Below are 56,203 nucleotides of genomic sequence, written 5' to 3'. Positions count from 1 at the left end.
CTGGCCAGGCCGGTGCGTTGCTGCATGCCGCCGGACAACTGGTGTGGGTACGACTTCTCGAAGCCGGTGAGCCCGACCAGGGTGATCAGCTCCCGGGCCCGGTCGAGGGCTTCCTTCTTGCCCGTCCCCCGTACGCGCAGCGCGTAGGCGACGTTCGACTCGACCGTCTTCCAGGGGAAGAGGCCGAAGTGCTGGAAGACCATGGCCACGCCGTCCGGCGTGCCGTTCACCGCGTGGCCGTCGATACGGACCGCGCCCTCGGCCGGTGGGATGAGGCCGGCCACCGCGCGGAGCAGGGTGGTCTTGCCGCAGCCGGACGGGCCGACGATGGAGAGCACCTCGCCGGCGCCGATGGTCAGGTTGATGTCCTTGGAGACCGTGCGCTCACCGAATCGCATGGTCAGCCCGTCCAGCAGCACCGTGGCGCCGGTGCCGGCACCGGTGCCGACGGCGGCCCGGGTGTCGTCTCCGTCGCCGGTCGGTACGGCTCGGGCTACCGATTTGATCGTGGTCATAGACGGGATTCTGGGTCTAAGATGCCTGACACGCAATAGCTATACTTCAGAAACTGGAAAATGCATCATCCTGGTATGAGGTGCCTATGACCACGAGGGAGACCCCTCTCCTCCTGCTGCACACCTGGGGCGGCTCCGCCGCGACCTGGGCGCCCGCACTGGGGCATCTCGGCGCGGGCGTGCGGCACTTGACGGCGCCCGACCTGCCGGGCCACGGGGCCCGCGCGGCGGAGCCGTTCACCGTGGACGGGGCGGTGAGCGCGGCCCTGTCCGCGTACGGCACGGAAGCCGCCGGCCCCTACGACGTCGCCGGGCCCGTCGATGTCGCCGGGACCGTCGACGGCGTAGCGCCCGTCGACGTCGTAGGGGCCGGGCTCGGCGCGCTCGTCGCGCTCGCCCTGGCCGAACGGCACCGGGACCGGGTGCGTTCGCTGACCCTGGTCGGATTCCCCCCGGCCGACGGCGCCGAGGCGGCCCGCCGGCCCGCGGACACCCGGGCGGCGCTGGAGCGTGACGGCACGGCCGTCTTCGCCCGGAACTACGTCGACAGCACCCTGCTCTCCGCCGACCCCGGCCACCGTGACCTGCTGCGCCACGCGATGGCGGGCACCCGGTCCGAGGTCCTGCTCGACTCCCTGCGCGCCACGCTCGGCTGGCGCACCCACACGTCGGCGACCGCGCTCGGGCTGCCCTGCCGGGTGCTGCGCGGCGCGCGGGACCACCGGGTGGCCGCGAGCGCGGCCGACGCGCTCGCCCACCGGCTCGGCGGCACCGCCGCCGTGGTGCCGGGCGCCGGTCATGTCGCCTATCTGGACGAGCCGGCGGCCTTCGCCGCCGCGCTCACCGCCTTCCACGACGGGCTCCGCGCGGCACCCGCCGACTGACGTCCGCCGTCCTCAATTCCCCGCACCACACTGGGCCGTTCCGTTCGATGGGACACTCGTCAGGCCCGCCGCCCGCACCCCGTCGCCCGCACCCCGCCCACTCCCCCACCGCTCGCCGAGCGCCACGACAGAAGGACCACGACATGCCGCCGCAGTCCCGACAGACCAAGACCGCCACGACGGACGGCGTCGTACCCGAGCGTGCCGCGAAGTCCGTGCCGAAACCGGCGAAGGCGCCTGCCAGGACGCCCGCGAGGACGACCGCCAAGGCGGCGTCGAAGACGGCCGGGAAGGCGCCGACCAAACGGGACCGCATCGCGACCGAGCTGCGGCGGATGATCAGCGAGGGCGAGCTGCCCCGGGGCAGCCGTATCCAACAGGACGTGCTCGCGGCGATGTTCGACACCAGCATCACCCCGGTCCGCGAGGCGCTGCGGCTGCTGGAGGCCGAGGGTGTGCTGGTCGGCGAGCCGCACAAGGGCGTACGGGTCGCGGACGCCGACTACGAGCAGGTCAAGACCGTCTACCTGCTGCGCCGTCTCGTGGAGCCGTACGCGATGCAGCGGGCCGCCCGGCGGCTCTCCCCGCTCGACATCGACCTCGCCGAGCGGCTGGTCACCGACATGGAGCAGGCGGCCGAGGAGGGGGACCGGGCGCGGCTGAACGCGTCCAACTACCAGTTCCACTTCCTCTTCTACGCCAAGTGCGGCAACGACGGTCTGGCGGCGGAGATCGACCAGCTCTGGCAGAAGTTCCCGTGGGACGTGCTCCAGGTGCTGCACGACCGGGCCGACGAGACCTCCAACGAGCACCGCTCCATGCTGGCCGCCGCCCGGCTCGGCGACGGGGACGCGCTGGCGAAGGCGACGGAGTGGCATCTCTCGCGCAGTTTCCTGGCGTTGGGCAAGCACTTGACGGGCCGGCCGGTGGCCGACCCGTTCGACGTCGACAACGACTGAGCGACGACAACGACCGACCGGCGACAACGACCGACCGGCACAACGACCGATCGGCGACAACGGCTGAGCGGTGAGCGGCGCCCGGCCGTCCGTCGGAGGGGCGATGCTCACCGCCCCTCCGACGACCACGTGCGTGTCCGGGCCCTAACCCGCCGGTTCCCGCTCCGCCATGTCCGCCTCGGTCAGGCCGAGTTCGGCCAGCACCTCCGCCGTGTGCTCCCCCAGCGCCGGCACCCGCCGGCCGCCAGGCGGCTCCGGTGTGCGGTGCAGCGGCGAGGTGACCACCCGGACCGCCCGCCCGTCCGGCAGCGTCGCCTCCGACCAGCGTCCGGCGGCCTCGGCCTGTGGATGGGCCAGCACGTCGCCGATCTGGTTCAGCCGGGCGTGCGGCACGTCGGCCGCCTCCAGCCGGGCGGTGACCTCGGCGGTGGACAGGGTGATCAGCCGCGCCTGCACGGCCCGTTCGGTACGCTCACGGTGCCGTACGCGCGCGCTGTTGGAGGCGAAGTCGGGGTCGGCCAGCAGCGCCGGGTCGGCCAGCACGGTGCGGCAGAGCCGCTGCCACTGCCCCTCGTTCTGCACGGCGATCAGCACGTCCTGGCCGTCGGCCGTCGTGTACGGGCCGTACGGCGCGATGCTGGCGTGCCGCAGACCGGCCGGCGGGGGCGCCGACCCCGAGTGCAGTTCGGCGAGGAGCAGCGGACTCATCCACTCCAGCAGCACGTCGAACAGGGCGATGTCGATCCGCTGTCCCAGTCCGGTCCGTGTCCGCGCGTACAGGGCGGAGGTGACGGCGCTCAGCGCGTACGACCCGCCCGCCAGGTCCGCGAGGGAGACACCGGGCTTGGCCGGGGTCTCGGGCGTCCCGGTGGCGGAGATCGTGCCGACCTCCCCCTGCACCAGCGCGTCGTACGCCTTGCGGTCGGCGTACGGGCCGGCCGGTCCGTAGCCGGAGAGATAGCAGCGCACCAGGCGCGGGTTCAGCTCCGCCAGCGCCTCGTCGGTGATGATCCGGCCCAGCGCGCCGGGCGCGAGATTGCAGACCAGTACGTCGGCCCCGGCCAGCAGTTGGCGCAGCGCCCGCCGCCCGGGGTCGGTCTTCAGGTCCAGTACGACGCTGCGCTTGCCCCGGTTGAGCCAGACGAAGTGGCTCGCCAGACCGTGCACGCTCTCGTCGTAGCCGCGCGCGAAGTCACCGCCGCCGGGGCGTTCGATCTTGACGACCTCGGCGCCGAGGTCGGCCAGATGGCGGGTGCACAGGGGCGCCGCCACGGCCTGTTCGACCGCGATCACCCGGATGCCCCGCAGGTCGCCGGTCATCAGCGGCCGAAGCGCAGCACGGTGCCGACCGCGGGCTGCACGTAGTTGGCGGACATGTCGGTGGACAGCCGGGTGTGGGTGCGCAGTCCGGAACAGTGCATCGGCATGACGGTGGCGACCTCCAGCTCGGCGAACGCGGCGGCGGTCAGGTCGACGTTCTCCGCCGGGGTGGTGGGAAAGCCCAGGTGGAAGCCGCCCATCACGGCGCGGACGGGCTTGGGCCCGCAGACCGCGCGCGCCTGCCGGATCGTGTTGACGACCCCGGCGTGCGCGCAGCCGGTGAGGACGACGAGGCCCTCGCCGCGTACGTCGATGACGAGGCCCATCTCGTCCATCACCTCGTCGCGGCGGAGCTTTCCCTCGGGCGAGACCTGGTAGAGACCGGGGTCACCGGGCTTGAACGCCGGTGCGGCGCCCGCCTCGAAGGCGACCGTGCGGGGGATCACGCCGGTGGTGTGCACACCGCAGCCGAGGTCGAGTGGGTCCTGGGTCAGTACGGGTACGCCGCCGGACCTCTCGACCTCGCCGAACCGGAACGCGGCGTTGTAGACGGAGGAGGTGCGGCCGTCGCCCATGACGGCGTAGCGCGGCAGTTCCGCGTCGGCGTGGGTGGCGACCGGGATACGGCGCCCGGCGAGGTCGAGAAAGCGGTGGATTCCGCCGAAATGGTCGGGGTGGCCATGGCTGATGACGACATGGTCCACCGAGGCGGGGTCGACGCCGAGCACCCGCATGTTGTGTTCGAGGACGGTGCCGGTGAGGCCGACGTCGAACAGGACGCGGACGCTGTGCCGGCCCCGTACGGCCTCGACGAGGAAGCTGATGCCGTTCTCGGCCTGGGGCGGTACGCGCTTGGGATCGAAATGCTCGATCAGGCCGTACCGGGAGACGCAGTGGTCGTCCACGGCCCCGTCCGCACCGCCGGTGGGGCTGGCCTGGTCGGGCAGCAGCATGTCCACCTGGTTCTCGACCAGCACGGTAATCGTCACGCTGTCGGCTTCGAACACGCCGCGGTCCTCCCGTGGTTACGAGCCCGGGTCACGGGTCGGGGCACCTCGCCCACTTCCGTACGCGGCACCGGACTTGAAGTATGGTGAGTCGCAAGCTACATCATCGTCATGGAAAATGCATCATCTGATTCATGATGCGTAAGGAGTCTCCATGTCCGGCCGGCCGCCCCGCTCCCATCTCTATGTACCCGCCGACCAGCCCCGCTTCCTGCGTGCCGCGCCGCGCTCCGGGGCGGACGCCCTGATCCTCGATCTGGAGGACGCGGTGGCGCCGTCACGGAAGGACGAGGCACGCGCGGCGGCCGTCGCCTTCGCCGAGTCACGCACCGCCGAGGGACCACGGCCGCCCGAGCTGTGGGTACGGATCAACGAGGGCGCCAGGGGCGGGGACGACGCCCGCGCGCTGCTGGCCACGGGCCGCGTCGACGGGCTGTGGGTGCCGAAGGCGACCGCCGGGGACGACCTGGACGCGCTCGTCGGACTGCTCGCCGACGGAGCCGTGGCGCTCGGGCTGCTGATCGAGAGCGCCACCGGGCTGCTCTCCCTCGGCGACACGGCGGGCCGCCCCGGCGTACGGCACCTTCAGCTCGGCGAGGTCGACCTGCGGGCGGATCTGCGGATGACACCGGATACCGGCCCCGGGGACGACCTGCTCGACTGGGCCCGGGGACTGACGGTCGCGCACACGGCCGCGCGCGGCCTCGTCTCGGCGGTGGCGCCCGTGTCGGTGCACACCTCGGACCCGGAGGCGTTCCGCGCGTCGAGCCTGCGGCTGCGTGGGCTGGGCTTCCAGGGGCGCGCCTGCATCCACCCGGCGCAGGTCGCCGTCGCCAACGAGGTGTTCGGTGTCGACCCCGGTGAACTGGCCGACGCGCACGCCCTGTTGGACCTCTTCGAGCGGCGGGTCGGTGCGGGCAGCGGGGTGTTCCGTGACAGCGGCGGCGCGATGGTCGACGCGGCGACGGTCCGCCGCGCCCGCGAACTCACCGGCCGCGACGGGGACGACCACCGGGCCGCGTCCCGCAGGCCCTAGGGGGTGTCCGCAAAGTGGCGTCGTCCGCCCGTAGGGCGGGGCTCACGGCGTCTGGTGCGTGCGATCGCAAGGCGGAGGATCGTCCTCATACTGGACGTACGTGGATGACTCCGACAACGCGGCGAGCGTGCGTGCCAGGCGTCGAGAGCCAGACGCGACTTTGCGGACACGCCCTAGGGGGTGTCCGTCTCGGCCGCGAGCCAGGCGAGGTACGGCGCGTTGCCGCGTACCACCTCGAACGCCAGGATCTCCGGTGTGTCGTAGTCGTGCGCGGCCGTCAGATGCGCCTCAAGTGCCTCGTAACAGGCGGCGGTCGTCTTGAGGAGCACCTGCCACTCCTCCGCCGTCTCGATCGCGCCCTGCCAGTGGTAGACGGAGGTGACCGGCGCCGAGATCTGCGCGCACGCGGCGAGCCGCGCCTCCACCGCGCCCCGGGCCAGGTCCCGCGCCTTCGCGGCGCTGTCGGTCGTGGTCAGTACGGTCAGAAACTCGGGCCCGGTCATAAGAGCGACTCCTCAGAGATGGGTTCCTCGGTCGGGTCCATGCTCGGACCTCGGCCGGCAACCTCGGCCGGAAACCTCGGTCGGTTCCCCGGATCAGGCCACCGCCGCGAATTGCGAGGCGTACAGACGGGCGTACGCGCCCCCGGACGCCAGCAGTTCGTCATGGGTGCCCTGTTCCACGATATGGCCCGCCTCCATCACCAGGATCACGTCCGCGTCCCTGATCGTGGACAGCCGGTGCGCGATCACGAAGCTCGTGCGGCCCTCGCGCAGCGACGACATCGCCCGCTGGATGAGGACCTCGGTGCGGGTGTCGACGGAGCTGGTCGCCTCGTCGAGCACCAGGATCGACGGCTCGACGAGGAACGCCCGCGCGATGGTGAGCAGTTGCTTCTCGCCCGCGCTGAGCCCGCCGCCCTCCTCGTCCACGACCGTGTCGTAGCCGTCGGGGAGCGTACGGATGAAGCGGTCGGCGTGCGTGGCCATCGCCGCCTCCACGACGCGTTCGCGCGAGACGTCGCCGGACACGCCGTACGCGATGTTGTCGGCGATCGTCCCGCCGAACAGCCAGGTGTCCTGGAGGACCATGCCGATCCCGGAGCGCAGTTCCTGCCGCGACATCGTGGAGATGTCGACGCCGTCGAGGGTGATCCGGCCGCCGGTCACCTCGTAGAAGCGCATCAGCAGATTGACGAGGGTGGTCTTGCCCGCGCCGGTGGGGCCGACGATCGCGACGGTCTGGCCCGGTTCCACGGTCAGGGAGAGGTCCTTGATGAGGGGTTTCGCGACCTCGTAACTGAAGGCGACCTTCTCGAACGAGACCCGGCCGGCGGACTCGTCGGGCCGCTCCGGCTCCGTGACGGGCTCCGCCGACTCCTCGTCCGCGTCCAGCAGATCGAAGACACGCTCCGCCGAAGCGACCCCCGACTGGAGGAGGTTCGCCATGGAGGCGATCTGGGTGACCGGTCCGTTGAACTCGTAGGAGTACTGCACGAATGCCTGCACGTCGCCGATGGACAGCGTCCCGGACGCGACGCGCAGCCCGCCGACGACCGCGATGAGGACGTAGTTGAGATTGCCGACGAAGGTCATGGCCGGCTGGATGAAGCCGGAGATGAACTGGGCCCGGAAACTCGACGCGTACAGCGCCTCGTTGTGCTCCTCGAAGGTGCGTACGGCGTCGTCCTTGCGGCCGAAGACCACCACCTCCGCGTGGCCCGTGTACATCTCCTCGACATGCCCGTTGAGCTTGCCGGTGACGTCCCACTGCCGGACGAACTGCGGCTGTGCGCGCTTGCCGATCAGTACGGCGCCGAGCACCGAGACCGGCACGGTCGCCAGCACCACCAGGGCCAGCAGGGGCGAGATCCAGACCATCATCGCCAGTACGCCGACCAGCGTGAGCAGCGCCCGCATGATCTGGGCGAAGGCCTGTTGCAGGGTCTGGGTGATGTTGTCGATGTCGTTGGTCGTACGGGAGAGGATCTCACCGCGTGGCTGCTTGTCGAAGTACGCCAGGGGCAGCCGGGCGAGTTTGCGCTGCGCCCGCTCGCGCAGCCGGTGGCCGGCCCGCTGGACGAGTTCGGCGGTGAGCCGCATCTGGACCCAGGTGAGCCCGGCGGACACGGTGATCAGGGCGAGTACGAGGAGAAGGCTCTCGCCCACCTCGCGGAAGTCGACGCCGCCGGGCCGCGTCGCGCCGGAGACGACGAGATCGGTGGCGTGGCCGAGGATCTTCGGGAGGACGACGGACAGGCCCACCGCTCCCGTACCGGCGGCGAGGACCGCGAGGAGCAGGGCGCGTTCGGTGGCTCCCGGGGTGACCATCCGCAGCAGCCGGACGCCGGAGCGACGGAAGTCCAGGGAGCGTTCGAGGGAGGGGGTCGCGACCGTGCCGGGACCGCGCTGGGGCGCGGGGCCCCGGCGTGCTGGAGCGCTCATGCGGCTTCCTCCTCGCTGAGTTGGGAGAGGACGATCTCCCGGTAGGTGTGGTTGTCCCGCATGAGCTGTTCGTGGCTGCCCGCGCCGGCGACCCGCCCCTCGTCGAGGACGACAATCCGGTCCGCGCCGCGGATGGTGGACACCCGCTGGGCGACGATCACCACGGTCGCGCCGGTGGCCGCGGTCTCCTCGGCCAGTGCCACGCGCAGTGCCGCGTCGGTCGTGTAGTCGAGCGCCGAGAACGAGTCGTCGAACAGATACAGCGCCGGCCTGGTCACCAACACCCGTGCGATGGCGAGGCGTTGGCGCTGGCCGCCGGAGAGGTTGCCGCCGCCCTGGGAGACCGGGGCGTCGAGCCCTTCGGGCAGCGCGGAGACGAACTCCCCTGCCTGCGCGGTCCTCAGCGCCCGCCACAGCTCGTCGTCGGTCGCGTCCGGTTTCCCGTAGCGGAGGTTGGAGGCGACGGTGCCGGAGAACAGGTACGGCTTCTGCGGGACGAGGCCGACGGTGCGGGCGAGCAGTGCCGGGTCCATGTCCCGTACGTCGACTCCCCCGATCCGTACCTCGCCCGCCGTGGCGTCGAACAGTCTCGGCACCAGATTGAGCAGCGTCGTCTTGCCGCTGCCCGTGGAACCGACGACGGCGGTGGTACGGCCGGGGGCGGCCGTCAGGTCGATGCCGGTCAGCACCGGTTCCTCGGCGCCGGGGTAGCTGAAGCCGGCGCCGCGGATCTCCAGCCGGCCGGGCTCACCGCGAGGGCCGCGCGGCTCGGTCACGGACGCGGAGGGGGACGGCGGCACGACGCTGGACTCGGTGTCCAGGACCTCCCGGATGCGTTCCGCGCTCACGGCGGCGCGCGGCACCTGCATCAGCAGGAACAGCGTCATCATCACGGCCATCAGGATCTGCATCAGATAGCTCAGGAAGGCGATCAGCGAACCGGCTTGCAGATCACCGGAGTTGATCCGGTGCCCGCCGAACCAGATGATCGTGACGGTCGCCAGCTCCCAGACGAGGATGACGGACGGCATCATCAGCGCCATGAGCCTGCCGACGCGCAGGGCGACGGTCATCAGCTCGCGGTTCGCCCCTCCGTACCGCGCCTGCTCGTGCTCGTCCCGCACGAAGGCCCTGATCACGCGGATGCCGGTGATCTGCTCGCGCATCATCCGGTTGACGTTGTCGACGCGCTCCTGCATACCGCGGTAGAGCGTCGGCATGCGCAGCAGGATCAGCCCGACCACCGCGGCGAGGAGGGGGATGAAGATCAGCAGGAGCAGTGCGAGCGGGGGATCCTGGTTGACGGCCATCACGATGCCGCCCACCCAGGTCAGCGGCGCGGCGACGAGCACGGTCAGGGCGAGGACCGTGAGCGTCTGCACCTGCTGCACGTCGTTGGTGGTGCGGGTGATCAGCGAGGCGGTGCCGAAGTGGCTCATCTCCCGTACGGAGAAGTCCTGTACGCGGGAGAAGACGGCGGACCGCAGATCACGGCCGACGCCCATGGCGACTCGGGCGCCCACGTAGACGGCGGCGCCGGCGGCGCCGATCTGGAGCAGGGTGACGGCCACCATCACCGCGCCCGCCGACAGGATGTGGTCCGTCTCGCCGCGCAGGACGCCGTTGTCGATGATGTCGGCGTTGACGGTGGGCAGATAGAGCGTGGCCAGGGTCTGGACGAGCTGAAGGAGCACGGCGAGGGCGATCAGCCTTCGGTACGGGCGCAGTTGGGCGGCAAGCAGTCGGACCAGCATGTCGCGCCCCCGTCAACCGGCGTACGGACGGGCGGACTTGGCGTCGCGCAGGGCCAGGCCCCACCAGGCGAGCTGGTCGAGCATCGTGGTGGCGGCGGCGTGCGGGCGGTCCGGGTCCAGATGCCGGCCCTCGTCGTCGAACAGGGCGCCGGCGTTGTGGAAGGAGACGGTGTCGCGGACGGCGACGGCGTGCAGCTCGCCGAAGACCTGGCGCAGATGCTCGACGGCGCGCAGGCCGCCGGAGATCCCGCCGTAGGAGACGAAGCCGACGGGCTTGGCCTGCCACTCGCCGAAGTGCCAGTCGATCAGCGTCTTGAGCGAGGCGGGGTAGGAGTGGTTGTACTCGGGGGTGACGACCACGAAGGCGTCGGCCTCGGCCAGCCGGTGGGTGATCCTGGCGAGCTGGTCGCGGACCGGGGCCGCCGGGTTGAACGAGAGCGCGGTCGGCAGGTCGGTGTCGGCGAGGTCGATGATCTCGACGCTGAAGTCGCTGCGCCCGGCGGCGCGGGAGACGAACCAGTCGCAGACGACGGGGCCGAACCGGCCCTCGCGGTTGCTGCCCATGATGACGGCGAGCTTCAGGGGCGCGGCGGGAGCCCGCGTGGCGGCCTCGGGAGAAACCCGCGTGGCGGCCCCGGCGGGGGCCCCGGGGGAATTCGGGATCGCTTCGGTCGCGGAATCAATCGTCGTGATGTCCATGGCACGAGCGTCGTACTTAAACCATGGTTCAGGTCAAGCTACTCTTGCCCGTATGACCCAACTCGCCTGGAACGCCAAGGAAGCCACGGTCGGTGAACTGGCCGAACGCAGTGGCGTCGCCGCCTCCGCCCTGCGCTTCTACGAACGCGAGGGCCTGATCACCAGCAGCCGCACCTCCGGCAACCAGCGGCGCTACAGCCGCGACACCCTCCGGCGTGTCGCCTTCATCCGCACCTCGCAGCGCCTCGGCATCCCGCTCGCCACGATCCGCGAGGTGCTGGCACTGCTGCCGGAGGACCGTACGCCCACCGAGGAGGACTGGGCCCGGATCTCCGAGTGCTGGCGCGCGGACCTGGAGATCAGGATCAGAACCCTCCAGCGGCTGCGCGACAATCTCGCCGACTGCATCGGCTGCGGCTGCCTCTCGCTGGACCGCTGCGTGCTGTCCAACCCCGGCGACGAACTGGCGTCGCACGGTCCCGGCCCCCGCAGACTGATCGAGGACTGACGGGTTCTACCGTTGGTCCATGGCGCCCAGCGAAGTTGCCCCCAGCGAAGTTGTCGAAGTGGTCGAGGTCAACGGCGAGCCCGCGACGGAGGCCGCGCTGCGGGTCCCCGCGCTCAGCGGCTACGGGCACTTCACCGCGATGCAGGTCCGGGACGGCCGGGTACGCGGCCGGGATCTCCATCTCGCCCGGCTCGACTCCGCCACCCGGGAGCTGTTCGGCGCGGGCCTGGACGGGGAGCGGGTACGGGAGCTGGTGCGGCACGCGCTCGGTGACGTCCCGGACGCCTCGGTCCGGGTGTATGTGCACTGGCCGGACGGCGAGAAGGACGCGCGGGTGATGGTGACCGTCCGCCCGCCGCAGACGAAGCCCGTCCGGCCGCACGGCCTGATGTCGGTGCCGTACGTCCGCCCGGTCCCGCACATCAAACACCTGGGCGGCTTCGGCCAGACGCACTTTCTGCGGGCGGCGGAGCGCGCGGGCTTCGACGAGGCGCTGCTGACCGCGCCCGGCGGGCTGGTGGTGGAGGGCGCCATCACCAACATCGCCTTCTGGGACGGCACGTCCGTGGTCTGGCCCGAGGCGCCGTCGCTGCTGGGGATCACCATGGCGCTGCTGGAGCCGCGGCTGCCGTCCGTGCGGCGCGCGGTGACGCTGGCCGACCTGCCCTCGTACACGTCGGCGTTCCTCACGAACTCCCAGGGCTTCGCGCCCGTCGACCGGATCGACGAGGTGCGGTTCACGGTCGACACGGAGCTGATGGGGACGGTGGCGGCGGCGTTCGAAGCGGTGGAGTGGGACGTGATCTGAGCCGCCGCCGGCTACCGCCCACCGTGGCCTCACCCATTCGGCACGACCGGTCACCCGGCGTGTCCCGCGCCTGATCCTACAGCTCCGACCTGCGGAAACATCTACTGGCAAGCGGGACACGCCGTACCGAACCGGGCAATCTGATCCTCCATCAGCAGGCGTGCGCGCCGCGCTGCGCCTTATCTCGGAAGAGACGAGATCCGCGCCGCCACGGAGGACACCATGCGCACCACCGCCCGCCTGCTGACCGGTACCGCGCTGGCGGCCAACACGCTCGGAGTCTCCCTCCTGGTCTCCGGCCCCGCCGTCGCCGGCGACTGGGACCGCGACCGGGACCGGGGCCGGCTGGACCTGTACCCGTCGACGTCCGCGCCCGGCGCGACCGTCACGGTCAACACCACCGCCTGCGGCAAGGACGGCCACGGCAAGGGCGACGCCAGTTCCCTGGGCGCGGGCGAGTTCCATCTGCGGCCGGGCGACTACAAGGACATCGTCGTCGGCCAGTTCCGGGTGCCCGAGAACACCCGGGCGGGGAACTACCGCGTCTTCGTACGCTGCGAGAACGGCCGGGAGGCCCGCGGTGAGCTGACCGTCGAGCACCACCGCGAGCAGCAGCCGTCCGGCCATGTGCGGACGGGGGTCGGCGGCAGCGTCGGACCCGACACCACCCAGATCGCGGCGGGGGCGGCCATCCTGGCCGCAGCCGCCGTCGGCGGGACCTTGCTCCTGCGCCGCCGGGCGAGCGGCGCGCAGGGCTGACGGGACCGCGGCCTCCACCGCCTCTCCCCGTCCCGCCGTGGTCCCCGCCTCCGTCATGCTCATCGCTGCCGGGGGCGGGGGAACACATCTTCCGGAGGATCGGACCCATGACCCCACAGGTCGGACCATGAGCGTCAAGGGCAAAGCCTGGCTGGTCGCCGGCGCCGCGTGTGTCGGCGTGTGGCTCGTCCAGAACGGCTCGCAGGACATCACCCCGCCGATCCCGTCGGCCGCCCAGGCGTTCGCCGCCGGGCCCGGCTTCCACACGGACGCCGCCGCCGACCCGATGCCGGTCTCCTCCCCCGTACGGCTGCGGATACCCGAGATCGGTGTCGACGCGCCCGTCACCCGGCTGGGGCTGACGAAGGACGGCGGCCTGGACGTGCCGCCGGCCGAGGACGGCGAGGTCGCGGGCTGGTACGAGCGCGGCGCGACCCCGGGCGCCAAGGGCACGGCGATCGTCGCGGGCCATGTGGACAACGCACGCGGCCCGGCCGTCTTCTACAGCCTGGGCACCCTGAAGAAGGGCCGGCGCATCGAGGTCACCCGCGAGGACGGGCGGACCGGTGTCTTCACTGTCGACGCGGTCGAGGTGTACGACAACGAGGACTTCCCCGACCGGAAGGTCTACGGGAAGAGCGACCGGGCGGAGCTGCGGGTGATCACCTGCGGGGGCGGCTTCTCCGCCAGGACCGGTTACCGGGGCAACGTGGTGACGTACGCGCATCTCATCGGCGTCCGGCAGCCCCGCTGAGGGGGTGGATCACGCCGTCCACTGGTCGAAGGCGAGCTTCGCCACCAGCGAGAACACCACGACGAGCAGCACGCCCCGTACGAACTCGCTGCCCTTCCTGAGCGCCGTCCGCGCGCCGAACATGCCGCCCGCCAGGTTGAACACCGCCATCAGCGCGGCCAGTTGCCACAGCACGGTGCCCTGGTAGGCGAACATCGCGAGGGCCCCGCCGTTGGTGCAGACGTTGACGATCTTGGCGGTGGCCGACGCCGTGACGAGATCGAGGTGCAGGACGGCGGTCAGCGCCAGTACGAGGAAGGTGCCCGTGCCGGGGCCGAACAGCCCGTCGTAGAAGCCGATCCCACCGCCGACGAGGACGACGGCGGTGATGTGCCGGCCGCGGGTGGCGGGAGCGCCCGCCCGCGCGCTGCCGAACGAGGGCCGCAGCATCACGAAGGCGGCGACACCGAGAAGCACCACCATGATCACGGGGCGCAGCACGTCGCTGCTGATCCCGGCCGCGAAGAACGCCCCCGTCATCGATCCGGCGAGCGCCATCAGCCCGATCCGTACGGCGCTCCTCACATCGACCGGCGCCTTGCGCGCGTAGGTGACGGCGGCGCCGGTGGTGCCGACGATGGCCACGGCCTTGTTGGTGCCGAGGATGTGCGCGGCGGGGACGTTCGGCAGACCGAGCAGCATGGCGGGCAGGAGCAGCAGCCCGCCCCCGCCGACCACCGCGTCGATCCAGCCCGCCGCCGCTGCCGCGAGGCAGAGGACAACGAGCATGGTCAGTGATATGTCCGGCATGATCATGACTCTATGGGACGCGGTGGATGTCCCTTACATCAGCCTCGATCCGCCTCACACCCGGCGCCGGACCGCGCTGAGGGCAGCGTTCCGAGCGGGAAACAGCGGTGGTGCCGCCGGGTAACACCGGCCGCGCAGTCTGCGGTCATGGCAGCCGGCGGTGGTGGGACGAGAGAGATCGTGGTGATCGGCGGGGGCACGGCCGGGGTACGGCTGGCCCAGCGCCTCATGGCCAGTGCCCCGGCCGGCACGGTGAACGTCACCCTGCTCGGCGAGGAGCCGCACGCCCCGTACAACCGTGTCCTGCTCGCCGAGGTGCTGGCCGGGCGGTACGGCCCCGAGGTCGTCGCCCTCCCGCCGGTCCTCGGCGGGGAGCGACGCGGCGTTCGGGTGGTGGGGATCGACCGCGCCGAACGGCTGGTGCGGTGCGATGACGGCGCAGCCGTCCCGTACGACCGGCTGGTCCTCGCGACCGGCTCCAACCCGGTCCTGCCGCCGCTGCGCGGACTGCGCCGGCCGGACCACGACGGTCTGCCGGCGGGTGTGCACGCCTTCCGGACCATGGACGACTGTCTGTCGCTGTCGGCGGCGGTACGGCCGGGAAGCCGCGCCGTCGTCATCGGCGGCGGGCTCCTCGGGGTGTCGGCCGCCCGCGCGCTCGCGGAACGGGGCGCCCAGGTCGTGCTCGCCCAGCAGGGCGAGTATCTGATGGAGCGCCAACTGGACCGGACGGGCGCGCGGTTGCTGAGGCGGCGACTGGAGTCGTGGGGCGTGGAGGTCCATACCGAGTGCCGGGTACGCGGTCTCGTCCGCACGGACGACGACACCCGGGTGGCGGCCGTCGAACTCGCCGACGGCTTCCGCCTCGACGCCGAACTCACCGTCCTGGCCTGTGGTGTACGCCCCCGCACCGGCCTCGCCCGCGCCGCCGGGATCGCTGTGCGGCGCGGCGTCGTCGTGGACGACGAGCTGCGGACGTCGGACCCGCGCGTCCACGCGATCGGCGACTGCGCGGAGCACGGCGGCCGGCTCTACGGTCTCGCCGGTGCCGCGCTCGAACAGGCCGACGCGCTGGCCCGGTTGCTCACGGTGGACCCCTCGGCCCGCTACACCGGCACCCGCTCCCTCACCCGGCTCACCCTGACCGCCCCAGCCCCATCCCCAGCCCCCTCCCCCGAGAGCTCGCCCGAAGTCCCCCTCGAATTCGCGGCGTTCGGCGTGACGACCCCCCTTCCCGGCGACGACACCGTCCAGTTGACCGACGCCACCCGGGGCGCCTACCGCAAGGTCGTCGTCCGGGGCGACCGGCTCGTCGGCGGTGTGCTCATCGGCGACCTCACCACCGTCGGCGCGCTCGCCCGCACCTGGGAGGACGACCTGCCCCTGCCGCCCACCACCCCGCCGCTCCATCTGCTCACTCCCGACGGAGGCTCCTGAGATGCCCGACACAACGTCCCGCCCCACCATCGTGGTCGTCGGCCACGGCATGGTCGGCCAGCGGTTCCTCGAAGCACTCGCCGAGCGCGGCACGACCGGCCGGGCACGGGTGGTGGTGCTCTGCGAGGAGCCGCGCCCCGCCTATGACCGGGTCCGGCTCACCTCGTACTTCTCCGGCCGCACCCCGGACGAACTCTCCCTGGTCGAGCTCGACTTCATGGACCGGCACGGGATCGAGCTGTATCTGGACGACCCGGCCGTGACGGTCGACCGTGCCGCGCGCACGGTCGCCTCGCGCACCGGGCGGACCTTCACGTACGACACGCTGGTGCTGGCCACCGGCTCGTACCCGTATCTGCCGCCCGTGCCGGGCAGGGACGCCACCGGCTGTTTCGTCTACCGCACGATCGAGGACCTGCTGGCGATCGAGGAGTACGCGAAGACCGCCCGCACCGGCGCCGTGGTGGGTGGCGGGCTGCTCGGCCTGGAGGCGGCGGGCGCGTTGCGGGGACTCGAACTCGACACGCACATCGTGGAGTTCGCCCCCCGGCTGATGCCCGTCCAGGTGGACGAGGGCGGCGGAGCCGCGCTGCTGCGCACCGTCGAGGGCCTGGGCCTGACCGTCCACACGGGCGTCGGCACCCAGGAGGTGACGACGGACGGGGCAGGCGCGGTCAACGGCATGACACTGTCGGACGGTTCGGTCCTGGCGACGGATCTTGTCGTCTTCTCGGCGGGGGTACGGCCCCGGGACCGGCTCGCGCGGGAGGCGGGGCTGCGGGTGGGCGAGCGCGGCGGCATCGCGGTCGACGAGCGGTGCCGTACGTCGGATCCCCGGATCTTCGCGATCGGCGAGTGCGCGCTCACGGCCGACGGGCGGGTGTACGGGCTGGTGGCGCCCGGCTACGAGATGGCGCGGACGGCGGCGGACGCGATCTCCGAAGTCGGCGCGGGCGCGGCCGAGTTCACCGGCGCCGACCTGTCCACGAAGCTCAAGCTGCTCGGCGTGGACGTGGCGTCGTTCGGGGACGCGCACGGCGCCGCCCCCGGCTGTCTCGACGTCGTGTACGCGGACTCCCGCTCCGGCGTCTACAAGAAGGTCGTCGTCGGCGCGGACGGCGCGCTGCTCGGCGGTGTCCTGGTCGGTGACGCCGACGCGTACGGGATGCTGCGCCCGCTGACCGGTTCCGTACCGCCCGTACCGCCGGAACAGCTGGTCCTGCCGCCGGGGGCCGGGACACCGGCCGCGCTCGGCCCGGCGTCGCTGCCGGACGGCGCCGTGATCTGTAGCTGCCACCATGTGACGAAGGGCGCGATCACCGCCTGCGCGACGCTGCCCGAGGTGAAGAGGTGCACCAAGGCCGGTACGGGCTGCGGCAGTTGCCTGAAGGTGATCGGACAGCTCCTGCCCACGGCGGGCGACGGCGGCCTGTGCGGCTGTTTCCCGCACACGCGGGGCGAGTTGTACGAGATCGTCCGGACCCTGGGTGTGACGTCGTACGCCGCGCTGCTCGACTCGCACGGCCGCGAGGGGGCGCGGGGCGGTGACGGGTGCGAGATCTGCAAACCGGCCGTCGGCTCGATCATCGCCTCGCTCGCGCCGACGCTGGGGCTGAGCGGCCATGTCCTGGACGGCGAACAGGCCGCGCTCCAGGACACCAACGACCACTTCCTCGCCAACTTGCAGCGCAACGGCTCGTACTCGATCGTCCCCCGTATCCCCGGCGGTGAGATCACCCCCGAGAAGCTGATCGTGATCGGCGAGGTGGCCCGGGACTTCGGGCTCTACACGAAGATCACGGGCGGCCAGCGCATCGACCTCTTCGGTGCGCGGGTCGATCAACTGCCCCGGATCTGGGCCCGGTTGGTGGCGGCGGGCTTCGAGTCGGGGCACGCGTACGGAAAGGCGCTGCGCACGGTGAAGTCGTGTGTCGGACAGACCTGGTGCCGGTACGGCGTACAGGACTCGGTGAGGATGGCCATCGATCTGGAGCTGCGCTACCGGGGGCTGCGCGCCCCGCACAAGCTCAAGTCGGCGGTCTCGGGCTGCGCGCGGGAGTGCGCGGAGGCGCGGGGCAAGGACTTCGGGATCATCGCGACGGCGGAGGGCTGGAATCTGTACGTCGGCGGCAACGGCGGCGCCGAGCCGCGCCACGCGGATCTGCTGGCGCGGGATCTGGACGACGAGTCGCTGGTGCGGCTGATCGACCGCTTTCTGATGTTCTACATCCGCACCGCCGAGCGTCTGGAGCGTACGTCGGCGTGGCTGGGACGGATCGAGGGCGGCCTGGACCATGTGCGGGACGTGGTGGTGCACGATTCGCTGGGCCTGTGCGGGGAGTTGGAGAAGCTGATGGCCGACCATGTGGCTGGCTACCGCGACGAGTGGGCCCAGACGCTGGACGACCCGGAGCGGCTGCGCCGTTTCGTCTCGTTCGTCAACGCGCCGGACGCGCCGGATCCGACGGTGCGGTTCGTGCCGGAGCGCGACCAGATGAAGCCGGATCTGACGTTCCTGACGCTGGAAGGGGTGTCGGCCCGATGAGCCCGACGAGCCCAATGAGCCCGACGAGCCCGACGACCGGCCTGGTGGCGGCGGCCTTCCAACTTCGCCTGGAAGAAGGCTGGTTGACGGTCTGCGACCGGTCCGCGCTCATTCCGGGCCGGGGGGTGGCCGCGCTGCTGCCGGACGGCCGGCAGGCCGCGCTGTTCATGGACCGGGCGGGCCGTACGTACGCGATCGACAACCGTGACCCGTACTCCGGCGCCCAGGTGCTGTCGCGCGGGCTGACCGGCACCCAGGACGGCCGCGCCTTCGTGGCCTCGCCGCTGCTGAAGCAGCGCTTCGATCTGGAGACGGGCCGCTGTCTGGACGACGAGTCGGTGGCGGTGGCGGTCTACGCCTCCCGTATTAAATCTTGACCGATCGTTCCACATAAGCTTAGAGTCGGGTCCGTGGCCAGGACCAAGGAATTCGATCCGGACGCCGCGCTCCAGTCGGCCCTTGAGCTGTTCTGGCGCCGCGGCTACGAGGCGACGTCCATGGCGGACCTCGTCGAGCACCTCGGCATCGGCCGCGCCAGCGTCTACGCGACGTTCGGCAACAAGCACGAGCTGTATCTCAAGGCGCTGGACCGGTACGGCGAGACGCATGACCCGCCACTGCTCGACGCCCTGTCGAGGCCGGGGCCGGCGCTGCCCGCGGTACGGGCGGTGGTGCGGATGTTCGCCACCGAGGCGACCACCGAATCACGCCGCGAGAAGGGCTGCTTCATCACCAACACGGCGGCCGAGCTGGGGCCGCACGACCGTGAGGCGGCCCGCCGGGTCGAGCTGAGCTGGCAGCACATCGAGACGCTGACGCACGCGGCGCTCGTCCGGGCCCAGGGCCAGGGCGAGTTGCCGGCCGACCGCGATCCGCGCGCGCTGGCGCGCATGCTGCTCGTGCTGATGCAGGGCCTGCGGGTGGTCGGCAAGACCTCGCGGGACCCGGCGCGGGTACGCGACGCGGCCGAGCAGGCGCTGACCCTGCTGGACTGACGGGACCGGCACGGGACCGGCACACCTCACCACCCGGGCGGGCCGGGTTCCCGCTGCCCTCATAACGGAACGATCGGTCAAGAAAAACGGGGAACGGCATGCCCGCGAGCACGTCCACCGTACCCGGCCTCGGCACGCCCGTCCGGCCGGGGGCCGCGTTCGCCCTCGACCGGCCCCGGCTGATCCTGCTCAGCGCCGCGTTGGGACTCACCTTCGCCGGGTTGCCGCTCCTCGGCGGCGACGCGCTCCCGCCCGCCGTGACGGCGGGCGTGTTCGTCGCGCTCGCGTGCGTCATGGCGGCGCGCGGAGCGGGTCAGGACCCGCGCCGACCACCCCGGCCCACACCGCCGACCATCCTCACCATCGCTCACCACCTTTATCCGACAAGGGAGTTACCCATGCCCGCTCGCTTCACCGACCGGACCGTCCTCGTCACCGGCGCCGGCTCCGGGATCGGCCGTGCCGTCGCCGTGGCGTTCGCCGCCGAAGGCGCGTCCGTCGTCCTCGCCGGCCGGGGCGCCGCGCCGCTGGAGGAGACCCGCGCGCTGATCACGGCGGCGGGCGGCGACGCACTCGTCGTCACCACCGACGTATCCCGCGCGGACGACGTGCGGGCCCTGGTGCGCACGGCCGTCGACCACTTCGGCCGGCTCGACGTCGCCGTCAACAACGCGGGGATCTTCCGGGCCGGCACGCCCCTCGCCGATCTCCCCGTCACGGACTGGCAGGCCATGCTCGACATCAACGTCACCGGCGTCCTGCACTGCCTCCAGGCGGAGATCGCGCAGATGCGCCGCGACGGCGGCGGCGCCATCGTCAACGTCTCCTCCAACCTCGGCGCGCATCTGCGCATCCCGAACGTGGCCGGCTATCTCACCACCAAGGCCGCCGTCTCCACCCTGACCCGCGCCGCCGCCCTCGACCACATCGGGGACGGGGTCCGGATCAACGCCGTCAGCCCCGGCGCCTCGGACACCACGATGTCGCTGCGACCGGGCGAGAGCGCCGCCGAGCGGGTCGTGCGGATGAAGGAGGAGTCACCGCTCGGCCGGGTGTCGTCGACGGAGGAGGTCGCGGCGGCCGTGCTCTATCTGGCCTCGGCGGACGCGGCGTCCGTCGTGGGGACCGACCTCGTCATAGACGGCGGCTCGGCCGCGTGACCCGGCGGCAGGGCCGGGGCCACGGGGCGCGGCGCCGCGGCTGTTCGCGCCGATGACCGGCCACGCCGCCGCGAAGTTCAGCCGGTGGCCATCCGATCGCCCTACGCTGTTGCGCGCACGCGACCTCACGCCCACCCCACCCCCATGGAGCGGCCCAGTGGAACGTCGCAATTTTCTGCGTGGAGCGGTCATCACCGGCTCCGCCGCCGCGCTCGGCGGCACTCTCTGGCGCGGCGCGGCCCACGCCGACCCCGCGCAGCCCGGCGCGGGACCGTACGGCGCCCTCGGCTCCGCCGACGCCAACAACATCCGACTGCCCGCCGGATTCACCAGCAGGGTCGTCGCACGGTCCGGGCAGACCGTGCCCGGCACGTCGTACACCTGGCACAACGCCCCTGACGGCGGCGCCTGTTACGCCGACGGCAGTGGCTGGATCTATGTCTCCAACTCGGAGATCAACCCGTCCGGCGGCGCGGGCGCGGTCCGCTTCTCCGCGACGGGCGCGATCACCGGCGCGTACCGCGTCCTGTCCGGCACCCGGCAGAACTGCGCGGGTGGCAGCACCCCGTGGAACACCTGGCTCTCCTGCGAGGAGGTGACCCGCGGGTATGTGTACGAGACCGACCCGTGGGGGGTGAAGCCGGCGGTACGGCGCGACGCGATGGGCCTGTTCAAGCACGAGGCCGCGGCGGCCGACCCGGTGCGCAAGGTGATCTATCTGACCGAGGACGAGACGAACGGGTGCTTCTACCGGTTCACGCCCACCACCTGGGGCGACCTGTCCGCCGGCACCCTCCAGGTGCTGCGCGCGGGCACCGCGACCTCCGGCGCGTTCACCTGGGCGACGGTGCCGGACCCGGACGGCTCGCCGACCCAGACCCGTGACCAGGTCTCGGGCGCCAAGCGGTTCAACGGCGGCGAGGGCTGCTACTACGCCGACGGCTCGGTGTGGTTCACCACCAAGGGCGACAACCGGGTCTGGCGGGTCGATCCGGCCGCCGGAACCTACGAGTTGACGTACGACGACTCGCTCGTCAGCGGCGGCGGCGCGCCGCTGACGGGGGTCGACAACGTCACCGGCTCCTCGTCCGGCGATCTGTTCGTCGCGGAGGACGGCGGGAATCTGGAGATCTGTGTGATCACTCCCGATGACGTCGTCGCGCCGTTCCTGCGCGTCGGCGGCCAGTCGGGCTCGGAGATCACCGGACCGGCGTTCTCGCCCGACGGATCGCGGCTGTACTTCTCCAGCCAGCGCGGTACGAGCGGGAGTTCGTCGGGCGGCATCACCTACGAGGTGACGGGGCCGTTCCGTACGTAGGAGGAACTCCCGTCCGCCGTACCGGACATGCCCTGTCCCGACGCCCCCGTACCGGACATCCCCTGGGCGCCGCCGCCGTGCAGCAGGGCGGCGCCCAGCGGGGTGAGCGTGTGCAGGACGGCGTTGCCGTGGCGCAGGGTCACCACCAGGCCCGCCTCGCGCAGGACGCACGCGTGCTGGCTGGCCGAGGCGAGTGACACCCCTGCCCTGCGGGCCAGTTCGCTGGTGGTCGTGCCGTGCGCTATCGCGCTCAGGACGGCCGAGCGCGTACGGCCGACCAGCCGGCCGAGGGAGGGTCCCGCGCCCCGGCCGCCGTGCCCCACGGCGACCGGGGCGTGCGCGTAGGTGACGGGGTAGACGAGCACCGGGGGCAGCGCCGGATCGCGGTAGACGACCGGTGTCGCCCGGCAGAAGAACGACGGCTGGAGCAGCAATCCCCGCCCGTCCAGGGTCAGTTCGCGCTCCACCGGGTAGTCGGCCTCCAGGACCGGTGCCCGCCAGCGGATCATCGGCGGGAGCGTGGCGAGCAGTTCGTCGGTGCCGCCGTCGAGCAGCGCCCGGCCCCTGACGACCCGGTCCGCCTCGGCGCGTGCCCGGATGTGCGGCCAGTAGGGCTCCACGGCGGCCCGGTGGTACGCGTGCAGCGCCCCGGCGAGCCGGCCCAGCTCCACCGGGTCGTCGTCGCGGAGCGCGGCGGCCTTGGCGGGGAGCGTCGGCGGCCCGGCGGCGAGCAGCGCCAGTTCGGTACGGACCCGCTCCGCGGAGGTCGCGCGCAGCGCCTCCAGTCCCTGCGCGAGGCCGACGCGGCTCTCGGCGGGGGTGAGGAAGTCCGGGAAATAGCCGCGCTTCGGTATCAGCGCCCCGAGCAGACGTGTTTCACTTTTCAACCTCACCCGTGTTTCCGTGCGCCATTCCCCGAAGACGAGTGCGCCCCGCCGGTCGCGCAATCGGTGAAAGCTGAGAATCGTTTCCCACAACGGGTCGGGACCGGCGGCCATCCGCACCGCGCCGAGGTCTCTTCCCGTGAAATGAATTCGCAGCACCCATCCCCCACTCGTTATCTCTGTTGCATCCGCAATCGACGCCAGCGTTGAGTATGCACGCCATCACAGGCCGTCACCACGGAGTTTCAGCCACAGTTGAAACGCTTCGCGCGGATCGGGTGCGAAACGGAAGTCTGTAGCAGGTCAGGCGCGAAACCCGAGCCACCGGAAAGGCGCAGCGAAGGCCGTGGGGGGCTTTGCTGGCCCGGCGGCGGTCGGTGAGGGTTGCGGCTCCGTGCCCGGCCGAAAAAAGGGGGTGCGGTCGATGGATGGGGATCCACCGACCGCACCCCGATTTGTTTGCTCCCCGGCCTTTTCCATTCGGGGACGGGAGAAAGGCAATGAGTCAGCGCGAGTCGCCGCTGCCGTCCGACTGCGCCGCCGCCCGCCCGGCCTCCAGGCGCGCCACGGGGATCCGGAACGGCGAGCAGGACACGTAGTCCAGGCCCACCTGATGGAAGAAGTGCACCGACTCGGGGTCGCCGCCGTGCTCGCCGCAGATGCCCAGCTTCAGATCGGGCCGAGTCTTACGGCCGGCCTCGCACGCGTTGCGTACGAGCGCGCCGACGCCGTCCATGTCGATCGTCTCGAACGGGGACACCCCGAAGATGCCCTTCTCCAGGTACGCGGTGAAGAAGCTCGCCTCGACGTCGTCACGGGAGAAGCCCCACACGGTCTGGGTGAGGTCGTTCGTACCGAAGGAGAAGAACTCGGCGGCCTCCGCGATCTGACCGGCCGTCAGCGCGGCACGCGGCAGTTCGATCATCGTGCCGAGCGACAGCTTCAGATCGATGCCGGTGGTCTTGCGGACCTCGGCGATGACCTGCTCGGCCTCGTCGCGGACGATCTCCAGCTCCTGGACAGTGCCGACGAGCGGGATCATGATCTCCGCGCGCGGGTCGCCCTTGGCGTTCTTCCGCTCGGCGGCGGCCTCGGCGATGGCCCGTACCTGCATCGCGAAGAGTCCGGGGATGACGAGGCCGAGCCGTACGCCGCGCAGGCCGAGCATCGGGTTCTGCTCGTGCAGTTTGTGCACGGCCTGGAGAAGGCGCAGATCGTTCTCGTTGTGGTCCTCGCGGGACTCGGCGAGCGCGACCCGTACCGACAACTCCGTGATGTCGGGCAGGAATTCATGCAGCGGCGGGTCCAGCAGCCGTACGGTGACGGGCAGTCCGTCCATCGCCTCGAACAGCTCGACGAAGTCCTTGCGCTGGAGCGGCAGCAGGGTCTTCAGCGCCTGTTCGCGCTCGTCGTCGGTGTCCGCGAGGATCAACTTCTCGACCATGGCGCGGCGTTCGCCGAGGAACATGTGCTCGGTGCGGCACAGTCCGATGCCCTGCGCGCCGAAGCGGCGGGCCCGCAGCGCGTCCTCGGCGTTGTCGGCGTTGGCGCGCACGCGCAGCCTGCGGCGGCGGTCGGCGTACGCCATCATCCGGTGCACGGCCTCGACCAGTTCGTCGGCGTCGTCGGCGCCCGCGTGCATACGGCCCTCGAAGTACTCGACCACCGGGGAGGGGACGACCGGGACCTCGCCGAGGTAGACCTTGCCGGTCGAGCCGTCGACGGAGACGATGTCGCCCTCCTCGATGACGGTCCTGCCCACCGTCATCCGGCGCCGCTTGGTGTCGACCTCCAGTTCCTCGGCGCCGCAGACACAGGTCTTGCCCATGCCGCGGGCGACGACGGCGGCGTGTGAGGTCTTGCCGCCGCGTGAGGTGAGGATGCCCTCGGCGGCGATCATGCCGTCCAGGTCGTCGGGGTTGGTCTCGCGGCGGATGAGAATGACGCGCTCGCCGGAGCGGGACCACTTGACGGCGGTGTACGAGTCGAAGACGGCCTTGCCGACGGCGGCGCCGGGTGACGCGGCGATACCACGCCCCAGCAGTTCCGCTCGGGCACCGTCGTCGAAGCGCGGGAACATCAGCTGCGCCAGCTGCGAGCCGTTGACGCGCTGGAGCGCCTCGGCCTCGTCGATCAGGCCCTGGTCGACCAGCTGGGTCGCGATCCGGAACGCGGCGCCGGCGGTGCGCTTGCCGACGCGGGTCTGGAGCATCCACAACTCGCCGCGCTCGATGGTGAATTCGATGTCGCAGAGGTCCCGGTAGTGCGTCTCCAGGATCTCCATGATCTGCATCAGCCGGTCGTAGGACTTCTTGTCGATGGTCTCCAGATCGGCGAGCGGCACGGTGTTGCGGATACCGGCGACGACGTCCTCGCCCTGCGCGTTCTGGAGGTAGTCGCCGTACACGCCCTGGTGGCCGCTGGCCGGGTCGCGGGTGAAGGCGACGCCGGTGCCGGAGTCCGGGCCGAGGTTGCCGAAGACCATGGAGCAGATGTTGACGGCGGTGCCGAGGTCGCCGGGGATGCGCTCCTGGCGGCGGTAGAGCTTGGCGCGGTCGGTGTTCCAGGACTCGAAGACGGAGCGGATGGCGAGGTCCATCTGCTCGCGCGGGTCCTGCGGGAAGTCACGGCCCGCGTCGCGCGCGACGATCTTCTTGAACTGCTTGACCAGCTTCTTCAGGTCGGCGGCGTCGAGGTCGATGTCGGTGGCGGCCTTCTTCGCCCGCTTGGCGTCCTCCAGCGCCTCCTCGAAGTGGTCGCCGTCGACGCCGAGGACGGTCTTGCCGAACATCTGGATGAGCCTGCGGTAGGAGTCCCAGGCGAACCGCTCGTCGCCGGACTGCTTGGCGAGGCCGGCGACCGACTTGTCCGAGAGCCCGATGTTGAGGACGGTGTCCATCATCCCGGGCATGGAGAACTTGGCGCCGGACCGTACGGAGACGAGCAGCGGGTCGTCCGCCTGGCCGAGCTTCTTGCCCATCGCGCGCTGGAGGGCGTCGAGGTGGGCGCTGACCTCGTCGCGCAGGGCGGCGGGCTCGGTGCCGGTGTCGAGGTAGACCTTGCACGCCTCGCTGGTGATCGTGAAGCCCGGAGGGACGGGCAGCCCGAGGTTGGTCATCTCGGCGAGGTTGGCGCCCTTGCCGCCGAGGAGTCCCTTGAGATCCTTGTTGCCCTCGGTGAAGTCGTAGACGAACTTCTGGTCCTGGGGGGCGTTTCCTGAAGCTACGTGGGTGTCTTTGCTTTCCGACACGGATCTCGACTCCTCCGGGAGGCGCTGGCTGCCCTGACGGCGAGGAACATACCCAGATCGAAGGTGCCTGGACATGTCCACCTGTCCGTCATACGGCCGCAACCACCCGTCCGCCACTGGATCGAAAGCAGATGACGGGGGGTCACCCGCCCCGATCCCCTTCACGCCTCGAACCGGGCATGACCTTTGCATGGTAAAACTCGCTCATCTGAGCCGACATCGCAACTTCTGAGTTCACCTCTCGAACACGGAAGGGGTGGCACCCAGTGCCACCCCTTCCGGAAGTGCAGTCGCGCGTCAGCCGCTCGTCTGAGCGAATGATCTATCAGACGTGGCGAGAATCACGCCCTCCAGCACCGCCGGATCCACGTCCTCCAGGCTGCCCGCGAAGTGCCTTCCCTCCCCCGCCGCCACCGGCAGCAGCGAGGGGACCAGCAGCACCGGGCACCCGGCGGGCCGGACCGTGGCCCGGACACCCGGTGCCGGCTCCCCCGCGTCCCGGACGGCACGTCGGCCTTCACGGAGCCGCCGCCCGCCAGGTCGAGCAGGACGCGCGTCACGGAGCCGAGGAACGACGCCGAGACGACCGTGGCCGTCCCCCGCGCGTCGCCGTGGTGTTCTCGGGGCGGATCAGCACGTCGACCTCACCGTCGCCTTCAGTGTCTCCGACTCGGCCGCGGCGGATTGGACTTTCGGCAGTGTCGCGGCGCCTCGGGGATCCGTACGGTCGTGCGCGTGGACAGTACGACAACCGGCGAGCGCGCCGGCATACGCCCCGGCGGACGACCCGGCGGCCCCGTCCCGGCCGGGACCGCGCTGACCGCGGCGACCGCCGTGAGCGCTGTCCTGAGCGTGGTGAGTACGTGGTGGGTCGTGCCGACGGTGATCGCCGCGTTCCTGGCCGGCCGGCGGCCCGGCAGGACGGGTCCGACCGCCCTCGTGCTGGTCGGAGTCGTCGCGGCCGGGGTCGTGGCGGTCACGTCCGTACCCGCCTGGCTCACGCTCGGCAGCCGGTTCGTCGGTGTGGTCGCCTTCGGTGCGATGCTGCCGTGGTTCGCGGGCCGATTCTGGCGCCAGTGGCGGGACTTGACGCGGGCCGGCTGGGAGCGGGCCGAACAACTCGCCCGGGAACAGCGGTTGGTCGCCGAACAGGCCAGATCGCGCGAACGGGCCCGGATCGCCCAGGACATGCACGACGTACTCGGCCACGACCTCAGCCTGATCGCGCTGTCGGCCGGCGCGCTGAAACTCGCGCCGGGGCTCGACGAACGGCACCGGACGGCCGCCGGGGACATCAGGACCAGGGCGGCGGCGGCCGTCGAGCGGCTGGGCGAGGTGATCGGCGTCCTGCGCGAGGAGACCGAGGGGGCGCCGGAGGCACGGGGCGGGGAGGCCGGCATCACGCGGCTGGCCGACGACGCGGCGGCGTCCGGGCTGGCGGTCGAGTCGCGCGTGGACGCCGAGCCCGCCGGCCTGCCGCCGATGGTCGGGCGGGCCGCCCACCGTGTCGTACAGGAGGCGTTGACGAACGTCGCCAAGCACGCGCCGGACGCGACGGCGACGGTACGGGTGAGGCACACGGCCGGGGAGACGACCGTGGTGGTGGAGAACGGCCCGCCGTCGCCCGCGCTCTCGCCCGCGCCCTCGTCGGCCAGGACGGCCGTACGGGGCGGGGAGGCGGGCCGGGAGACGGGGCGCGGACTGATCGGGCTGGACGAACGGGTCCGGCTGGCCGGCGGCGTCTTCACGTACGGCCCGAGCGGGGAAGGCTTCACCGTCGAGGCCCGTATCCCGCACGCGCCGCCCCGGCGCCCGTCGCCGGCCACGCCGGTCACGCCGGCCGAACTGCCCCGGGAGCGGCGCGACGCCCACCGCCGCGCCACGCGCACCCTGGTCGCGGCGGTCATGCTGCCCCTGGTCACCGCGGCGCTGCTGAGCGGAGCGCTCGCCCTGTGGGAGACGCTGTCGGCGTCCCGGTCGGTGCTCGAACCCGGCGACTACGCCCGGCTGCGGGTAGGGCTCGACAGGCCGGCCGTGGAACCGCTGCTGCCCGACCGCGAGACGGATCAACGGCCGCCCGGAGCGCGGCGACAGGAGCGAGGAACGACATGCGAGTACTACGCGATGACGGCCGACCGTTTCGACGACCGCTCGGGGGACGTCTACCAACTCTGCTTCCGGCAGGACACGTTGGTGTCCCTGAAGGCGCTCGTCCCATGACCGGCGCCGAGGCGGTCACGCGATGATCCGGGTGCTGATCGCCGACGACGAGCCGATGATCCGCGCCGGGGTACGGGCCGTCCTGTCCACGGCCCCGGACATGGACGTGGTCGCCGAGGCCGGGGACGGACGTGACGCCGTCGAACTGACGCGGCGTCACCGCCCGGCCGTCGCCGTCCTCGACATCCGGATGCCGGGCCTCGGCGGTATCGAGGCCGCCGCCGAGATCCGCGCCGCCGTGCCGGAGACACGGGTCGTCATGCTGACCACGTTCGGCGAGGACGACTACATCCTCCAGGCGCTCGGCGGCGGCGCGGCGGGCTTCCTGATCAAGTCGGGCGAGCCGGAGGAACTGATCGCCGGGGTGCGCGCGGTGGCCGAGGGCGCCGCCTATCTGTCGCCCAAGGTGGCGGCCCGCGTCGTGGCGCATCTCGCGGCGACCGGCGCGGGCGCGACGGCGAACCGCCGCGCCGCCGCGCGCGCCAGGACCGACGCGCTCACCGACCGGGAACGGGACGTCCTGATCTGCCTGGGCGGCGGTCTGTCCAACGGGCGGATCGCCCGGCGGCTGCACGTGGTGGAGGGAACGGTGAAGGCGCACGTCAGCTCGATCCTGGCCCGACTGGAGGTCGACAACCGGGCGGCGGCGGCGATCGTGGCACACGAGGCGGGTCTCGTACCGCCGTCGTGACGGGGCGAAAGGCGGGGATGGCGGATTGCTTTCGCCGGTGCGGCGGGCGGCGCACCGTTCCGAGGGCGGGTCCGGGAAGTGGCGTCGTCCGCCCGCAGGGCGGGGCCCGCGGCGGCTGGTGCGGTGCATCGCAAGGCGGAGGATCGGCCTCGTACCGGGCGTACTCGGCCGACTCCGACACCGGGGGCACCTCCCGTGGCCCCCTGGGGCCCACGGGGGAGAGGCGCCGTACCAGGCGTCGCGTGCCAGACGGGACATTCCGGACCCGCCCTGGGCTCTCGCCCATGAACCGAACTCACCGCAGAACGACGGCTGTCGCGCTCGCCGTCGCGGCCCCGCTGCCGGCGACCCGTCGGGCGGGATCGCCACGGCGTACGTGGGCGCGGTCTTCGACCGGGCGTTACGGGGCATCCGCCGGCCGCTGCCGGACGGCCCGGCCGCGGCCGGCCCGGAGGTCGCCTTCCGCAGCCCCTGAGCCGCCCGCCGCCTCAGGCGTACTGCTGCCGGTCCCCCAGCACGGGCAGGAGTTGCAGCTTCTGGTGGCTCTCGGTGCCGGGCGTCGCGGTGAACACCAGCAGGGCCTGTGACTGGTCCGCGTCGTAGAGGACCTGGCAGTGCAGTTCGATTGTGCCGAGTTCGGGGTGCCGGATGCGCTTGGTGTCGTCCTGCCGCCGTACCCCGATCTCGTGCTGGTTCCACACCTCTGTGAACTCCTCGCTGCGCTCCAGCAGCGCCGCGACGATCTCGCCGGCACGGGAGTCGGCACCCTGGCGGGAGTACGCGTCGCGCAGTCCGGCGGTGAGGACCCGGCTCTGCAACGCGTGGTCCGGCTCGGGGTAGATCCGCCGGGCGCGGGGGTCGGTGAACCAGCGGTAGACCTGGCTGCGTTCCAGGCCGGTGAAGTCGGTCTCCTTGCCCAGCAGCGCGACGGCGAGGCGGGTCTGCACCAGCGTCTCGCCGAGGGAGGTGACGACCTCGGCGGGGGTGTCGCCCAGGCGGTCCAGGATGCGCATGATGCCGGGGTTGACGTGGTCGCCGCGCAGGCTCCGGCTGGGGGTGTTGTGCCCCGCCGTGCGGAACAGGTGGTCGCGTTCGTCCAGGGACAGATGCAGGCCGCGCGCGATGGCGGCGAGCATCGGTTCGGAGGGCTGCGGGCCGCGCTGCTGCTCCAGCCGGCTGTAGTAGTCGGTGGACATGCCGCTCAGCGCGGCGACCTCCTCGCGGCGCAGCCCGGAGGTACGGCGGCGGGGGCCGCGCGGCAGGCCGACGTCCTCGGGTTGCAGCGCTTCGCGGCGGGTGCGGAGGAAGTCCGCGAGTTGTGCCCGGTCCACGGGGGGCCTCCGTCTCGGTCGGGCGTGGGGTGGGAGTGGGGGCGGCCGGTGTCGGCCGCCGCCCATGCTGGCAGAGGGCGGGGCGCGGGTGCCGGACGGCACGGGTGCCGGACGGCGCACGCGCCGCCGCTCAGAGCCGTGTACCGCCCGACGCCTCGACGCGCTGCGCCGTGATCCAGCCGGTGCCGGGCGACAGCAGCGAGGCGATCACCCCGCCGATGTCCTCGGACTCGCCGACCCGGCCGAGGGCCGTCTGGCTCGACAGGGCGGCGCGCATCTCCTGGTTGTCCCGCACCATGCCGCCGAAGAAGTCGGTCGCGATCGGGCCGGGGGCCACCACGTTGACGCTGATGCCGCGCGGGCCCAACTCCATGGCCAGGTACTTCGTCCAGATCTCGACGGCGCCCTTCGCCGCCGCGTACACGGACAGGCCCTCGCTCACGAACCGGGTCAGCCCGGTGGAGAGGTTCACGACACGTCCGCCGTCCGCGATCAGCGGCAGCAGTGTCTGGGTGAGGAAGAAGACGCCCTTGAAGTGGACGTCGATCATCAGGTCGAAGGCCTCGACCTGTGTCTCGCCGGCCGGGCTGGGCGCCGCGGCGCCGGCGTTGTTCACCAGGAAGTCGAAGCTGTCGCGGTCCCAGGTCGTGCGCAGGGCGTCCCGTATGGAGGCGGCGAAGGCGGGAAAGGTGTCGAACCGGGTGGTGTCCAGTTCGACGGCTACGGCGGTACGGCCCAGCGCCGAGACGGCGTCGACGACCGAGGCCGCCTCGTCCTTGCCGGACCGGTAGGTGAGGATCACGTCGGTGCCGGCCTCGGCGAGCGCGAGCGCGGTGGCCCGGCCGAGTCCCCGGTTTCCGCCGGTGATCAGGGCGACGGTCCGCCGCTCGCCGGCCGTACGCTCGCTCTCGTTGGCGTTCTCGTTGGTGTTCTCGTTCTCATCGGTGTTCATGTCGTCAACTGTCGTCCGGGCCGGAGCGCGGATGAAGGCACCACCGATCCAGGGACCGCCGATCCCCCCTTGAGCCCCCCGCCGCCCCGGCTCAGCCGCCCGACGTGTCCAGCTCCGCGTCCGCACCGATGCCCGCGCAGTCGTACGGGTCCTTCAGCCAGCCGTCCGGCAGGACCACCCGGTTGTTCCCCGACGTCCGCCCGCGCGGCCCGTCGGCGCCGTCCGGCCACGGCTGGTCCAGGTCCAACCCGCCCAGCAGCGCGTCCAGTTCGGCGAGCGACGAGGTGATCGCCAGCTTCTTGCGCATCTCGGAGCCGACCGAGAAGCCCTTCAGATACCAGGCCACGTGCTTACGGAAGTCGATCACCCCGCGCGCCTCGTCCCCGATCCACTCCCCCAGCAGCTCCGCGTGCCGCCGCATCACCCCGGCGACCTCACGCAGCGCGGGCCGGGCGAGCTGCCCCGTACCCTCGAAGGCCGCCACCAGATCGCCGAAGATCCACGGCCGGCCGAGACAGCCGCGCCCCACGACCACACCGTCGCAGCCGGTCTCGCGGACCATCCGCAGCGCGTCGTCCGCCGACCAGATGTCGCCGTTGCCGAGGACGGGGATCTCCGGGACGTGCTCCTTGAGGCGGGCGATGGCGTCCCAGTCGGCGGTGCCGCCGTAGTGCTGGGCGGCCGTCCTGCCGTGCAGGGCGATCGCCGTGACGCCCTCGTCGACGGCGATGCGGCCGGCGTCCAGATAGGTGAGATGGCCGTCGTCGATGCCCTTGCGCATCTTCATGGTGACGGGCAGGTCCCCGGCGTTCGACACGGCCTCGTGCAGGATCGCGCGCAGCAGGGGCCGCTTGTACGGGAGGGCCGAGCCGCCGCCCTTGCGGGTCACCTTGGGGACGGGGCAGCCGAAGTTCAGGTCGATGTGGTCGGCCAGGCCCTCGTCCGCGATCATGCGCACGGCCTTGCCGACGGTGACCGGGTCGACCCCGTACAGCTGGATCGAGCGGGGTGTCTCGGTCGCGTCGAAGCGGATGAGCTGCATCGTCTTCTCGTTGCGCTCGACCAGCGCCCGCGTGGTGATCATCTCGCTGACGAACAGCCCCTTGCCGCCGGAGAACTCCCGGCACAGCGTCCGGAAGGGGGCGTTCGTGATCCCCGCCATCGGCGCGAGCACGACGGGCGGGGTCACCGGGTACGGGCCGACGGCGAGGGTGCCGGGCGGTGCGGGGGACGGGGCGAGCGGAGCGGTCATCCGTCCATTGTCGCGCATGGCGGCCGGGGCCCTCCGGGGTGCCGGACATACCATCACCCCATGCCAGCTCCCCACCCCGCGCCCGGCCCGGAGCCGTCCCAGGAGACCGCCGAGGAGTGCGGTCCCCGCAGACGGCTGGTGATCCTGGGGACCTGCTGCATGAGTCTGCTGATCGTCAGCCTCGACACCACGGTGCTCAACGTCGCGCTGCCCTCCATGCAGAAGGACCTGCACACCACGGTCGCCGGCATGCAGTGGACCATCGACGCGTACACCCTGGTCATCGCCTCGCTGCTGATGCTCGCGGGCTCCACGGCCGACCGTATCGGCCGCCGGCGGGTCTTCAAGACCGGACTGGTGGTCTTCACGATCGGCTCGGCGCTCTGCTCGGTCGCGCCGAATCTGGAGCTGCTGGTCGTGTTCCGGATGATGCAGGCGGTCGGTGGCTCGATGCTCAACCCGGTCGCGATGTCGATCATCACCAACACCTTCACGGAGCCGCGTGAGCGCGCCCGTGCGATCGGGATCTGGGGCGGGGTCGTCGGCATCTCGATGGCGGCGGGACCGCTGATCGGCGGGCTGCTGGTGGAGACGGTCGGCTGGCGCGCGATCTTCCTGATCAATGTGCCGGTCGGGATCACGGCGTACATCCTGACCTGGCGGTACGTCCCCGAGTCGCGCGCCGCCAAGCCGCGCCGCCCCGATCCCGTCGGGCAACTGCTGGTCATGGTGACCCTCGGCGCGGTGACGTACGCGATCATCGAGGCGCCGACGGCCGGCTGGACGTCGCCGCTGATCCTGTCCTTCGCCGGCGCCGCGCTCTGCGCGCTGACGGGGCTGATCCTGTACGAGCCGAGGCGCGCCGAGCCCCTGATCGATCTGCGGTTCTTCCGCAGCGCGCCGTTCAGCGGGGCGACGGTCATCGCCGTGTGCGCGTTCGGCGCGCTCGGCGGCTTCCTGTTCATGAACACGCTCTACCTCCAGAACGTCCGGAACCTCTCCCCCCTGGAGGCCGGTCTGTACATCCTGCCGATGGCGGCGCTGGCGTTCGTCTGCGCGCCTCTGTCGGGGCGGCTCGTCGGCTCGTACGGGCCGCGTGTCCCGCTCCTGATCGCGGGCACGGCCCTGACGGCGAGCGGGCTCATGTTCGCGGTCTTCGAGGCGGAGCGGGAGCTGGAGCTGCTCGTCCTCGGCTACATGCTGTTCGGCGTCGGCTTCGGCATGGTGAACGCCCCGATCACCAACACGGCGGTGTCCGGGATGCCGTTGTCGCAGTCGGGGGTGGCCGCCGCCGTCGCGTCGACGAGCCGGCAGATCGGGACAACGCTGGGCGTCGCCGTGATCGGGGCGGTGCTGGCGGCGGGCGCGGCGGCGGCGGTCACCCGCCGCGGTGGCGTCGGCGAGGCGGCCTTCGCTGACGCGAGCCGCCCCGCGTGGTGGATCATCACCGGGCTCGGGCTGTCCGTGCTGGTGGTGGGCGCGCTGACCAGCGGCGAGTGGGCGCGGGGTACGGCGCGCCGCAACGCGGAACGACTGGATCCGGCGACGGCGCGCGGCTCGTCCTGACACGGGGCGCATCGCGCGGGGCTCGGAGCCGGGGTGAGCCGGAGCGCGGCGCGGGCATCGGTCAGGATTCGAGAAGCGCCCCGGCTCCCGGCGCGGCTAGCGTCAGCGGGACCGCGCGGACCTCAGGCACCGCACGCACCGCACGCACCGCACGGACCGCACAACGATCCCGATCTGGAGAGTGACAGCGATGAGCACGGACGGCTTCTCCGAGCAGGAGCGCGCCGCCATGAAGGCACGCGCCGAGGAACTGCGGAAGGAGGCGACCGGTGGCCGTGGCAAGAAGGCCGCGACCGATGAACTCGACGTGCTGTCGAAGATCGCGGAGATGGCGGCGCCGGACCGCGCGGTCGCCGAACGCGTCCATGCCGTCGTCACCGCCAACGCCCCGGAGCTGGCGCCGAAGCTCTGGTACGGGCAGCCCGCCTACGCCAGGAAGGGCAAGGTCGTGTGCTTCTTCCGTAGCGGGCACACCGACAAGGAGCGCTACTCGACGTTCGGCTTCACGCCCGAGGCGAATCTCGACGACACCGACGGGCTGTGGGCGACGTCGTTCGCCGTGACCGGGCTGAACGACAGGACCGAGAGCATGCTCGCCGCCCTTCTCAAGAAGGCCGTCGGCTAGAAACGCGCGGCACAGGGCGACGGCCCGGACCACCGAGGTGGTCCGGGCCGTCGTCGTGCTGAGGCGCTGGGTCGGGGTCAGGACCGGGCGGCGGGCCCGTCGGTCACATCGGCCGCGCCGTTCGCGTCGGTGGTGTCCGTCGCGTCCTCGGCGCCTTCCTCGGGCTGCGTACCGGTCGCCCGCTCGCGCATCTTCCGCACGAGTTCCTGCTTCTTGTCCTCGGCGACCTTGCGGTCCGCGTTCCGGCTGGGACCGTTGCCCTGCTGGTCGGCGCGGGACAGCTTCTTACGCTGTCCGCCCACGCCGAGAAGGTTGTTCCGGCTTTTTGCCACGGGTTCTCCCGAATTGGTGAAGGCGAAGTGATCTGCGGATGCGTCTGGTGAGAGGCGGACCGTGACCGCCGCGTTCTCACTCGTAGATCTGGAAGAACATGCCCGAGACGCTACCACCGGGCAGGTGGCGCCCGTCACCTGATTTTCCCGGCCCCGCACCCCTCGCGACGGCGCCCCGCGCCCCCGTACGACGGCGCGCCGCACCCCTCGCGACGGCTCTCAGCCGCCGGTCACCGTCGGGTCCACGGTCGCCTGGTGCGCCTCGGTGAGATGCTCCTCCGCCTTGAGCCACGGCAGGAACTGCGCGTTCTTGCTCCAGCCGCAGGTGTCGCACGTCAACGCCCGCTGCATGCCCGCCTTCTGGACATGGACGACATGCTCTCGGCCGTGCTGGTCCCATCGGCTTACCTTGCTGCTGGTCGTGGGCGGCATGAGTGCCTCCTGTTGACGAATGCGGCCACTGAGCAGTGTGCGACGAAGCCCCCGGCTCCGTCACGGAACCGGGGGCTTCGAGCCACGAACGTAATCAGCGACCGCGATCGGCGGCGCCGGTCAGCAGCCGAGCAGCCGCTCGCCCAGGTACCCCTGGATCTGGCTCAGCGAGACACGCTCCTGCTTCATGGTGTCGCGCTCGCGCACCGTCACCGCGTCGTCGTCGAGGGTGTCGAAGTCGACGGTGACGCAGAACGGCGTACCGATCTCGTCCTGCCTGCGGTAACGCCGGCCGATCGCGCCCGCGTCGTCGAACTCGATGTTCCAGTTCTTGCGCAGGTCGGCCGAGAGGCCCTTCGCCTTCGGCGACAGCTGCGGGTTGCGCGACAGCGGCAGCACCGCGACCTTCACCGGCGCCAGTCGCGGGTCGAGCCGCATGACGGTGCGCTTCTCCAGCACGCCCTTCGCGTTCGGCGCCTCGTCCTCGTTGTACGCGTCGAGGAGGAAGGCCAGCATCGCGCGGCCGACACCGGCCGCGGGCTCGATGACGTACGGCGTCCAGCGCTCACCGGCCTCCTGGTCGAAGTACGACAGGTCGTGGCCGGACGCCTTGGAGTGCGCGGTGAGGTCGAAGTCGGTGCGGTTCGCGACGCCTTCGAGCTCGCCCCACTCCGAGCCGCCGAAGCTGAAGCGGTACTCGATGTCGGCGGTGCGCTTGGAGTAGTGGGAGAGCTTCTCCTTCGGGTGCTCGAACCAGCGCATGTTCTCCTCGCGCAGGCCCAGGTCCCGGTACCAGTTCCAGCGCTGCTCCATCCAGTACTCCTGCCACGTCTCGTCCTCGCCGGGCTTGACGAAGAACTCCATCTCCATCTGCTCGAACTCGCGCGTGCGGAAGATGAAGTTGCCGGGCGTGATCTCGTTACGGAAGGACTTGCCCATCTGCGCGATGCCGAACGGCGGCTTCTTGCGCGAAGTCACCTGCACCTGGGCGAAGTTGGTGAAGATGCCCTGGGCGGTCTCGGGACGCAGATACGCGACCGAGCCGGTGTCCTGCGTCGGGCCGAGGTGGGTGGAGAGCAGCCCGGAGAAGGACTTGGGCTCGGTGAAGGTCCCCTTGTTGCCGCAGTTGGGGCAGTTGAGGTCCTTGAGGCCGTTGGCCGGGGGCCTGCCGTGCTTCTCCTCGTACGCCTCCTCCAAGTGGTCCGCGCGGAAACGCTTGTGACAGGAGGTGCACTCGGTGAGCGGGTCGGTGAACGTGGCGACGTGCCCCGAGGCCTCCCAGACCTCGGTGGCCAGGATCACCGACGAGTCGAGACCGACAACGTCCTCGCGCGAAGTGACCATGTAACGCCACCACTGGCGCTTGATGTTCTCCTTCAGCTCGACCCCGAGCGGCCCGTAGTCCCAGGCGGCACGCTGTCCGCCGTAGATCTCGCTGCACGGGTAGACGAAGCCACGGCGCTTGCTCAGGTTGACGATGCTGTCGATCTTGTCGGCGGCCACGGTGCTCTCTTCATTACGACGACGAACGGCGAATGCCTCAGATTAGCGGCGGGCGCACCCCCTGTATCAAATCGGTGTCCCGCAGTGGCTCTCACCACCCCTTGTTGACAATCGTTTCCACTTTTGTTGAAAATGACTGTCATGAACGTACGACGCCTCATACCCACCGCCGCGCTCGCCGGATCCCTCTCCCTCGGCCTGGTCGCGCTGTCCGCGTGCTCCCCCTCCGACGCGGCCGACAGCGCCGACGGCGCCAGGAAGAGCGGCGACAAGCTCGCGGTGGTCGCGTCGTTCTACCCCATGCAGTATCTGGCCCAGGAGATAGGCGGCAGCCACGTCGACGTCTCCACGCTCACCAAGCCCGGCGTCGAGCCGCACGATCTGGAGCTGAGCACCCGGCAGGCCGCGCAGCTCGGCGAGGCCGACTACATCCTGTACCTCAAGGGAATCCAGCCCGCCGTCGACGAGGCCATCACCGCCGCCGGCGTACCGAGCACCGTCGACGCCGCCTCCCTCACGACGCTGGAGAAGCACGGCGCGGAGGTCGGCCACGAGCACGCGGACGACCACGGCGAGGAAAACGCGGACGAGGAGCACGCCGAGGAGAACCACGCCGAGGAGGACCACGCCCACGAGGGCGAGGCCGGCACCGACCCGCACATCTGGCTCGACCCCGTGAAGTACGCCGAGGTCGCCAAGGGCGTCGGCGCCTCGCTGGAGAAGGCCGACCCGGACAACGCCGCCGCGTACCGGAAGAACACCACCGCCCTCGTCGAACGGCTCACCACCCTCGACAGCGCCTTCGAGCAGGGCCTCGCCGACACCGCCACCAAGACCTTCATCACCACGCACTCGGCCTTCGGCTATCTCGCCGAGCGCTACGGCCTCACCCAGGAGTCCATCGCGGGCATCTCCCCCGAGTCCGAGCCCAGCCCGGCCCGGATCAAGGAACTGCGTACCATCGCCGCCAAGGACAAGGTCGGCACGGTCTTCTTCGAGACGCTCGTCAGCGACAGGACGGCCAAGACCGTCGCCGCCGACAGCGGTCTGAAGACGGACGTCCTGGACCCCGTCGAGGGAATCACGGACAAGTCCAAGGGCGCTGACTACGTCGAGGTCATGGAGTCCAACCTCGCCGCGCTGGAGAAAGCCCTCGGCGCGAAGTGAACCAGCCGACGGCAGCAACGGAGGTACGGGACGTGACGACGACACAGACCGAGCGGGCGGAGGCGGCCGAACCGGACGCCGACGGCGCCGGCTCCCCCGTCCTGTCGCTGCGCGCCGCCACCGCCACGCTCGGCTCCCGCCCCGTGCTGCGCGGCATCGACCTCTCCGTGCGGCGCGGCGAGGTCGTCGCGCTCCTCGGCGCCAACGGCTCGGGCAAGTCCACCGCCGTACGCTCCGTGATCGGCCAGGTCCCGCTCACCAGCGGCGAGGTGACCCTCTTCGGCACCCCCCTGCGGCGCTTCCGCGACTGGGCGCGCGTCGGCTACGTGCCGCAGCGCACGACGGCCGCCAGTGGCGTGCCCGCGACCGTCCGCGAGGTCGTGTCCTCGGGACGGCTGGCGCGCACCGGGCTGCTGCGGTGGCCCACCAGGGCCGACCGGGAGGCCGTCCGGCGCGCCATCGACCTGGTCGGTCTCACGGACCGGGCGAAGGACGCGGTCGGCGCGCTCTCCGGCGGCCAGCACCAGCGGGTGCTGATCGCGCGCGCCCTCGCCGCCGAGCCCGAACTGCTGATCATGGACGAGCCGATGGCCGGGGTCGACCTGGCCAGCCAGGAGATCCTGGCGGCCACGCTGCGTGACCAGGTCGCGGCCGGCACGACCGTCCTGCTCGTCCTGCACGAACTGGGCCCGCTGGAGCCGCTCATCGACCGCGCGGTGGTGCTGCGCGACGGCTGTGTCATGCACGACGGCCCGCCGCCGAAGGCCGTGGGCCGGCACGCGCTGCCCGGCCACGACCCCGATCCTTTGACCAATCAAGGCTGTCACCCGCACGCGGCCGGCGAGCCGCACCGTACAGGACTGCTGACCTGATCATGGAAATCCTTGAGACCGCCCTCATGCAGCGGGCCCTGATCGCGGCCGTACTGGTCGGCGTCATCGCGCCCGCCGTCGGGATCTATCTCGTCCAGCGCCGACAGGCCCTGATGGGCGACGGCATCGGCCATGTCGCCATGACCGGTGTCGGTCTGGGCTTTCTGCTCTCCACCAGCCCCGTGTGGATGGCGACGCTCGTGGCGATCGTCGGCTCCATCGCGATGGAGCTGATCCGGGCGTACGGCCGCACACGCGGCGACATCGCGCTGGCCATGCTCTTCTACGGCGGTATGGCGGGCGGCGTCCTGCTGATCAACCTCTCGCCGACCGGCTCCAACGCCAACCTCAGCTCGTATCTCTTCGGCTCCCTCTCCACCGTCTCCGAGAGCGATCTGGACGCGATCTGGATCCTGGCGGCCCTGGTGGTGCTGGTCACCGTGGGGCTGCGGCGGCAACTGTTCGCCGTCAGCCAGGACGAGGAGTTCGCGCGGGTCACCGGGCTGCCGGTGCGCGCCCTGAACCTGCTCGTCGCCGTCACGGCCGCCGTGACCGTCACCGTCGCGATGCGGGTCGTGGGCCTGCTGCTGGTCAGCGCGCTGATGGTGGTGCCGGTCGCCGCCGCGCAGCAGATCACCCGGTCCTTCGCCGTCACTTTCGTGCTGGCGGTGGTGATCGGTACGGCGGTCACGCTGGCCGGCACGGTCACCTCGTACTACCAGGACGTGCCGCCCGGAGCGACAATTGTGTTGCTGGCCATCGGCGTCTTCCTCGTCCTGACCGTCCTCGCGACACCACTGGCGAGACGGCGGGCGCGGGCGCTCAGGTCCGCGGAGAGCGGGCACCCGGCGGCTCCGGCGGACAGACCGGCGGACGGGGCCGCGGACGATCCGGTGGTTCCCGCCATGCGCGGGCCGTCGGACGAGGCCACGGTCTGACGCGAGCTGGCAGAATGGCCCGGCAGATGAGCGATTCCGGGCAGAAGTATTGGAGGCACCCGTGACGACTGCGCCTGGCGGTGGGGCGAGCACTGCCCCCGTACGCGGCCGATCGACCCGGCAGCGTGCCGCGGTGGCCGCCGCGCTGGACGAGGTGGACGAGTTCCGCAGCGCTCAGGAACTGCACGACATGCTGAAGCACCGCGGCGACTCGGTCGGTCTGACGACGGTCTACCGCACGCTCCAGTCGCTCGCCGACGCGGGCGATGTCGACGTACTGCGCACGAACGACGGGGAGTCCGTCTACCGGCGCTGCTCGACCGGTGATCACCACCACCATCTGGTGTGCCGGGTGTGCGGCAAGGCCGTCGAGGTCGAGGGTCCGGCCGTCGAGCAGTGGGCCGAGACGATCGCGGCCGAGCACGGCTTCGTGGCCGTGGCGCACACGGTGGAGGTCTTCGGCACCTGCGCGGAGTGCGCGGCGAGCCGGTGACCCGGGTGGGCCGGTGAGCCGGTGAGCCGGTGAGCCGGTGAGCCGATGAGGTGACGGATGCGGGGCGGATCACACGTCGCCCCGCCCCTCCCCCGGTTACGCGCTCCCGCCCGACCGGTCCGACCGGTTGCCGGACTGGTTGGGCAGCGCCCCGCCGAAGCGGCGGTCCCGCTGGGCGAATTCCAGACAGGCCCGCCACAGATCCCGCCGGTCGAAGTCCGGCCAGAGCACGTCCTGGAAGACCATCTCGGCGTAACTGCTCTGCCAGATCAGGTAGTTGGACGTACGCTGCTCACCGCTCGGCCGCAGGAAGAGATCCACGTCCGGCATGTCCGGGTAGTACAGATACTTGGCGAACGTCTTCTCGTTGACCTTGGACGGGTCGAGCTTCCCCGACGCCACGTCCTCGGCGAGCGCACGCGCCGCGTCCGCGATCTCCGCGCGGCCACCGTAGTTGACGCAGAAGTAGAGCGTCATGGCGTCGTTGTCGACGGTCTGTTCCTGGGCGACCTGGAGTTCCTGGACGACCGACTTCCACATCTTGGGCATCCGGCCGACCCAGCGGATCCGGATCCCCAGCTCGTCCATCTCGTCGCGGCGGCGCCGGATGACATCGCGGTTGAAGTTCATGAGGAAGCGCACCTCGTCCGGTGTGCGCTTCCAGTTCTCGGTGGAGAAGGCGTACAGGGAGAGGTTCTTGACGCCCATCTCCAGACAGCCCTTGAGCACGTCCAGCACGACGCCCTCGCCGACCTTGTGGCCCTCGGTGCGCGGCAGCCCGCGCTCCTTGGCCCAGCGGCCGTTGCCGTCCATCACGCACGCGACATGCTTGGGCACCAGCTCGCCGGGGATCTTCGGCGGGACCGCACCGGAGGGGTGCGGCTCGGGGACCTTGTACTCGCGGCGGGACCGGCCCAGCATTCCGCGTCGTGCCATGCGCTCGTGTCTCCTAGTTCTTCTCTACATATCTGAGTGAGCGCAGTCCGCGCTCCAGATGCCAGTGCAGATACGCGGACACCAGCCCGCTGCCCTCCCGGACATGACGAGCCTCGCACGCGTCCGCCGTCCCCCAGTCGCCGGTCAGCAGCGCGCTGAGCAGACCGACCGCCTCCGACGACGGTACGACGCTGCCGGGCACCCGACAGTCACCGCATATGACTCCGCCCGCCGCGACCGAGAAGAAGCGGTTCGGCCCGTCGAGGCCGCACTTCGCGCAGTCGTCGAAGCTCGGGGCGTAGCCGTTGACCGCGAGGGAGCGCAGCAGGAAGGCGTCGAGGATCAGATGCGGGGCGTGCTCGCCGCGCGCGAGGGTACGCAGCCCGCCGACGAGGAGCAGATACTGCTGGACGGCGGGTTCGCCCTCGTGGTCGGTGAACCGCTCGGCGGTCTCCAGCATGGCCGTACCGGCCGTGTAGCGGGGGTAGTCGGCGACGATGGCGCCGCCGTACGGGGCGATGGTCTCGCTCTGCGTACAGAGCGGCAGCCCGCGCCCGACGAGTTCACTGCCGCGCGCGAAGAACTGCACGTCGACGTGGGAGAACGGTTCGAGCCTGGCGCCGAACTTGGACTTCGTACGGCGCACTCCGCGCGCCACGGCCCGTACGCGGCCGTGGCCACGGGTGAGGAACGTGATGATGCGATCCGCCTCACCCAGCTTCTGGGTGCGCAGCACGATGCCGTCGTCGCGGAACAGGCTCATGGCGCCATTCTCCCGTACGCGGCGGGCGGGCGTATCAGGCGGGGGCGGCGGCCGTGAGCGGCGGGTCGCCGGGGGTCACCAGCCCCGACTCGTAGGCGATGATCACCAGTTGTGCCCGGTCCCGGGCCTGGAGCTTGCCCATGATGCGGCTCACATGTGTCTTGGCGGTCAGGGGGCTGAGCCGGAGCGTCTCCGCGATCTCCGTGTTGGTGAGTCCGCGCGCCACGAGGGCGAGGACCTGCCGTTCCCGGACCGACAGACACTCGGGCCCGCCGGCCGCCGACGCCTCCGGGACCCGGCTGTGCGCTCTCAGTACGCGGGCGATCAGCCGCGCCGTCGGCCCCGGGGACAGCAGGGACTCGCCGGCGGCAACGGTCCGGATGGCGGTGAGGAGTTCGGCGGGCCGGGTGTCCTTCACCAGAAACCCGGACGCCCCCGCGCGCAGGGCCTCCACGACGTGTTCGTCGGTGTCGTACGTGGTGAGGACCAGCACCTTGACCCCGGCGAGATCGTCGTCGGCGGCGATCAGCCGGGTCGCCTCGATCCCGTCGATGTCGGGCATCCGGATGTCCATGACGACGAGATCGGCCCGGCTCTCCCGCACCATCTCGACGGCTTCCCGCCCGTTCCCGGCCTGCCCGACGACCTCCATGTCCTCGGCGGACTCGACAAGCATGGCGAACGCGGCCCGCACGAGCCGCTGGTCGTCGGCGAGCAGAACACGGATCACGAGGACTCCGATCGGGCGGGGCGGACGGGGCCGACCGCCTCGGCGGGTGGCGGCGTGGTGGGGCGGACGGGTCCGGCCACGGGCGCGGACGCCACGCCGGGGGTGGCGGGCCCGACCACCGGAGGCACGGCCCCGGCGGGCCCGACGGCCTCGCCGCACCCGAGGGGATCCGCCGCCTCGGCGGGCGCCGCCCGCTCCTCCGGAGCAGCGGCCCCGGCGGGTCCGCCGGATCGGGAGAGATCCCCCGCCCCGGCCGGCGCCGGAGGCCCGGTCGGGGCGGACCCAGCGGGCACGCCGGACCCGATGCGATCGGTTGGTCCCAAGGGATCCGCCGCCCCGGCCTGCGCCGGAAGACCGGTCGGGGCGGACCCTGCGGGCACGCCGGACCCGATGGGATCGGTTGGTCCCAAGGGATCCGCCGCCTCGGCGACAGCCGGAGGCCCGGTCGGCGCCGGGTCAGGCGGCGTGGTGGTGTCCCGGGCCGTCAAGGGGAGGCGTGCCGTGACGCGGAAGCCGTCCGCGTGTGGGGTCGCCTCCAGGGTGCCGCCCACGCTGCGGGCGCGTTCGCGCATGCCGACGATGCCGTAGCCCGGTTCGGCGGGCGGCTTTCGGGCGGCCAGCGCGCCCCCGTTGTCGGTCACGGTGACGTGCAGCGCTCCGGCGCGCGCCTCCACCCGTACCTCCACTCGTGGCGCGGGACCCGCGTGCCGTACCGCGTTGGTGAGTGATTCCTGCACGATCCGGTACGCCGCCGCCTCGGCCACCGGCGGTACGCGTACGCCCTCCGTCCGCACCAGCAGCTCCGTCTCCGCTCCCCCGGTCCGCGCGGCCTCCACGAGGCCGGACAGCGCCGCCAGGTCCGGCAGGGCGCCGGCCCAGTCCCCCGTCTCGTCCTCCGCCGTGCCGGCGGTGCGCAACACCTCCAGCGTGGTGCGCAGTTCGGCGCGCGCCTCGCGGCAGGTGTCCGAGATGCCGTCGAGCGCCTGGGCGATGGCCGCCCGGTCGAGCCGTTCGGGGTCGACGGTCAGCACGTGCGACGCCACCGACGTCTGGACGCCGATGAGCGTGATGCTGTGGGCCAGCAGGTCGTGCAGGTCCCGCGCGATCCGCAGGCGTTCCTCCGCGACCCGCCGCGCCGCCTCCTTCTCCCGGTCGCGTTCCGCGCGCTCCGCGCGTTCCACGACCGCCGCGATGTACTTGCGGTAGACGCGTACGTCCATGCCGATCACCAGGACCGCCACGATCCAGCCCGACGTACGGAGCATCTCGACGCCCCGGTCGGTGTTGATCAGCAGCATCACCGTGAGCGTGACGCCGACGATCCCGGAGCCGAGCAGCGCGGCCCGCAGCGGCGGGCCGGTGACGGCGAGGGTGTAGAGGGCGACCATCGTCGCCGGGGTGGTCGCCGCGTGCGTGTAGTCCAGCGCGTGGTACGGGGCGACGAGCGCCACCATCACCAGCAGCGCGCCCACCGGATGGCGCCGCCGCCAGATCAGGCACGCGGTGATCCCGGCGAACATTGCCCAGCCGAGCGCGTCGAGGGTCAGGCCGTCGCCCGGCCCGGCGACGGCCAGCGCCGCCCCCAGCGCGCCGACGGCCCCGGCGACCACCAGGTCCGTACGCGCCTGGTTCGGCGCGTCGAGCGGGTCGCGGTTGAGCACCGCGAAGACGCGTTCCCTGAGTGGTCCTCTGCTGGAGTTCGCCGGCACGGGCCCATCCTCTCTCGTCGCCGTCGGAAAGGGTCCCGCGCGGTACGGCTCCCTCCCCCTCGGAGCCGTACCGCGCCGGGTTCAGGCGTCGGCGCCGACCGTCTCCCGCTCGCGCGCCGGCTCCGCGGCCGGCGGCCTGGACAGTGCGCCCGGCCACCAGACCTTGCGGCCGAGCAGCACGCTCGCGCTGGTCACCAGATACGTCCGCACCAGGAAGGTGTCGAGCAGGACGCCGACGGCGACGAGGATTCCCATCTCGGCGAGCATCACCAGCGGCAGCGAGGCCAGCACACCGAACGTCGCGGCCAGCACGATGCCCGCCGACGCGATGACACCGCCCGTGCTGCGCAGCGCCGTCAGCGCGGCCTCTTCCGGCTCGGCGCCCTTCAGCGCCTCCTCGCGCATCCGGTGCATCAGGAAGATCCCGTAGTCGACACCGAGCGCGACCAGGAACACGAACGACAGCAGCGCCAGCCCGGGATCGACCCCGGCGAAGCCCAGCAGCGGCTCGAAGACCAGCCCGCCGATGCCCATCGACGCGCCCCACACGACCACCACGGCCGCCACCAGCATCAGCGGCGCGACGATGCTGCGCAGCAGCGCGACAAGGATCAGCAGCACGGCGACGATGACGAGCGGGATGACATACAGCCGGTCGTCGGCGTTGGTGTCGGCGAGGTCGATCTGCTGCGCGCTGGGCCCGCCGACGTACGTCCCGCCGCCGAGGGTGGACCGCAGCCGTTCGATCGTGGCGGTCTCCCCCGCCGACTCGGGCGCGTCCTTCGCGAAGACGACGATCTCGGTCCAGCCGCCGCCGCTGCGGCCCCGCTGCGCGTCGGCGACGCCGGGCAGCGTACGGGTGGTGTCGAGCGCCGCGCCGGCCTCTCCGGTCGGCGCCATGACGCTGATGGGCTGCGCGCTCTGCTCCGGGTAGGCGTCGGTCAGGCGCTGCATGGCGGTGACGGACTCGGGCCGGTCGATGAAGCTGTCCTCCTGCTTCACGGCGCCGGGCAGGTTCAGTACGCCGAGCGCGAGGGCGCCGAGCAGCACCAGCCCGGTGCCGAGCACGGCGACCGGCCTGCGGGCGGCGGAGCTGCCCATGGCGGCGAAGAAGGAGCGCCGCTGCTTGACCTCACCGCCGTACGCGGGGATCAGCGGCCAGAAGACGCGGCGGCCGAGCAGCACCAGGACGGCGGGCAGCAGCGTGAGCATCGCGGCGAGCGCGCACACGACGCCGATGGCGGCGATGGGTCCCATGCCGCTGCTGCTGTTGAGGTCGGCGGCGAGCAGGCACAGCAGACCGGCGGCGACGGTGCCGGACGAGGCGAGGACGGCGGGGCCGCAGTTGCGCAGCGCGGTGCGCATCGCCTCGTACGGCTCGGGTACGCGGCGCAGCTCCTCCCGGTAGCGGGAGACCAGCAGCAGCGCGTAGTCCGTGCCCGCGCCGAACACGAGGACGGTCATGATCGCCGCGCTCTGGCTGGTGACGACCACGTCGAAGGCCCGCACCATGCCGTAGACGACGGCCATGGAGCTGACGGCGGCGGCTCCGACGACGACCAGCGGCACGATCCACAGGAAGGGGCTGCGGTAGGTGATGATCAGCAGGAAGGCGACGACGAGCACGGTCGCGATCATCAGGGTGCCGTCGATGGACTCGAAGACGGACTCCATGTCGGCCAGGAGCGCACCGGCCCCGCCGACCTCGATGTCGAGCCCGTTCCGCTCGGCGCCGTCGCCCGTGGTGACGGCCCGTACGTCCTCGACGAAGGCCTTCTGCGCGGCTTCCTTGTCCGCCCCCGGCCCGGTCGGAGCGGCGCTCGCGATCGGGTACATCAGCGTCGTCCCGTCCTTCGACGGGACGCCCTGGGGCGGGGCGGTGAGCTTCTGCTCCGACGCGATCCGGGCCAGTTGCTCGTCGGCGGTGGTCCGGTCGGCCGCGGTGAGCCCGCCGTCGCGGTGGTAGACGACGATCAAGTCGGTGGTCTCACCGCCGGGCAGCTCCTGGCGGACCTTCTCCACGTGCGTGGAGTCGGCGCTCGCCGGGAGGTAGTCGACGGCCTCGTCGCGCTGGACGTCGCCGAGCTTCCCGGCGAACATCGCGGCCACGGCGATCACGACCACCCACAGCCCGACCACCGCCCAGGGCAGCAGTCGTCGGCGTCCGTTCTCGGCCCCCATCGCGGGCCCCCCTTCTCGCTACCGGTCAGAGACTGGTCTCAGTCTCTGACCGGGAAGGGGTGAATTCGTCGCACGTGAGGGCGAGATGAGGGTTACCGCCCCGGGAGACAGGGGCGCGCCTCTACTCCCGGGGGAGTACTGAGGGCCTCGGGGCGCGGGTCAGGAGGAGGGCGTACGGGCCGATTCGAGCAGCCGCGCCGTGTCGTCGGCGCACAGCTGCAACGCGCCGCCGACGGTGGAGAGCACGTCGCGCTCCGCCGCGCTGTACGGCCCGTCGGCGAGCGCGATCCGGGCGCCCTGGAGCAGGATCGACTCCCGGCCGGCCGCCGCGAGATGCGGTGCCAGCGGCTCCAGCGCCTCGTGCAGCTCGATGGCGAGCGCCGCCCCGCAGGGGCCGGGGTCGATCAGGAACCGGCCGGTGTCGGCGGCCAGCGCCTCCACCAGGTCGGTGAGCTGGTCCTCCGTGCAGTCCTCGATCCCGGCGGCCCGGACCGTGGCGACGGCGGTCTCGCGGACCGTACGGGAGGTGGTGCCGCCGGCGGCGAGGACGGCGAGCGCGACCGTGTGCACGGCGTCGCGGAGCATCGCGGAGAAGCGGACGGTGGTGGGGTGGTCGAGGATGTCGAGGCCGAAGTGGCCGTGGCAGGCGGCGCATTCCACGACGGGGCCGGCCGAGCCGCGCGGCACCAGGGGCAGGCCGAGCACGGCGAAGCGGCGACGGCCGGTGCGGCGGCGGTAGTTGCGGTCACCCCCGCAGTCGGGGCAGAAGAACTCCCCGTCGCCGATGGTGCTCCACGCGGTGTGAATGCCGCAGATGCGCAGTTTCCTGCCGTTCGTTCCCTGGCCTGGCAGCACGTCGCGCACCTCCATAACGCTTCGGCAACTTTGCCGCATTGACGTGATGTTAACCACAGCAACGATGCGGCGTCATTACCTCGGCGTCAGGTCGCCACGACATGGCCGAACCCCGCCCACCGCGATCGGTGGACGGGGTTCCGGTTCTGCCGGTGAACGCTCAGGTCAGCGCGGTGCGCGGTTGACCGCGGAGACCACGGCCTTCAGAGAGGCGCGTGTGGTGTTGGCGTCAATACCGATCCCCCACAGCACCTTTCCGTCGATCGCGCACTCGATGTACGAGGCGGCCTGCGCGCTCGCGCCCTCGCTCATCGTGTGCTCGGAGTAGTCCAGCAGCCGCGCGTCGACCCCGACGGCGGCCAGCGCGGCGAAGAAGGCCGAAATCGGCCCGTTGCCGGAGCCGGTCAGGACGGTCTCCTCGCCGTCCACGACCGCCTCGACGGTGAGGGTGTCCGTCCCGTCCTTGTCGGTCGTGGACTGGCCCGAGCGCAGCTGGATCCGGCCCCAACGGGCCTTCTCGTCGCCCTGGTTGGGCAGGTACTCGTCCTCGAACGCCGACCAGATCGCCTGCGGGGTGACCTCGCCGCCCTCGGAGTCCGTCTTGGCCTGGATGATCCGCGAGAACTCGATCTGCATCCGGCGCGGCAGGTCCAGCTTGTGGTCGTTCTTCAGGACGTAGGCGATGCCGCCCTTGCCGGACTGCGAGTTGACCCGGATGACCGCCTCGTACGAACGGCCCACGTCCTTGGGGTCGATCGGCAGATACGGCACGGCCCATTCGAGGTCGTCGACGGTCTTGCCCCGGGCGGCGGCGTCGGCCTCCATGGCGTCGAAGCCCTTCTTGATGGCGTCCTGGTGGGAGCCGGAGAAGGCGGTGTAGACGAGGTCGCCCGCGTAGGGGTGGCGCGGGTGGATCTCCATCTGGTTGCAGTACTCGCTGGTGCGGCGGATCTCGTCGATCTGCGAGAAGTCGATCTGCGGGTCGATGCCCTGGGAGAACAGGTTCATGCCCAGGGTCACCAGGTCCACGTTGCCGGTGCGCTCGCCCTGGCCGAACAGACAGCCCTCGATACGGTCGGCCCCGGCCATCAGCGCCAGCTCGGCGGCGGCGACGGCGGTGCCGCGGTCGTTGTGCGGGTGTACGGAGAGGCAGACGTGCTCGCGGCGGGACAGGTTCCGCGACATCCACTCGAAGCGGTCGGCGTGCGTGGAGGGCGTGGAGCGCTCGACGGTGGCCGGCAGGTTGAGGATGATCTCGCGGCCCTCCTCGGGCTGCCAGACGTCCATCACGCCCTCACAGACCTCCAGGGCGAAGTCCAGCTCGGTGTCGGTGAAGATCTCCGGGCTGTACTGGTAGCCGAAGACCGTCTCCGGGCCCAGGATCTTCTCGGCGTACTCGGAGACCAGCCGCGTACCGTCCACGGCGATCTGCCTGACCTGCTCGCGGGTCCCCCGGAAGACGACGCGGCGGAAGGTGGGGGCGGTGGCGTTGTACAGATGGACGGTGGCGCGGTGGGCGCCGACGAGCGACTGCACGGTGCGCTCGATCAGCTCCTCGCGGGCCTGCGTCAGGACGGAGATGGTCACGTCCTCGGGGATGGCGCCCTCTTCGATGATCGACCGTACGAAGGCGAAGTCGGTCTCGCCCGACGACGGGAAACCGACCTCGATCTCCTTGTAGCCCATGCGTACCAGCAGGTCGAACATCTCGCGCTTACGGGCGGGCGACATGGGGTCGATCAGGGCCTGGTTGCCGTCGCGCAGGTCGGTGGAGAGCCAGCGGGGCGCCTGGGTGACACGGTTGTCCGGCCAGGTGCGGTCGGGGATGTCCACGGCCTCGTAGCGGCCGTACTTGTGGATCGGCATCCCGGACGGCCGCTGGGTGTGGGTGGCGTTGGTGACCGGGGTGGGGCGGCCGACGGCCGATCCCGTGGGGCCGTGGTCGGACATGCGCTCAGACATTGCGTTGGGCTCCTCGTGTGTCCGCTGGGACGGCCGACGGGGCGGGAAAACCGCATCACCAGACTCCGCGGGGAGGGGGTCGGCCTACGACTACAGACCCTCGCCGCGGCAGCTAAGGAGAAGCAGCCCGAAACGCATGATGTGCGGCAGCCTAGCGGAGCCGTCCGGTCCGCGCGGGTCCGTATCAGTATGCGGGATCATCGGAGGAACAGTCCAAAACCGACCAAACCCCCACGCTCGCCCTGCTCAGAAGCCGAGCTTGCGCAGCTGCTTCGGGTCGCGCTGCCAGTCCTTCGCGACCTTGACATGCAGATCGAGGAAGACGGGCGTGCCCAGCAGCGCCTCGATGTGCTTGCGGGACTTCGTCCCGACCTCCTTGAGCCGCTGGCCCTTGGGGCCGATGATGATGCCCTTCTGGCTCGGCCGCTCGATGTAGACGTTGGCGTGGATGTCCAGCAGCGGCTTGTCCGCCGGCCGGTCCTCGCGCGGCAGCATCTCCTCGACCACGACCGCGATCGAGTGCGGCAGCTCGTCCCGTACGCCTTCGAGCGCGGCCTCGCGGATCAGCTCCGCGACCATCACCATCTCCGGCTCGTCGGTGAGGTCGCCCTCCGGATAGAGCGGCGGGCTCTGCGGCAGGAGCGGGACCAGCAGATCGGCGACGAGCCCGACCTGGTCGCCGCTGACGGCCGAGACCGGGATGATCTCCGCCCACTCGAAGCCCAGCTCCTGGCCGAGCTGGTCGATCGCGATCAGCTGCTCGGCCAGCACCCGGGAGTCGACAAGGTCGGTCTTGGTGACGAGCGCGACCTTCGGCGTCTTGCGGATCCCGGCGAGCTCCTTGGCGATGAAGCGGTCGCCGGGGCCGAGCTTCTGGTCGGCGGGCACACAGAAACCGATGACGTCGACCTCGGCCCAGGTGGTCCGCACGACATCGTTCAGCCGCTCGCCGAGCAGCGTGCGCGGCTTGTGGAGACCGGGGGTGTCGACCAGGATCAGCTGCGCCTCGGGCCGGTGCACGATGCCGCGCACCGTGTGGCGTGTGGTCTGCGGCCGGCTGGAGGTGATCGCCACCTTCTGGCCGACCAGAGCGTTCGTGAGGGTGGACTTGCCCGCGTTGGGGCGACCGACGAAACAGGCGAAACCGGCCCGGTGAGGGGCCCCGGTCGGTTCGGCGGAAGTCTCGGGAGACGAAGGGGTACGAGCGCTCATGCGGCCCATTCTCCCCGATCGTCCCGCCCCCGCCGACCAGTCGGCCCTTCGGCACCCCCTCGCGGAGGTGTCAGCCGGCGGTGGCCGTCAGCCGCACGGTCCCGTCGGGAGCGGCGACGAGCACCGGCGTACCGGGCCCGCCGAGATCACGTACGGCGGCGCGGTCCTCGTCGCTCGCCGCCTCGGCCTCGGTGACGACGGCGGCGGCCTCCAGCGAGGTGGCGCCGCTCGCGACGGCCATGGCGACGGCGGTCCGCAGCGCGCTGAGCTTGAGGGAGTCGAGGTCGACGGTCCCGGCGACATAGGTCCGCCCGGTGTCGTCGCGCACGGCGGCGCCCTCGGGCACCCCGTTGCGGGCGCGGGCGCTGCGGGCCAACGTGATGATCTTGCGGTCCTCGGGGTCGAGGCCGGTGCTCTGCGTCGTCATGCGCCCGAGCATAGAGAGCCCGGCCGTCGGCGCACGCAGCGCACCGTCGGTCTGACGGAGCGTGAAAAGCCGCGGATTCCCCACCAGATGCGAGCTTAAGATCACATGAATCGCGTACCAACAAAGGGTGAAATACCCATGTCTTCTAGCTTTTGACCTCGGGTATCGTCCCGTTTCACACGGGTCGGTCACCTGACCAGGACCGGTTCTCGGGGGCGCGCGCTGCGCCGGACTCCCGGGCGGGTAGCCCGAGCAGACGAGGGAAGAGGTTGATGAAGCGCATACTCATACGCTCGGGGAAGAGCCCGTTCCACGTTGCCAGCCAGCAGGAGTTCCTCCAGAAGGACCTGATCGGCACCAACTCGGGCAACCTGCTGTTCAGCGACGCGGCCCACAAGATCCTGCTCACCGAGCGGACCGAGGTCACCTCGAACGGCATCGGCACCGTCGCGACCCCCGAGCGGGCACGGGAGATCAACCGGGACTACGACGTCTTCGTCATCCCCCTCGCCAACGCCTTCCGCCCCTCGTTCAAACCGAACCTGAACAAACTCTCCGCCCTCATCGAGCAGCTCACCATCCCGGTCGTCGTGGCCGGCGTGGGCGCGCAGGTGCCCGACGACTACGACACCACCCGCCTCGCCCCCATCGAGGCCTCGGTGAAACGCTTCGTCAGAGCCGTCCTGGAAAGATCCGCCTCCATCGGCGTACGCGGTGAACTGACCGCCTCCTACCTCGAACGCCTCGGCTTCAAGCGGCACGTCGAGATCATCGGCTGCCCCTCGATGTTCCTGCACGGCGACACCTTCCCCACCCCCCGCGACCCCGGCACCATCGACACCCACTCCCGGATCGCGATCAACATGTCACCCGGCGCCATCGCCGTCGGCGACATGGAAGCCCTGGCCCGCCACGCCCTGGAACGCTTCCCCCACCTGCGCTACTACGCACAGAACATCGCCGACGCCGAAGTCCTCTTCTGGGGCGACACCTCCGCCGTCACCGGCCCCAGGACCCGCTTCCCCCGGGAACTCACCCACCCGCTGTTCGCCCAGAACCGCGTACGCGTCCCCCTCGACCCCAAAACCTGGATGGACGAACTGGCGACGTACGACTTCGTCTACGGCACCCGCATCCACGGCAACATCGCACCCCTCCTCGCCGGCACCCCCAGCGTCGTCCTCGTCCACGACTCCCGCACCCTCGAACTCTGCCGCTACTTCGGCATCCCCCACCGCATGCTCAGCACCACCCCCGCCGACATCCACCCCCGGGAACTGTACGAACAGGCCGACTACAGCAGCATGCTCAACGGGCACAAGGAACGCTTCGACCGCTTCACCGGCTTCCTCACCCGCAACGGCCTGGAGAACACCTTCACCCACGGCGACGGCGGCGCCGCCTACGACCTGAGACTCGACGCCCTCGACCTGCCGCCGTCACTGGGTGTGTGGGACGGCGGCGACGACGGCTCCCTGCACTACCGCTTCAGCCGGCTCCACGAACGCCACACCGTAACCGACCGCCGCATCGACAACCTCACCAAGAAGAACAACGAACTCCAGAAGCAGCTCAACCTCATGGAACGGCGGCTGTCCAGCCTGGAGCGGAGCCTGCCGGTACGCATCGGCCCGGCCGTCCGGCGTCAGGTACGACGCCGGCTGCGGCCGGGCAACTGAGCCGCTGCGAGGGGCCCGTCGGGTCGGGCTACGGCCGGTCGAGCCGGAGGCGCTCCGCCTTCGGCAGACCCGCCACCACCAGGTCGTAACTGTCCTCGACCAGCTCGCGCACCGTCCGCGCGGGCAGGCCGGGGACCGTGACCGTGTTCCAGTGACGCTTGTTGAGATGCCAGCCGGGGACGATCTCCGGGTGCTCCGCGCGCAGCCGGATGGCCTCGTCCGGATCGCACTTGAGCGAGACCTTCAACGGCTCGTCGTCCAGGGCCGTGAGCGCGAAGACCTTCCCCACCACCTTGAAGACCGACAGGTCGGGGTAGAAGGGGAACTCCTCCGTCACGGCGTTGAACTCCAGGCAGAACGCCCGCAGTTCGTCCCGCGACAGCGAACCGCGCCCGGCGGCGCTCACCGCGTCGCCGCCTTCTCGGCCGGCTCCGCCAGCACCGTCACGATCTTGTTCCGCCGGCCCGCCGGGGACTCCGCCGTCAGCCGCAGCGTACGGCCGTCCGGCAGCTCCACCAGCGCGCTGGCACCGGCGATCGGCACCCGCCCGAGCGCCTTGGCCAGCAGGCCGCCGACCGTCTCCACGTCCTCGTCGTCGAACTCGTCGAGCCCGTACAGCTCTCCGAGATCCCCGATGTCGAGCCGGGCCGTGACCCGGTAGGAGTCGGTGCCGGTCTCCTCGACCGGCGGCAGCTCACGGTCGTACTCGTCGGTGATCTCCCCGACGATCTCCTCCAGGATGTCCTCGATCGTCACGATGCCGGCCGTGCCGCCGTACTCGTCGATGACGACGGCGACATGGTTGCGCTCCTGCTGCATCTCGCGCAGCAGATCGCCCGCGTTCTTCGTGTCCGGCACGAACGCCGCCGGGCGCATCGCGGTGGAGACCAGATCGGCCTCGGAGTCCCGGTTGATGTGCGTCTTCCTGACGAGGTCCTTGAGGTAGACGATGCCGACGATGTCGTCCTCGTTCTCCCCCGTGACGGGGATCCGGGAGAAACCGGAGCGCAGCGCCAGCGTCAGGGCCTGGCGGATCGTCTTGTAGCGCTCGATGCAGACCAGGTCCGTACGCGGCACCATGACCTCCCGCACCAGCGTGTCCCCCAGCTCGAAGACCGAGTGCACCATGCGGCGCTCGTCGTCCTCGATCAGTGACTCCTGCTCGGCGAGGTCGACCATCGCCCGCAGCTCCGCCTCGCTCGCGAACGGTCCCTTGCGGAAGCCCTTGCCGGGCGTCAGCGCGTTGCCGAGGAGGATCAGCAGCTGCGGGACCGGCCCCATGATCCGGGCCAGCGGCAGCAGTACGTACGCCGCGACGGTCGCCGTGTTCAGCGGGTGCTGGCGGCCGATGGTGCGCGGCGAGACGCCCACGGCGACATAACTCACCAGGACCATCACGCCGATCGCGACGAGCAGCGCGGCCCAGGTCTCGTGGAACTTCTCCAGGCAGACATAGGTGACGATCACCCCCGCCGCCATCTCGCACGCGACACGCACCAGCAGCGCCACATTGAGATACCGCGTCGGATCGGCGGCGATCTGCGCCAGCTTGTCGGCGCCGCGCCTCCCGGAGCGCTCGGCCTCGGCGGCGCGGAAGGTCGAGACGCGGGCGAGCCCCGCCTCGGCGCAGGCCGCCAGCCAGGCGACCACGACCAGCGCGACGGCCCCGATGATCAGTTGCGTGATCACGAGACGGTCGGCGCGGGAGAGGGACCGGTGAGGCCCTGTTCGGCCCGCCAGCCGTCCACGATGGCCGCCTGGAGGCCGAACATCTCCGCCTTCTCGTCCGGCTCCTCGTGGTCGTACCCGAGGAGATGCAGGACCCCGTGGACGGTCAGGAGCTGAAGCTCCTCGTCCATGGAGTGCCGTGTGGGCGCCTGCTCGCCCTGGGCCTTGGCGACCTCCGGGCAGAGCACGACGTCACCGAGGAGCCCCTGCGGGGGCTCCTCGTCGTCCTTCACCGGTGGACGCAGCTCGTCCATCGGGAAGGACATGACATCGGTCGGACCGGGGAGGTCCATCCACTGCATGTGCAGCTGCTCCATGGCGGCCGAGTCCACCACGATCACCGACAGCTCGGAGAGGGGGTGGATTCGCATCCTGGTGAGCGCGTAGCGGGCGGCCCCGAGGATCGCCTGCTCGTCGACCTCGGTGCCTGACTCGTTGTTGACGTCGATCGACATGGTGCGGTGTGACTCTCCCGGTTAGTGCCGCTGGGGCCGTGAGGCGACGGCTCAGCTGTGCGGTTCGTTGCCGTTGCGGCTGTCGTACTGCTCGTAGGCGTCGACGATACGGCCGACGAGCTTGTGCCGTACGACATCGTCCGACGTGAGCCGGGAGAAGTGCACGTCCTCCACGTCCTGGAGGATGTCCTGGACCTGGCGCAGCCCGCTCTTCGTGCCGCCGGGGAGGTCGACCTGGGTCACGTCTCCCGTGATGACGATCTTCGAGTCGAAGCCGAGCCTCGTCAGGAACATCTTCATCTGCTGCGAGCTGGTGTTCTGCGCCTCGTCGAGGATGATGAACGCGTCGTTCAGCGTCCTTCCGCGCATGTACGCCAGGGGCGCCACCTCGATCGTGCCCGCCGCCATCAGGCGCGGGATCGAGTCGGGGTCGAGCATGTCGTGCAGCGCGTCGTAGAGCGGGCGCAGATACGGGTCGATCTTCTCGTACAGCGTGCCGGGCAGGAAGCCGAGCCGCTCCCCCGCCTCCACCGCGGGCCTGGTCAGGATGATCCTGGTGACCTGCTTGGACTGGAGGGCCTGCACGGCCTTGGCCATGGCCAGATACGTCTTGCCGGTACCGGCCGGGCCGATGCCGAAGACGATCGTGTGCTTGTCGATCGCGTCCACGTAACGCTTCTGGTTGAGCGTCTTGGGGCGGATCGTGCGGCCACGGCTGGAGACGATGTTCTGCGTGAGAACTTCGGCGGGGGTCTCGGGTCCGTCCGCGCCGCCGTTCTCGCTCGCCCTGAGCATGGCGATCGAGCGTTCCACTGCGTCCTCCGTCATCGGCTGACCGGTGCGGAGCACCAGCATCATCTCGTCGAACAGGCTCTGGATCAGCGCGACCTCGGCCGCGTCGCCCACGGCACTGATCTCATTACCCCGGACATGGATGTCGACGGCCGGGAACGCCTTCTCGATCACGCGCAGCAACGAGTCACCGGAACCCAGGATCGTCACCATCGGATGCTTGGCGGGGATCGTGAAGTGGGCTCGCGCCTGACCGGGCGCGGGGGTGCGAACTGTGGGTGTCTGAGTCATGGGCCGGCACTGTGGCCTGCACATACCTCCCGTTGCGGGGTTCTCGCCGCTCGACAACCTCTGGGTACCAGCGTACGACCCCGCACTGACAAGCCCGTAGGGCTTTTCCGCGCGCGTTTGCGCAGGACGGCGGCGGAGGGCGTCGTACGGCGGCGGGGGGGGGGGGGGGGGGGGGGGGGGGGGGGGGGGGGGGGGGGCGCCCCCGCCCCCCCCCCCCCCCCCCCCCCCCCCCCCCCGCCCCCCGCGGGGGGCGGGGGCCCGCCCCCCCCCCCCCCCCGCGCCCC

At 71.2% G+C, this 56,203-nt stretch carries 52 protein-coding genes (1 of these 52 cut by a window edge); 22 read left to right on the top strand and 30 right to left on the bottom strand.

The features are described 5' to 3' along the window. Nucleotides 1–515, bottom strand: partial view of an ABC transporter ATP-binding protein gene (locus tag ACFYNU_RS32940; protein WP_356593493.1) — the 5' portion only. It extends 328 nt beyond the left edge of the window; the window shows 515 of its 843 coding nt (coding positions 1–515); it begins with the start codon at nucleotides 513–515; the stop codon falls past the left edge of the window. Nucleotides 516–601: 86 nt separating this feature from the next. Here ACFYNU_RS32940 and ACFYNU_RS32935 point away from each other — a divergent pair, with 86 nt between their 5' ends. Together ACFYNU_RS32935 and ACFYNU_RS32930 are read left to right on the top strand one after the other, a co-directional pair. Then, nucleotides 602–1,399 (top strand): alpha/beta fold hydrolase, encoded by a 798-nt coding sequence (locus ACFYNU_RS32935; protein ID WP_356593495.1) that lies wholly within the window; start codon nucleotides 602–604, stop codon nucleotides 1,397–1,399. 143 nt (nucleotides 1,400–1,542) lie between these two features. Next, complete coding sequence (locus ACFYNU_RS32930) at nucleotides 1,543–2,358, top strand: GntR family transcriptional regulator (protein WP_356593497.1); 816 nt, start codon at nucleotides 1,543–1,545, stop codon at nucleotides 2,356–2,358. A gap of 144 nt (nucleotides 2,359–2,502) precedes the next feature. On the opposite strand, the gene ACFYNU_RS32925 is transcribed toward ACFYNU_RS32930, so the two are convergent. After that, on the bottom strand, nucleotides 2,503–3,678 hold the full coding sequence (locus tag ACFYNU_RS32925) for a CaiB/BaiF CoA-transferase family protein (protein ID WP_356593499.1): 1,176 nt from the start codon (nucleotides 3,676–3,678) through the stop codon (nucleotides 2,503–2,505). Then, complete coding sequence (locus tag ACFYNU_RS32920) at nucleotides 3,678–4,685, bottom strand: MBL fold metallo-hydrolase (protein ID WP_356593501.1); 1,008 nt, start codon at nucleotides 4,683–4,685, stop codon at nucleotides 3,678–3,680. The genes ACFYNU_RS32925 and ACFYNU_RS32920 overlap by 1 nt, the downstream gene beginning before the upstream one ends. Before the next feature lie 154 nt (nucleotides 4,686–4,839). Here ACFYNU_RS32920 and ACFYNU_RS32915 point away from each other — a divergent pair, with 154 nt between their 5' ends. Beyond that, entirely contained in the window at nucleotides 4,840–5,721 is an 882-nt protein-coding gene (locus tag ACFYNU_RS32915; protein WP_356593503.1) for a CoA ester lyase, read from the top strand. Between the two features lie 173 nt (nucleotides 5,722–5,894). Here ACFYNU_RS32915 and cutA read toward each other — a convergent pair whose 3' ends face one another. From cutA to ACFYNU_RS32895, 4 genes are all read right to left on the bottom strand, one after another. Beyond that, entirely contained in the window at nucleotides 5,895–6,224 is a 330-nt protein-coding gene (cutA, locus tag ACFYNU_RS32910) for a divalent-cation tolerance protein CutA (RefSeq protein ID WP_356593505.1), read from the bottom strand. Between the two features lie 93 nt (nucleotides 6,225–6,317). Next, a complete protein-coding gene (locus ACFYNU_RS32905) occupies nucleotides 6,318–8,165 on the bottom strand; it encodes an ABC transporter ATP-binding protein (protein ID WP_356593507.1) in 1,848 nt (615 codons plus the stop codon). Next, entirely contained in the window at nucleotides 8,162–9,919 is a 1,758-nt protein-coding gene (locus tag ACFYNU_RS32900) for an ABC transporter ATP-binding protein (protein ID WP_356593509.1), read from the bottom strand. The genes ACFYNU_RS32905 and ACFYNU_RS32900 overlap by 4 nt, the downstream gene beginning before the upstream one ends. Before the next feature lie 12 nt (nucleotides 9,920–9,931). After that, the gene (locus ACFYNU_RS32895; protein ID WP_356593511.1) at nucleotides 9,932–10,618 is read right to left on the bottom strand and encodes an NAD(P)H-dependent oxidoreductase; all 687 of its coding nucleotides are present in this window, start codon (nucleotides 10,616–10,618) and stop codon (nucleotides 9,932–9,934) included. Between the two features lie 52 nt (nucleotides 10,619–10,670). Here ACFYNU_RS32895 and soxR point away from each other — a divergent pair, with 52 nt between their 5' ends. From soxR to ACFYNU_RS32875, 4 genes are all read left to right on the top strand, one after another. Next, nucleotides 10,671–11,126: a redox-sensitive transcriptional activator SoxR gene (gene soxR / locus ACFYNU_RS32890; protein ID WP_356593513.1), complete on the top strand. Its 456-nt coding sequence runs from the start codon at nucleotides 10,671–10,673 to the stop codon at nucleotides 11,124–11,126. A gap of 19 nt (nucleotides 11,127–11,145) precedes the next feature. Beyond that, the gene (locus ACFYNU_RS32885) at nucleotides 11,146–11,934 is read left to right on the top strand and encodes an aminotransferase class IV (protein ID WP_356593515.1); all 789 of its coding nucleotides are present in this window, start codon (nucleotides 11,146–11,148) and stop codon (nucleotides 11,932–11,934) included. Nucleotides 11,935–12,156: 222 nt separating this feature from the next. Further along, complete coding sequence (locus tag ACFYNU_RS32880) at nucleotides 12,157–12,693, top strand: hypothetical protein (protein WP_356593517.1); 537 nt, start codon at nucleotides 12,157–12,159, stop codon at nucleotides 12,691–12,693. 127 nt (nucleotides 12,694–12,820) lie between these two features. Beyond that, nucleotides 12,821–13,447, top strand: coding sequence for a class F sortase (locus ACFYNU_RS32875; protein WP_356593519.1), 627 nt, complete (start codon nucleotides 12,821–12,823; stop codon nucleotides 13,445–13,447). Nucleotides 13,448–13,456: 9 nt separating this feature from the next. On the opposite strand, the gene ACFYNU_RS32870 is transcribed toward ACFYNU_RS32875, so the two are convergent. Further along, the gene (locus ACFYNU_RS32870) at nucleotides 13,457–14,236 is read right to left on the bottom strand and encodes a TSUP family transporter (RefSeq protein WP_356593521.1); all 780 of its coding nucleotides are present in this window, start codon (nucleotides 14,234–14,236) and stop codon (nucleotides 13,457–13,459) included. 147 nt (nucleotides 14,237–14,383) lie between these two features. Between ACFYNU_RS32870 and ACFYNU_RS32865 the strand changes: the two genes are divergently transcribed. The 6 genes from ACFYNU_RS32865 to ACFYNU_RS32840 all read left to right on the top strand — a co-directional run bounded on the left by ACFYNU_RS32865 (nucleotide 14,384) and on the right by ACFYNU_RS32840 (nucleotide 21,691). Then, nucleotides 14,384–15,673, top strand: a complete 1,290-nt coding sequence (locus ACFYNU_RS32865) for an FAD-dependent oxidoreductase (RefSeq protein WP_356593522.1) — start codon at nucleotides 14,384–14,386, stop codon at nucleotides 15,671–15,673. Nucleotide 15,674: 1 nt separating this feature from the next. Further along, nucleotides 15,675–18,218, top strand: a complete 2,544-nt coding sequence (gene nirB, locus ACFYNU_RS32860) for a nitrite reductase large subunit NirB (RefSeq protein ID WP_356593524.1) — start codon at nucleotides 15,675–15,677, stop codon at nucleotides 18,216–18,218. A gap of 14 nt (nucleotides 18,219–18,232) precedes the next feature. Beyond that, entirely contained in the window at nucleotides 18,233–18,595 is a 363-nt protein-coding gene (gene nirD, locus ACFYNU_RS32855) for a nitrite reductase small subunit NirD (protein ID WP_356593526.1), read from the top strand. A 33-nt stretch (nucleotides 18,596–18,628) separates the two neighbouring features. Further along, on the top strand, nucleotides 18,629–19,213 hold the full coding sequence (locus tag ACFYNU_RS32850) for a TetR family transcriptional regulator (RefSeq protein ID WP_356593528.1): 585 nt from the start codon (nucleotides 18,629–18,631) through the stop codon (nucleotides 19,211–19,213). Nucleotides 19,214–19,611: 398 nt separating this feature from the next. Further along, a complete protein-coding gene (locus ACFYNU_RS32845; RefSeq protein WP_356593593.1) occupies nucleotides 19,612–20,373 on the top strand; it encodes a glucose 1-dehydrogenase in 762 nt (253 codons plus the stop codon). A gap of 157 nt (nucleotides 20,374–20,530) precedes the next feature. Beyond that, a complete protein-coding gene (locus ACFYNU_RS32840; protein WP_356593530.1) occupies nucleotides 20,531–21,691 on the top strand; it encodes an alkaline phosphatase PhoX in 1,161 nt (386 codons plus the stop codon). Here ACFYNU_RS32840 and ACFYNU_RS32835 read toward each other — a convergent pair. The 3 genes from ACFYNU_RS32835 to ACFYNU_RS32825 all read right to left on the bottom strand — a co-directional run bounded on the left by ACFYNU_RS32835 (nucleotide 21,661) and on the right by ACFYNU_RS32825 (nucleotide 26,266). Then, the gene (locus ACFYNU_RS32835; protein ID WP_356593532.1) at nucleotides 21,661–22,734 is read right to left on the bottom strand and encodes a winged helix-turn-helix domain-containing protein; all 1,074 of its coding nucleotides are present in this window, start codon (nucleotides 22,732–22,734) and stop codon (nucleotides 21,661–21,663) included. The genes ACFYNU_RS32840 and ACFYNU_RS32835 overlap by 31 nt on opposite strands. Nucleotides 22,735–23,080: 346 nt before the next feature. Next, nucleotides 23,081–25,825 (bottom strand): pyruvate, phosphate dikinase, encoded by a 2,745-nt coding sequence (gene ppdK / locus ACFYNU_RS32830; protein WP_356593534.1) that lies wholly within the window; start codon nucleotides 25,823–25,825, stop codon nucleotides 23,081–23,083. A gap of 297 nt (nucleotides 25,826–26,122) precedes the next feature. Beyond that, the gene (locus ACFYNU_RS32825; protein WP_356593603.1) at nucleotides 26,123–26,266 is read right to left on the bottom strand and encodes a hypothetical protein; all 144 of its coding nucleotides are present in this window, start codon (nucleotides 26,264–26,266) and stop codon (nucleotides 26,123–26,125) included. 294 nt (nucleotides 26,267–26,560) lie between these two features. On the opposite strand from ACFYNU_RS32825, the gene ACFYNU_RS32820 reads away from it, so the two are divergent. Continuing rightward, complete coding sequence (locus tag ACFYNU_RS32820; RefSeq protein ID WP_388768144.1) at nucleotides 26,561–28,045, top strand: sensor histidine kinase; 1,485 nt, start codon at nucleotides 26,561–26,563, stop codon at nucleotides 28,043–28,045. Nucleotides 28,046–28,067: 22 nt separating this feature from the next. Further along, entirely contained in the window at nucleotides 28,068–28,736 is a 669-nt protein-coding gene (locus ACFYNU_RS32815) for a response regulator transcription factor (RefSeq protein ID WP_356593536.1), read from the top strand. A gap of 488 nt (nucleotides 28,737–29,224) precedes the next feature. On the opposite strand, the gene ACFYNU_RS32810 is transcribed toward ACFYNU_RS32815, so the two are convergent. The 3 genes from ACFYNU_RS32810 to dusB all read right to left on the bottom strand — a co-directional run bounded on the left by ACFYNU_RS32810 (nucleotide 29,225) and on the right by dusB (nucleotide 32,289). Next, nucleotides 29,225–30,067 (bottom strand): helix-turn-helix transcriptional regulator, encoded by an 843-nt coding sequence (locus ACFYNU_RS32810; RefSeq protein WP_356593538.1) that lies wholly within the window; start codon nucleotides 30,065–30,067, stop codon nucleotides 29,225–29,227. A gap of 130 nt (nucleotides 30,068–30,197) precedes the next feature. Beyond that, nucleotides 30,198–31,019 carry an SDR family oxidoreductase gene (locus tag ACFYNU_RS32805; protein WP_356593540.1) on the bottom strand — a complete coding sequence of 274 codons (822 nt, stop codon included), beginning with the start codon at nucleotides 31,017–31,019 and terminating at the stop codon, nucleotides 30,198–30,200. A 91-nt stretch (nucleotides 31,020–31,110) separates the two neighbouring features. After that, entirely contained in the window at nucleotides 31,111–32,289 is a 1,179-nt protein-coding gene (gene dusB, locus ACFYNU_RS32800; RefSeq protein ID WP_356593542.1) for a tRNA dihydrouridine synthase DusB, read from the bottom strand. Between the two features lie 42 nt (nucleotides 32,290–32,331). Between dusB and ACFYNU_RS32795 the strand changes: the two genes are divergently transcribed. Both ACFYNU_RS32795 and ACFYNU_RS32790 read left to right on the top strand, forming a co-directional pair. Then, the gene (locus ACFYNU_RS32795; RefSeq protein WP_356593544.1) at nucleotides 32,332–33,837 is read left to right on the top strand and encodes an MFS transporter; all 1,506 of its coding nucleotides are present in this window, start codon (nucleotides 32,332–32,334) and stop codon (nucleotides 33,835–33,837) included. 190 nt (nucleotides 33,838–34,027) lie between these two features. Beyond that, nucleotides 34,028–34,462, top strand: a complete 435-nt coding sequence (locus ACFYNU_RS32790; RefSeq protein WP_356593546.1) for a DUF1801 domain-containing protein — start codon at nucleotides 34,028–34,030, stop codon at nucleotides 34,460–34,462. A 77-nt stretch (nucleotides 34,463–34,539) separates the two neighbouring features. Here the strand turns inward: ACFYNU_RS32790 and ACFYNU_RS32785 are convergent, their stop codons facing one another. The 3 genes from ACFYNU_RS32785 to ACFYNU_RS32775 form a co-directional block, all read right to left on the bottom strand. Further along, nucleotides 34,540–34,794 carry a DUF6243 family protein gene (locus ACFYNU_RS32785; protein ID WP_356593548.1) on the bottom strand — a complete coding sequence of 85 codons (255 nt, stop codon included), beginning with the start codon at nucleotides 34,792–34,794 and terminating at the stop codon, nucleotides 34,540–34,542. A 219-nt stretch (nucleotides 34,795–35,013) separates the two neighbouring features. Beyond that, the gene (locus ACFYNU_RS32780; protein WP_356593550.1) at nucleotides 35,014–35,226 is read right to left on the bottom strand and encodes a hypothetical protein; all 213 of its coding nucleotides are present in this window, start codon (nucleotides 35,224–35,226) and stop codon (nucleotides 35,014–35,016) included. A 120-nt stretch (nucleotides 35,227–35,346) separates the two neighbouring features. Further along, nucleotides 35,347–36,729 carry a glycine--tRNA ligase gene (locus tag ACFYNU_RS32775; RefSeq protein ID WP_356593552.1) on the bottom strand — a complete coding sequence of 461 codons (1,383 nt, stop codon included), beginning with the start codon at nucleotides 36,727–36,729 and terminating at the stop codon, nucleotides 35,347–35,349. 141 nt (nucleotides 36,730–36,870) lie between these two features. Here ACFYNU_RS32775 and ACFYNU_RS32770 point away from each other — a divergent pair, with 141 nt between their 5' ends. The 4 genes from ACFYNU_RS32770 (at nucleotide 36,871) to ACFYNU_RS32755 (ending at nucleotide 40,199) form a co-directional block, all read left to right on the top strand. Further along, entirely contained in the window at nucleotides 36,871–37,896 is a 1,026-nt protein-coding gene (locus tag ACFYNU_RS32770) for a metal ABC transporter substrate-binding protein (protein ID WP_356593554.1), read from the top strand. Between the two features lie 101 nt (nucleotides 37,897–37,997). Next, the gene (locus ACFYNU_RS32765; RefSeq protein ID WP_356593597.1) at nucleotides 37,998–38,768 is read left to right on the top strand and encodes a metal ABC transporter ATP-binding protein; all 771 of its coding nucleotides are present in this window, start codon (nucleotides 37,998–38,000) and stop codon (nucleotides 38,766–38,768) included. Between the two features lie 2 nt (nucleotides 38,769–38,770). After that, nucleotides 38,771–39,706, top strand: coding sequence for a metal ABC transporter permease (locus ACFYNU_RS32760; protein ID WP_356593556.1), 936 nt, complete (start codon nucleotides 38,771–38,773; stop codon nucleotides 39,704–39,706). A gap of 61 nt (nucleotides 39,707–39,767) precedes the next feature. After that, nucleotides 39,768–40,199, top strand: a complete 432-nt coding sequence (locus ACFYNU_RS32755) for a Fur family transcriptional regulator (RefSeq protein WP_356593558.1) — start codon at nucleotides 39,768–39,770, stop codon at nucleotides 40,197–40,199. A 96-nt stretch (nucleotides 40,200–40,295) separates the two neighbouring features. Here ACFYNU_RS32755 and ACFYNU_RS32750 read toward each other — a convergent pair whose 3' ends face one another. The 9 genes from ACFYNU_RS32750 to ACFYNU_RS32710 all read right to left on the bottom strand — a co-directional run bounded on the left by ACFYNU_RS32750 (nucleotide 40,296) and on the right by ACFYNU_RS32710 (nucleotide 50,974). After that, complete coding sequence (locus tag ACFYNU_RS32750; RefSeq protein ID WP_356593560.1) at nucleotides 40,296–41,135, bottom strand: isoprenyl transferase; 840 nt, start codon at nucleotides 41,133–41,135, stop codon at nucleotides 40,296–40,298. A 13-nt stretch (nucleotides 41,136–41,148) separates the two neighbouring features. Further along, entirely contained in the window at nucleotides 41,149–41,898 is a 750-nt protein-coding gene (recO, locus tag ACFYNU_RS32745; protein ID WP_356593562.1) for a DNA repair protein RecO, read from the bottom strand. A gap of 34 nt (nucleotides 41,899–41,932) precedes the next feature. Continuing rightward, a complete protein-coding gene (locus ACFYNU_RS32740) occupies nucleotides 41,933–42,574 on the bottom strand; it encodes a response regulator transcription factor (RefSeq protein WP_356593599.1) in 642 nt (213 codons plus the stop codon). A 50-nt stretch (nucleotides 42,575–42,624) separates the two neighbouring features. Then, a complete protein-coding gene (locus tag ACFYNU_RS32735) occupies nucleotides 42,625–44,337 on the bottom strand; it encodes a histidine kinase (RefSeq protein ID WP_356593564.1) in 1,713 nt (570 codons plus the stop codon). An 81-nt stretch (nucleotides 44,338–44,418) separates the two neighbouring features. Further along, a complete protein-coding gene (locus tag ACFYNU_RS32730) occupies nucleotides 44,419–46,518 on the bottom strand; it encodes an MMPL family transporter (RefSeq protein WP_356593566.1) in 2,100 nt (699 codons plus the stop codon). A 159-nt stretch (nucleotides 46,519–46,677) separates the two neighbouring features. Continuing rightward, a complete protein-coding gene (locus ACFYNU_RS32725; RefSeq protein ID WP_356593568.1) occupies nucleotides 46,678–47,373 on the bottom strand; it encodes a TerB family tellurite resistance protein in 696 nt (231 codons plus the stop codon). 165 nt (nucleotides 47,374–47,538) lie between these two features. Further along, nucleotides 47,539–49,335, bottom strand: a complete 1,797-nt coding sequence (gene leuA / locus ACFYNU_RS32720; protein ID WP_356593570.1) for a 2-isopropylmalate synthase — start codon at nucleotides 49,333–49,335, stop codon at nucleotides 47,539–47,541. A gap of 246 nt (nucleotides 49,336–49,581) precedes the next feature. Next, on the bottom strand, nucleotides 49,582–50,556 hold the full coding sequence (gene era, locus ACFYNU_RS32715; RefSeq protein ID WP_356593572.1) for a GTPase Era: 975 nt from the start codon (nucleotides 50,554–50,556) through the stop codon (nucleotides 49,582–49,584). A gap of 61 nt (nucleotides 50,557–50,617) precedes the next feature. After that, nucleotides 50,618–50,974, bottom strand: a complete 357-nt coding sequence (locus tag ACFYNU_RS32710; RefSeq protein ID WP_356593574.1) for a cytidine deaminase — start codon at nucleotides 50,972–50,974, stop codon at nucleotides 50,618–50,620. A gap of 272 nt (nucleotides 50,975–51,246) precedes the next feature. Here ACFYNU_RS32710 and ACFYNU_RS32705 point away from each other — a divergent pair, with 272 nt between their 5' ends. After that, a complete protein-coding gene (locus ACFYNU_RS32705; RefSeq protein WP_388768128.1) occupies nucleotides 51,247–52,653 on the top strand; it encodes a polysaccharide pyruvyl transferase family protein in 1,407 nt (468 codons plus the stop codon). A gap of 28 nt (nucleotides 52,654–52,681) precedes the next feature. On the opposite strand, the gene ACFYNU_RS32700 is transcribed toward ACFYNU_RS32705, so the two are convergent. The 4 genes from ACFYNU_RS32700 to ACFYNU_RS32685 are packed head-to-tail and all read right to left on the bottom strand — an operon-like array spanning nucleotide 52,682 to nucleotide 55,919. Then, a complete protein-coding gene (locus tag ACFYNU_RS32700; RefSeq protein ID WP_356597333.1) occupies nucleotides 52,682–53,035 on the bottom strand; it encodes an MmcQ/YjbR family DNA-binding protein in 354 nt (117 codons plus the stop codon). Nucleotides 53,036–53,055: 20 nt separating this feature from the next. Continuing rightward, nucleotides 53,056–54,342, bottom strand: a complete 1,287-nt coding sequence (locus ACFYNU_RS32695) for a hemolysin family protein (protein ID WP_356597329.1) — start codon at nucleotides 54,340–54,342, stop codon at nucleotides 53,056–53,058. Next, entirely contained in the window at nucleotides 54,339–54,836 is a 498-nt protein-coding gene (gene ybeY / locus ACFYNU_RS32690) for an rRNA maturation RNase YbeY (protein ID WP_023541920.1), read from the bottom strand. The genes ACFYNU_RS32695 and ybeY overlap by 4 nt, the downstream gene beginning before the upstream one ends. A 51-nt stretch (nucleotides 54,837–54,887) precedes the next feature. Further along, nucleotides 54,888–55,919: a PhoH family protein gene (locus ACFYNU_RS32685; protein WP_356597331.1), complete on the bottom strand. Its 1,032-nt coding sequence runs from the start codon at nucleotides 55,917–55,919 to the stop codon at nucleotides 54,888–54,890. Nucleotides 55,920–56,203 lie beyond the last annotated feature (284 nt).

Origin of the sequence: Streptomyces sp. NPDC006643, from assembly GCF_042870175.1 — a bacterium.
Taxonomy (GTDB): domain Bacteria; phylum Actinomycetota; class Actinomycetes; order Streptomycetales; family Streptomycetaceae; genus Streptomyces.
This window is presented reverse-complemented; position numbering and strand designations above follow the sequence as displayed.

Bases quoted from the DNA above. Each gene is read 5' to 3' on its own strand.
- ACFYNU_RS32730 (WP_356593566.1), bottom strand. From the start codon at position 46,518: ATGGGGGCCGAGAACGGACGCCGACGACTGCTGCCCTGGGCGGTGGTC.
- ACFYNU_RS32865 (WP_356593522.1), top strand. From the start codon at position 14,384: ATGGCAGCCGGCGGTGGTGGGACGAGAGAGATCGTGGTGATCGGCGGG.
- ACFYNU_RS32740 (WP_356593599.1), bottom strand. From the start codon at position 42,574: ATGCTTGTCGAGTCCGCCGAGGACATGGAGGTCGTCGGGCAGGCCGGG.
- ACFYNU_RS32760 (WP_356593556.1), top strand. From the start codon at position 38,771: ATGGAAATCCTTGAGACCGCCCTCATGCAGCGGGCCCTGATCGCGGCC.
- ACFYNU_RS32805 (WP_356593540.1), bottom strand. From the start codon at position 31,019: ATGAACACCGATGAGAACGAGAACACCAACGAGAACGCCAACGAGAGC.
- nirD (WP_356593526.1), top strand. From the start codon at position 18,233: ATGAGCCCGACGAGCCCGACGACCGGCCTGGTGGCGGCGGCCTTCCAA.
- nirB (WP_356593524.1), top strand. From the start codon at position 15,675: ATGCCCGACACAACGTCCCGCCCCACCATCGTGGTCGTCGGCCACGGC.
- soxR (WP_356593513.1), top strand. From the start codon at position 10,671: ATGACCCAACTCGCCTGGAACGCCAAGGAAGCCACGGTCGGTGAACTG.
- cutA (WP_356593505.1), bottom strand. From the start codon at position 6,224: ATGACCGGGCCCGAGTTTCTGACCGTACTGACCACGACCGACAGCGCC.
- ACFYNU_RS32875 (WP_356593519.1), top strand. From the start codon at position 12,821: ATGAGCGTCAAGGGCAAAGCCTGGCTGGTCGCCGGCGCCGCGTGTGTC.
- ACFYNU_RS32885 (WP_356593515.1), top strand. From the start codon at position 11,146: ATGGCGCCCAGCGAAGTTGCCCCCAGCGAAGTTGTCGAAGTGGTCGAG.
- ACFYNU_RS32925 (WP_356593499.1), bottom strand. From the start codon at position 3,678: ATGACCGGCGACCTGCGGGGCATCCGGGTGATCGCGGTCGAACAGGCC.
- ACFYNU_RS32770 (WP_356593554.1), top strand. From the start codon at position 36,871: ATGAACGTACGACGCCTCATACCCACCGCCGCGCTCGCCGGATCCCTC.
- ACFYNU_RS32685 (WP_356597331.1), bottom strand. From the start codon at position 55,919: ATGACTCAGACACCCACAGTTCGCACCCCCGCGCCCGGTCAGGCGCGA.
- ACFYNU_RS32900 (WP_356593509.1), bottom strand. From the start codon at position 9,919: ATGCTGGTCCGACTGCTTGCCGCCCAACTGCGCCCGTACCGAAGGCTG.
- era (WP_356593572.1), bottom strand. From the start codon at position 50,556: ATGGGCCGCATGAGCGCTCGTACCCCTTCGTCTCCCGAGACTTCCGCC.
- ACFYNU_RS32915 (WP_356593503.1), top strand. From the start codon at position 4,840: ATGTCCGGCCGGCCGCCCCGCTCCCATCTCTATGTACCCGCCGACCAG.
- ACFYNU_RS32795 (WP_356593544.1), top strand. From the start codon at position 32,332: ATGCCAGCTCCCCACCCCGCGCCCGGCCCGGAGCCGTCCCAGGAGACC.
- ACFYNU_RS32880 (WP_356593517.1), top strand. From the start codon at position 12,157: ATGCGCACCACCGCCCGCCTGCTGACCGGTACCGCGCTGGCGGCCAAC.
- ACFYNU_RS32815 (WP_356593536.1), top strand. From the start codon at position 28,068: ATGATCCGGGTGCTGATCGCCGACGACGAGCCGATGATCCGCGCCGGG.
- ACFYNU_RS32870 (WP_356593521.1), bottom strand. From the start codon at position 14,236: ATGCCGGACATATCACTGACCATGCTCGTTGTCCTCTGCCTCGCGGCA.
- ACFYNU_RS32705 (WP_388768128.1), top strand. From the start codon at position 51,247: ATGAAGCGCATACTCATACGCTCGGGGAAGAGCCCGTTCCACGTTGCC.
- ACFYNU_RS32710 (WP_356593574.1), bottom strand. From the start codon at position 50,974: ATGACGACGCAGAGCACCGGCCTCGACCCCGAGGACCGCAAGATCATC.
- ACFYNU_RS32780 (WP_356593550.1), bottom strand. From the start codon at position 35,226: ATGCCGCCCACGACCAGCAGCAAGGTAAGCCGATGGGACCAGCACGGC.
- ACFYNU_RS32750 (WP_356593560.1), bottom strand. From the start codon at position 41,135: ATGGCACGACGCGGAATGCTGGGCCGGTCCCGCCGCGAGTACAAGGTC.
- leuA (WP_356593570.1), bottom strand. From the start codon at position 49,335: ATGTCTGAGCGCATGTCCGACCACGGCCCCACGGGATCGGCCGTCGGC.
- dusB (WP_356593542.1), bottom strand. From the start codon at position 32,289: ATGCGCGACAATGGACGGATGACCGCTCCGCTCGCCCCGTCCCCCGCA.
- ACFYNU_RS32905 (WP_356593507.1), bottom strand. From the start codon at position 8,165: ATGAGCGCTCCAGCACGCCGGGGCCCCGCGCCCCAGCGCGGTCCCGGC.
- ACFYNU_RS32790 (WP_356593546.1), top strand. From the start codon at position 34,028: ATGAGCACGGACGGCTTCTCCGAGCAGGAGCGCGCCGCCATGAAGGCA.
- ACFYNU_RS32935 (WP_356593495.1), top strand. From the start codon at position 602: ATGACCACGAGGGAGACCCCTCTCCTCCTGCTGCACACCTGGGGCGGC.
- ybeY (WP_023541920.1), bottom strand. From the start codon at position 54,836: ATGTCGATCGACGTCAACAACGAGTCAGGCACCGAGGTCGACGAGCAG.
- ACFYNU_RS32930 (WP_356593497.1), top strand. From the start codon at position 1,543: ATGCCGCCGCAGTCCCGACAGACCAAGACCGCCACGACGGACGGCGTC.
- ACFYNU_RS32845 (WP_356593593.1), top strand. From the start codon at position 19,612: ATGCCCGCTCGCTTCACCGACCGGACCGTCCTCGTCACCGGCGCCGGC.
- recO (WP_356593562.1), bottom strand. From the start codon at position 41,898: ATGAGCCTGTTCCGCGACGACGGCATCGTGCTGCGCACCCAGAAGCTG.
- ACFYNU_RS32895 (WP_356593511.1), bottom strand. From the start codon at position 10,618: ATGGACATCACGACGATTGATTCCGCGACCGAAGCGATCCCGAATTCC.